Annotated in this window: 50 protein-coding genes (1 of these 50 running past the window's edge); 26 read left to right on the top strand and 24 right to left on the bottom strand. The window is 66.7% G+C overall.

Annotated elements, in window-relative coordinates; translation table 11 throughout:
* Nucleotides 1-1101, top strand: partial view of an agmatine deiminase gene (aguA, locus tag N5C91_RS17045; RefSeq protein ID WP_279830753.1) — the 3' portion only. 15 nt of this gene lie to the left of the window's left edge; the window shows 1101 of its 1116 coding nt (coding positions 16-1116); its start codon lies off the left edge, out of view; it ends in the stop codon at nt 1099-1101.
* 287 nt (nt 1102-1388) lie between these two features.
* On the opposite strand, the gene N5C91_RS17040 is transcribed toward aguA, so the two are convergent.
* Nucleotides 1389-2570, bottom strand: coding sequence for a GGDEF domain-containing protein (locus N5C91_RS17040; protein WP_279830750.1), 1182 nt, complete (start codon nt 2568-2570; stop codon nt 1389-1391).
* A gap of 218 nt (nt 2571-2788) precedes the next feature.
* On the opposite strand from N5C91_RS17040, the gene N5C91_RS17035 reads away from it, so the two are divergent.
* Nucleotides 2789-3052, top strand: a complete 264-nt coding sequence (locus N5C91_RS17035) for a hypothetical protein (protein ID WP_236170538.1) — start codon at nt 2789-2791, stop codon at nt 3050-3052.
* 70 nt (nt 3053-3122) lie between these two features.
* Here the strand turns inward: N5C91_RS17035 and N5C91_RS17030 are convergent, their stop codons facing one another.
* The 6 genes from N5C91_RS17030 to N5C91_RS17005 are packed head-to-tail and all read right to left on the bottom strand — an operon-like array spanning nt 3123 to nt 13465.
* Nucleotides 3123-3950 carry a peptidylprolyl isomerase gene (locus N5C91_RS17030; protein ID WP_279830747.1) on the bottom strand — a complete coding sequence of 276 codons (828 nt, stop codon included), beginning with the start codon at nt 3948-3950 and terminating at the stop codon, nt 3123-3125.
* 12 nt (nt 3951-3962) lie between these two features.
* Nucleotides 3963-4646 carry a respiratory nitrate reductase subunit gamma gene (narI, locus tag N5C91_RS17025; protein ID WP_236170536.1) on the bottom strand — a complete coding sequence of 228 codons (684 nt, stop codon included), beginning with the start codon at nt 4644-4646 and terminating at the stop codon, nt 3963-3965.
* A gap of 29 nt (nt 4647-4675) precedes the next feature.
* On the bottom strand, nt 4676-5446 hold the full coding sequence (gene narJ / locus N5C91_RS17020; RefSeq protein WP_236170535.1) for a nitrate reductase molybdenum cofactor assembly chaperone: 771 nt from the start codon (nt 5444-5446) through the stop codon (nt 4676-4678).
* Nucleotides 5439-6998 (bottom strand): nitrate reductase subunit beta, encoded by a 1560-nt coding sequence (gene narH, locus N5C91_RS17015; protein ID WP_236201864.1) that lies wholly within the window; start codon nt 6996-6998, stop codon nt 5439-5441. Before narH ends, narJ begins: the two co-directional genes overlap by 8 nt.
* A complete protein-coding gene (locus tag N5C91_RS17010) occupies nt 6995-10756 on the bottom strand; it encodes a nitrate reductase subunit alpha (RefSeq protein ID WP_279830741.1) in 3762 nt (1253 codons plus the stop codon). The genes narH and N5C91_RS17010 overlap by 4 nt, the downstream gene beginning before the upstream one ends.
* 60 nt (nt 10757-10816) lie before the next feature.
* Nucleotides 10817-13465, bottom strand: coding sequence for a NarK family nitrate/nitrite MFS transporter (locus tag N5C91_RS17005; protein ID WP_279830739.1), 2649 nt, complete (start codon nt 13463-13465; stop codon nt 10817-10819).
* Between the two features lie 456 nt (nt 13466-13921).
* On the opposite strand from N5C91_RS17005, the gene hemN reads away from it, so the two are divergent.
* Complete coding sequence (gene hemN, locus N5C91_RS17000; protein ID WP_279830737.1) at nt 13922-15319, top strand: oxygen-independent coproporphyrinogen III oxidase; 1398 nt, start codon at nt 13922-13924, stop codon at nt 15317-15319.
* Between the two features lie 58 nt (nt 15320-15377).
* Here hemN and N5C91_RS16995 read toward each other — a convergent pair whose 3' ends face one another.
* Nucleotides 15378-16766, bottom strand: a complete 1389-nt coding sequence (locus tag N5C91_RS16995) for an aldehyde dehydrogenase family protein (RefSeq protein ID WP_279830735.1) — start codon at nt 16764-16766, stop codon at nt 15378-15380.
* 110 nt (nt 16767-16876) lie between these two features.
* Here N5C91_RS16995 and N5C91_RS16990 point away from each other — a divergent pair, with 110 nt between their 5' ends.
* Nucleotides 16877-17776 carry a LysR family transcriptional regulator gene (locus N5C91_RS16990; protein WP_236175250.1) on the top strand — a complete coding sequence of 300 codons (900 nt, stop codon included), beginning with the start codon at nt 16877-16879 and terminating at the stop codon, nt 17774-17776.
* Here N5C91_RS16990 and N5C91_RS16985 read toward each other — a convergent pair.
* Both N5C91_RS16985 and N5C91_RS16980 read right to left on the bottom strand, forming a co-directional pair.
* A complete protein-coding gene (locus tag N5C91_RS16985) occupies nt 17773-18273 on the bottom strand; it encodes a RimK/LysX family protein (protein WP_236175251.1) in 501 nt (166 codons plus the stop codon). The two genes, N5C91_RS16990 and N5C91_RS16985, sit on opposite strands and share 4 nt — an antisense overlap.
* Nucleotides 18274-18521: 248 nt before the next feature.
* Entirely contained in the window at nt 18522-19295 is a 774-nt protein-coding gene (locus N5C91_RS16980) for a helix-turn-helix transcriptional regulator (RefSeq protein WP_279830731.1), read from the bottom strand.
* A gap of 142 nt (nt 19296-19437) precedes the next feature.
* Between N5C91_RS16980 and N5C91_RS16975 the strand changes: the two genes are divergently transcribed.
* The gene (locus N5C91_RS16975) at nt 19438-19791 is read left to right on the top strand and encodes a VOC family protein (protein ID WP_279830729.1); all 354 of its coding nucleotides are present in this window, start codon (nt 19438-19440) and stop codon (nt 19789-19791) included.
* Here the strand turns inward: N5C91_RS16975 and N5C91_RS16970 are convergent.
* Nucleotides 19761-20651, bottom strand: coding sequence for a LysR family transcriptional regulator (locus tag N5C91_RS16970; RefSeq protein ID WP_279830728.1), 891 nt, complete (start codon nt 20649-20651; stop codon nt 19761-19763). The two genes, N5C91_RS16975 and N5C91_RS16970, sit on opposite strands and share 31 nt — an antisense overlap.
* Before the next feature lie 141 nt (nt 20652-20792).
* On the opposite strand from N5C91_RS16970, the gene N5C91_RS16965 reads away from it, so the two are divergent.
* A complete protein-coding gene (locus N5C91_RS16965) occupies nt 20793-22340 on the top strand; it encodes an MFS transporter (protein WP_279830727.1) in 1548 nt (515 codons plus the stop codon).
* Nucleotides 22341-22492: 152 nt separating this feature from the next.
* On the top strand, nt 22493-22744 hold the full coding sequence (locus N5C91_RS16960; protein ID WP_279830725.1) for a hypothetical protein: 252 nt from the start codon (nt 22493-22495) through the stop codon (nt 22742-22744).
* A gap of 17 nt (nt 22745-22761) precedes the next feature.
* Here the strand turns inward: N5C91_RS16960 and N5C91_RS16955 are convergent, their stop codons facing one another.
* A complete protein-coding gene (locus N5C91_RS16955) occupies nt 22762-23343 on the bottom strand; it encodes a sugar O-acetyltransferase (protein ID WP_279830723.1) in 582 nt (193 codons plus the stop codon).
* Nucleotides 23344-23543: 200 nt separating this feature from the next.
* On the opposite strand from N5C91_RS16955, the gene N5C91_RS16950 reads away from it, so the two are divergent.
* The 7 genes from N5C91_RS16950 (at nt 23544) to N5C91_RS16920 (ending at nt 30753) form a co-directional block, all read left to right on the top strand.
* Nucleotides 23544-24401: a MurR/RpiR family transcriptional regulator gene (locus N5C91_RS16950; RefSeq protein ID WP_236175258.1), complete on the top strand. Its 858-nt coding sequence runs from the start codon at nt 23544-23546 to the stop codon at nt 24399-24401.
* Between the two features lie 2 nt (nt 24402-24403).
* Entirely contained in the window at nt 24404-25045 is a 642-nt protein-coding gene (locus N5C91_RS16945) for a cysteine hydrolase (RefSeq protein ID WP_279830719.1), read from the top strand.
* Between the two features lie 15 nt (nt 25046-25060).
* Nucleotides 25061-26401, top strand: a complete 1341-nt coding sequence (locus tag N5C91_RS16940) for a glutamine synthetase family protein (RefSeq protein ID WP_279830717.1) — start codon at nt 25061-25063, stop codon at nt 26399-26401.
* A complete protein-coding gene (locus N5C91_RS16935; protein WP_279830716.1) occupies nt 26385-27128 on the top strand; it encodes an N-formylglutamate amidohydrolase in 744 nt (247 codons plus the stop codon). Before N5C91_RS16940 ends, N5C91_RS16935 begins: the two co-directional genes overlap by 17 nt.
* Nucleotides 27129-27398: 270 nt before the next feature.
* A complete protein-coding gene (locus N5C91_RS16930) occupies nt 27399-28742 on the top strand; it encodes an APC family permease (protein ID WP_279830715.1) in 1344 nt (447 codons plus the stop codon).
* Between the two features lie 156 nt (nt 28743-28898).
* Entirely contained in the window at nt 28899-29381 is a 483-nt protein-coding gene (locus N5C91_RS16925; protein ID WP_024763763.1) for an Lrp/AsnC family transcriptional regulator, read from the top strand.
* 310 nt (nt 29382-29691) lie between these two features.
* The gene (locus N5C91_RS16920) at nt 29692-30753 is read left to right on the top strand and encodes an ornithine cyclodeaminase (protein ID WP_279830710.1); all 1062 of its coding nucleotides are present in this window, start codon (nt 29692-29694) and stop codon (nt 30751-30753) included.
* A gap of 3 nt (nt 30754-30756) precedes the next feature.
* Here N5C91_RS16920 and N5C91_RS16915 read toward each other — a convergent pair whose 3' ends face one another.
* The gene (locus N5C91_RS16915) at nt 30757-31695 is read right to left on the bottom strand and encodes a LysR substrate-binding domain-containing protein (protein WP_279830709.1); all 939 of its coding nucleotides are present in this window, start codon (nt 31693-31695) and stop codon (nt 30757-30759) included.
* Nucleotides 31696-31825: 130 nt separating this feature from the next.
* Here N5C91_RS16915 and N5C91_RS16910 point away from each other — a divergent pair, with 130 nt between their 5' ends.
* Nucleotides 31826-33409, top strand: coding sequence for an amidohydrolase (locus tag N5C91_RS16910; protein WP_279830707.1), 1584 nt, complete (start codon nt 31826-31828; stop codon nt 33407-33409).
* A 338-nt stretch (nt 33410-33747) separates the two neighbouring features.
* On the opposite strand, the gene N5C91_RS16905 is transcribed toward N5C91_RS16910, so the two are convergent.
* The 5 genes from N5C91_RS16905 to N5C91_RS16885 form a co-directional block, all read right to left on the bottom strand.
* Entirely contained in the window at nt 33748-33966 is a 219-nt protein-coding gene (locus tag N5C91_RS16905) for a hypothetical protein (protein WP_279830705.1), read from the bottom strand.
* Nucleotides 33967-33978: 12 nt separating this feature from the next.
* Complete coding sequence (locus tag N5C91_RS16900) at nt 33979-36015, bottom strand: pyridoxamine 5'-phosphate oxidase family protein (RefSeq protein ID WP_279830703.1); 2037 nt, start codon at nt 36013-36015, stop codon at nt 33979-33981.
* Nucleotides 36016-36068: 53 nt separating this feature from the next.
* Entirely contained in the window at nt 36069-36692 is a 624-nt protein-coding gene (locus tag N5C91_RS16895) for a glutathione S-transferase (protein WP_279830700.1), read from the bottom strand.
* A 310-nt stretch (nt 36693-37002) separates the two neighbouring features.
* Nucleotides 37003-37905, bottom strand: a complete 903-nt coding sequence (locus N5C91_RS16890; RefSeq protein ID WP_279830698.1) for a LysR family transcriptional regulator — start codon at nt 37903-37905, stop codon at nt 37003-37005.
* A complete protein-coding gene (locus tag N5C91_RS16885) occupies nt 37902-38813 on the bottom strand; it encodes a LysR family transcriptional regulator (RefSeq protein WP_279830697.1) in 912 nt (303 codons plus the stop codon). Before N5C91_RS16885 ends, N5C91_RS16890 begins: the two co-directional genes overlap by 4 nt.
* A gap of 191 nt (nt 38814-39004) precedes the next feature.
* Here N5C91_RS16885 and N5C91_RS16880 point away from each other — a divergent pair, with 191 nt between their 5' ends.
* Nucleotides 39005-39904 (top strand): DMT family transporter, encoded by a 900-nt coding sequence (locus N5C91_RS16880; RefSeq protein ID WP_279830695.1) that lies wholly within the window; start codon nt 39005-39007, stop codon nt 39902-39904.
* Here the strand turns inward: N5C91_RS16880 and N5C91_RS16875 are convergent.
* Entirely contained in the window at nt 39901-40467 is a 567-nt protein-coding gene (locus tag N5C91_RS16875; RefSeq protein ID WP_279830693.1) for an HD domain-containing protein, read from the bottom strand. The two genes, N5C91_RS16880 and N5C91_RS16875, sit on opposite strands and share 4 nt — an antisense overlap.
* Before the next feature lie 90 nt (nt 40468-40557).
* A complete protein-coding gene (locus N5C91_RS16870) occupies nt 40558-41115 on the bottom strand; it encodes a helix-turn-helix transcriptional regulator (protein WP_236175272.1) in 558 nt (185 codons plus the stop codon).
* Nucleotides 41116-41478: 363 nt separating this feature from the next.
* Between N5C91_RS16870 and N5C91_RS16865 the strand changes: the two genes are divergently transcribed.
* From N5C91_RS16865 to N5C91_RS16820, 10 genes are all read left to right on the top strand, one after another.
* A complete protein-coding gene (locus N5C91_RS16865) occupies nt 41479-43059 on the top strand; it encodes an ABC transporter substrate-binding protein (RefSeq protein WP_236175273.1) in 1581 nt (526 codons plus the stop codon).
* Nucleotides 43060-43073: 14 nt separating this feature from the next.
* Entirely contained in the window at nt 43074-44069 is a 996-nt protein-coding gene (locus N5C91_RS16860) for a flavin reductase (RefSeq protein WP_236175274.1), read from the top strand.
* A 21-nt stretch (nt 44070-44090) separates the two neighbouring features.
* Entirely contained in the window at nt 44091-45149 is a 1059-nt protein-coding gene (locus tag N5C91_RS16855) for an LLM class flavin-dependent oxidoreductase (protein WP_279830692.1), read from the top strand.
* Entirely contained in the window at nt 45149-45358 is a 210-nt protein-coding gene (locus tag N5C91_RS16850) for a tautomerase family protein (protein ID WP_169939474.1), read from the top strand. Before N5C91_RS16855 ends, N5C91_RS16850 begins: the two co-directional genes overlap by 1 nt.
* 11 nt (nt 45359-45369) lie before the next feature.
* The gene (locus N5C91_RS16845; RefSeq protein ID WP_279830674.1) at nt 45370-46149 is read left to right on the top strand and encodes an alpha/beta fold hydrolase; all 780 of its coding nucleotides are present in this window, start codon (nt 45370-45372) and stop codon (nt 46147-46149) included.
* 120 nt (nt 46150-46269) lie between these two features.
* Complete coding sequence (locus N5C91_RS16840) at nt 46270-47226, top strand: ABC transporter permease (protein WP_279830672.1); 957 nt, start codon at nt 46270-46272, stop codon at nt 47224-47226.
* Nucleotides 47227-47236: 10 nt separating this feature from the next.
* Nucleotides 47237-48052 (top strand): ABC transporter permease, encoded by an 816-nt coding sequence (locus N5C91_RS16835; protein ID WP_236175278.1) that lies wholly within the window; start codon nt 47237-47239, stop codon nt 48050-48052.
* 35 nt (nt 48053-48087) lie between these two features.
* Nucleotides 48088-49701 (top strand): ABC transporter ATP-binding protein, encoded by a 1614-nt coding sequence (locus tag N5C91_RS16830; RefSeq protein ID WP_279830666.1) that lies wholly within the window; start codon nt 48088-48090, stop codon nt 49699-49701.
* 27 nt (nt 49702-49728) lie between these two features.
* Nucleotides 49729-51210, top strand: coding sequence for an aldehyde dehydrogenase (locus N5C91_RS16825; protein WP_279830665.1), 1482 nt, complete (start codon nt 49729-49731; stop codon nt 51208-51210).
* A 77-nt stretch (nt 51211-51287) separates the two neighbouring features.
* On the top strand, nt 51288-51938 hold the full coding sequence (locus tag N5C91_RS16820; protein ID WP_279830662.1) for a TetR family transcriptional regulator C-terminal domain-containing protein: 651 nt from the start codon (nt 51288-51290) through the stop codon (nt 51936-51938).
* 98 nt (nt 51939-52036) lie between these two features.
* On the opposite strand, the gene N5C91_RS16815 is transcribed toward N5C91_RS16820, so the two are convergent.
* From N5C91_RS16815 to N5C91_RS16800, 4 genes are all read right to left on the bottom strand, one after another.
* A complete protein-coding gene (locus N5C91_RS16815; RefSeq protein WP_279830660.1) occupies nt 52037-53623 on the bottom strand; it encodes a M48 family metallopeptidase in 1587 nt (528 codons plus the stop codon).
* A complete protein-coding gene (locus tag N5C91_RS16810; protein WP_236175283.1) occupies nt 53620-53787 on the bottom strand; it encodes a hypothetical protein in 168 nt (55 codons plus the stop codon). Before N5C91_RS16810 ends, N5C91_RS16815 begins: the two co-directional genes overlap by 4 nt.
* Entirely contained in the window at nt 53772-55349 is a 1578-nt protein-coding gene (locus N5C91_RS16805) for a CHASE2 domain-containing protein (RefSeq protein WP_236175284.1), read from the bottom strand. Before N5C91_RS16805 ends, N5C91_RS16810 begins: the two co-directional genes overlap by 16 nt.
* Before the next feature lie 154 nt (nt 55350-55503).
* On the bottom strand, nt 55504-56193 hold the full coding sequence (locus tag N5C91_RS16800; RefSeq protein ID WP_279830657.1) for a GNAT family N-acetyltransferase: 690 nt from the start codon (nt 56191-56193) through the stop codon (nt 55504-55506).
* Nucleotides 56194-56396 lie beyond the last annotated feature (203 nt).

Here is a 56396-nt window from a genome sequence, read left to right as displayed (position 1 = left end):
TCGACAATGCCCAAGGCAGACGGCTTTCGCCTGCCCGGCGAATTCGAACCCAAGGCCCGTTGCTGGCTGGGCTGGCCGGAGCGGCCGGACGTCTGGCGCAACGGCGGCAAGCCGGCGCAGAAGGTCTGGGTCGAGGTGGTCAGCGCCATCGCCAGCAGCGAGCCGGTGACCGTCTGCGCCTCCGCCGCGCAGTACGCCAATGCCCGGCGCATGCTCCCCGAGCAGGTTCGCGTGGTGGAAATGACCTGCAACGACACCTGGTTCCGCGATAGTGGCCCGGCTTTCCTGGTCAATGACGCGACGGGCGAGATGCGTGGCGTGGATTTCCAGTTCAACGCCTACGGCGGCCTCGATGGCGGTCTTTACTATCCTTGGGACAAGGATGACCAGATTGCGCAGAAAATCCTCGAGGTCGAGGGTTTCGACCGCTATCGTGCGTCGATCATCGCCGAGATGGGCAGTATTCGCAGCGATGGGCAGGGCACCCTGCTGACCACCGAGCAATGCCTGCTCAACCCTAATCGCAACGCTCACCTGGGCAAGCAGGAAGTCACTCGCCGACTCTGCGATTACCTGGGCGCCGAGCAGGTGATCTGGTTGCCGCGGGGCTGCAAGTTCGACGAAACCGACGGTCACGTCGATGACCTGGCCTGCTTCGTGCGGCCGGGTGTGGTGGTGATGCAGTGGACCGACGACCGCGACGACCCGCAATGGGAGATCTACCAGGAGGCCTACGACGCGCTGCGCAGCGCCCGCGACGCCCGTGGCAATCCGCTGCAGGTGCACAAGCTGCCACAGCCGCGGGTGCTGGAGTGGACCGCCGCCGAAGCCGAGGGCCTGGACCAGGTCGATGGCAGTTTCGATCGCCAGGAGGGCACGAAGATCTGCGCCTCCTACATCAATTTCTACACCGGCAACTCGGCCATCGTCATGCCGTTCTTCAACGACCCCAACGACCGCATCGCCCAGGGCGTGCTCGCCGAGCTGTTCCCGGACAAGCGCGTGATCGGCATCGACAACTCGCGGGAAATCCTCCTGGGCGGCGGCAACATCGGCTGCATCACCATGCCCCAGTACGCGGCGCCGGCGCGCCGCGGCTGAGTGGCTCGCGCTGCGCGTAATACTGTTCGCTTGAGCGTTTTGAACTGTACGAGCCCTCACCCTAACCCTCTCCCGCACGCGGGAGAGGGGACCGTTCGGCGCAGGATGAAACTACCGCGTCAGCCGGCACGGACTGCCCCCTCTCCCTGAGGGAGAGGGTTGGGGTGAGGGGGATGCATAGGTATGAACTTCTCGGAGCAAGCCAATTCTTCGCCCCAAGAAAACGCCGCAGCTCCAGCAGGAACTGCGGCGTTCTTTCTTGAGTGAAGAGTGTTCGGCCTGCTGTATCAGCCCAGGCGCAGCGGATCGCCGCCGGCCAGGGTGCGATCCATCAGGCGGATGCTGTCGCGGCCGCCGCGCTTGGACTCGTAGAGGGCGGCATCGCCTTGTTCGATCAGCGCGGCGAGGCTGGCCGGCGGCTGGTCGAAGAGGTTGGCGCCGATGCTCAGGGTAACCGCCTGGGGCGTGGCGAAGTTCTGCGTGGCGGTGCTCTGGAACTGCTCACGCAGCTTGCCGGCCAGCGCCATCACCTGTTCGCCGCGGACATTGCTCAGCAGGATGACGAACTCGTCACCGCCCAGGCGCGCCGCCACGGCCCGTTCGGGCAGCGCCGCGCGGATCATCTCGCTGAGCGCCACCAGCAGGCGGTCGCCGGCGGTGTGTCCGTGCAGATCGTTGACCTGCTTGAAGTTGTCGATGTCGATCAGCAGCAGCGCGCCGGGGCGTTCCGGGGAGATTTCCTCGAATACGCGGGGGGCGCGCATTTCCAGCGCGCGGCGGTTGTACAGGGCGGTCAGCGGGTCGCGCGCGGCGAGGCGGGCGATGCGCTTTTCGCGGCGGTAGCGTTCGGTGCCGGTCATCGACAGGGCGATCAGCATGATCGCCATCGCGCCCTCCACCAGGGAAATCTGGATGATCTCGCCACGGAAGGCGGCCAGGTCGATCAGCGTGCCGGGGATGATCACGGTCGCGCCCTTGGCCAGGTAGAAGGCGCCATGCACCAGCATCACGTAGCGCAGCTGCACCGCGCCGACGCTGAGGGATTTGCCGTGGGGCCGCAGCAGGTAGCTGGCGCGCAGTGAGAGCAGGGCGACCAGCCAGGAATTGGCCAGCAGCATGAGCTTGGACCACAGCGGGCCACCGTCGGGCAGCGCCAGCAGCGCTATCCAGATGAGCGGGACGAGCAACCAGCCGCGTGACAGCCGTGCTTCGGTGAACTTCGCCACCCCGCTGAGGAAGAACCAGTGCGCCAGCACCAGCAGGCCGTTGGCGAACCAGACGCCGACCAGCAGATAGCCGCTCATGCGCAGCAGGGCGAGGGTGGAACCGAGGGTGATGGTGGCGAAACCGGCGCTCCAGTAGAGCAGCGAGCGTTCGCGCACGCTGCGCCATTCGATGGCCAGATACAGCGCTGCGGCCGCCGCGAGGGCGACCGAAATAGTCAACATGGTGGGTGGATCGAGCGCCATTTCCTGAACCGTACTGCACTTGCGGTGAAAAAGCGTGATTGTAAGCGCCCTTGCTGGTTTTCCGGTATGTCGGCCGGGTGCTTCCGGTCGGGTTTGCACCCGTTCGGTCGCGTCTGGAAAGCGCTTCTTGCGCTTTGGTCTGATTGCCAGTGTGGCTAGTAGCCATCAGACTGCGCAAGTTCGAACGCACTCGCTGTGGGGCTGGGAGGCCCGAAGCCATGGAAAAGCCGACACGCAGGCGCTGGAGTCCGCTGTGGTTCCTGATCGTTGCCGCCAGTTACCTGATCGCCATCCTGTTCACCGTGGCCCTGGCCGGTCTGGGCTGGATTCTCTTTTCCGGTGGCCTGGACATGACCGTGGTGAAGGAGCGCCGTTACCTGTTGCTGGGCAGTGGCGGCCTGATGCTCGCCGTCTCGGCGTATATCCTGCTGATGTCGATTCCGACCAGCCTGCTCTCCACCGTGCGCCGCGAGCGCTCCTGATCCTGCTCGCCCGGACGGGCCTCCGGTTGGGCCGGCAGGCGCACGCCCGACAGCTGAGTCACCCGCTGCGTCAGAGCCCGATATCGCTACGCCGGTTGCCGGAGCCTTCGATGGGGTCTTCATCCAGGCTGAAGCCCTGGACGCCGAATTCCTTCTCCAGCGCCAGCAGGTACTGGCGCAGGGCGTGGCGCGTGGATTCCTCGCGCAGGCTGTGGTGCACGCGGCCGGCTACCTGGGCGTAGGGCAGCGGCTTGCGTTCCAGGCGTTCGTCGATGCTTACCAGGTGCCAGCCATAGCGCGACGCCAATGGTCGCTCGTGCAGTCCCGGCGGCAGGCGCTGCAGGGCCTGGTCCAGCTCGGCGACGGTCTGCCCGGAGGTCAGCCAGCCCAGCTCGCCGCCTTGATCCTTCGACGGGCAGGCGGAATGCCGCTGGGCCAGTTCGGTGAAGCGCTCCGGGTGCTCGCCGAGTTCCCGCAGCAGCTTTTCGCCCAGGCGGTAATGCGCGTCGCGGGCCTTGGCGTCCTCGGGGGCGGCGGGCAGCAGGATGTGCCGCACGCGCAGGCGGGTGGGTTCGCAGAAGCGTTCGGGGTGGGTGTCGAAGTAGCGCCGGCAGCTGGCTTCGTCCGGCTCCGGGACGTTCAGTTCGCGCTCCAGCAGCGTCGCCACCGCCTGGTCTTCATCCTCGTTGCTCGCCGTCAGGCCGAGCATGGCCGCGCGCTGCGCCAGCAGTTCGCGCACGATCAGGGCGCGCACGGCGCTGCGCTGCGCCTCGGCGAGGGAGGCGGAGGGATGGAAGGGCGTTTCCCTGGCGATGTCCGCCTCGGTCAGTTCGGTGTCGCCGACACGGATCACCGGGATCGGCGTATCGGGGAGGTTCTCGACGGCAATCATGTCCATCTGCGTACTTCCTTAGCCGCGGCGGCGGACGATCTGGTAGTTACGGCCGAAGTAGCCCAGCGGGATGCTCCACACGTGCACCAGGCGGGTGAAGGGGAACAGCAGGATGATGGTCAGGCCGATGAAGATGTGCAGCTTGAAGATCAGCGGCGCTTCCATCACGAAGCCGGCCGCGTCGCCGCGGAAGAACACGATGGCCTGCGCCCAGTTGGCCAGCGCCAGCATCATGCCGCCGTCCAGGTGGTCCAGCGAGGCGAAGATGGTGGTCAGGCCGAGGCACGCCTGCAGCAGGAGCAGGGCGATGATCAGGTTGTCCATCACGCTGGAGGAAGCGCGCACGCGCGGATTGAACAGCCGGCGCCAGAGCAGCATGGCGCCGCCGATCACGCAGAGCACCCCGGCGATGCCGCCGAAGATGATCGCCATCAGCTGCTTGTGCCCGGCCGAGAGGAACGGTGCATAGACCCAGTGCGGGGTCAGCAGGCCGACCAGGTGGCCGAAGAAGATCGCCAGGATGCCGATGTGGAACAGGTTGCTCGCCAGCCGCATGTGCCTGGTCGAGAGCATCTGGCTGGAGCCGGTCTTCCAGGTGTACTGGCCGTAGTCGTAGCGCATCAGGCTGCCGATCAGGAACACGCTGCCGGCGAGGTAGGGGTAGATGCCGTAGATGAAGTGGAGCAGGTAATCCTCGAACATGATGGGCCTCCGTTCATTCTTTGCCGGGTTCAGGGACGCTCTGGCGGCATGATCTGCACGACCTGGGGCAGCGCCTCGTACTTGCGCTCGGCCAGGCGTCGCCCTTCGGCGGACTGCAGGCTGCAGTCCTTGTCGGTTTCGGCGTTGAAGCGCACGGCCTCTTCCTCCCACACCGCATCCAGCGCCTGCGGCGTGTTGTCCGGCTCCTCCGCGGCGGCCACCGGGCGCTGTTCGTCGATCGCCGCGCTGGCGCCGATCAGTGCGAGCAGGGCACGCGGCACCAGCGCGTAGCGGGTGTCGCGTTCTTCCAGGCGGGCGGCGAGCAGGGCGAGGATGTGCTGGATGTCGCCCAGCCACTGGCCGATTTCCTCGTGGCTGCGGGTCGACAGGTATTCCAGGAACAGCGGCAGGTAGTCCGGCAGCTCGCGGGCGTCGAGCTGGAAGCCGGCGGCCTCGTATTCGGCCAGCAGGTTGACCATCGCCTGGCCGCGATCGCGGGACTCGCCGTGCACGTGCTCGAACAGCAGCAGCGAGGTGGCGCGGCCGCGGTCGAACAGTTCGACGTAGGCTTCTTCCAGGTCGAGCAGTTCGCCGCCCGCCAGTTCCCGGCACCATTGCGCGAGCTCGGCGCGCAGCGCCAGCGGCAGGCGATCCTCGGCGTCGAGAATCGCCACCGCTTCGACGCTGGCGGCCTGCAGTTCGGCGCTGGGGTAGTCGAGCAGGCGCGCCAGCACGCGCAGGCTGAGCAGGCCGACGACGGGGCCCTGGTGGGCGTCGCGGATCGCCTCGTAGTTACCCATGGCGGCTGTCCTCCACCGGGTCGAAGGTCTCGACCGGCTTGACCAGCGTGGTGGTGTTCTTGCGTCCGCCGAACAGGCTGACCTGGCTGTTGCCGCCGCCATTGCAGCCGTCGCCGAAGGTGAAGCCGCAGCCGCTGCGTTCGGCATAGGCCTCGGGGATGTGCTCGCGGTGGCCGGTGGGGATGACGAAGCGATCCTCGTAGTTGGCGATGGCCAGGTAGCGGTACATCTCCTCGACCTGGTTCTGGGTCAGGCCGACCTGCTGCAGCACCTCGGTATTGAGCTCCTTGTCGACGTGCTTGGCGCGCATGTACACGCGCATCGCCATCAGCCGTTTCAGCGCCAGTACCACCGGCGCCTCTTCTCCGGCGGTGAGCATGTTGGCCAGGTAGCGCACCGGGATGCGCAGCGATTCGACCTTGGGCAGTACGCCGTCGAACTCCACGTGTCCGGCTTCGGCGGCGGACTGGATCGGCGACAGCGGCGGCACGTACCAGACCATCGGCAGGGTGCGGTATTCCGGGTGCAGCGGCAGGGCCAGCTGCCAGTCGATGGCCAGCTTGTACACGGGGGAGGCCTGGGCGGCGGCGATCACGTTGTCGGGGATGCCGTCCTTGCGCGCCTGGGCAATCACCGCCGGGTCGTGCGGGTCGAGGAAGATTTCGCACTGGCGGTGGTAGAGGTCGCGGTCGTCCTTGGAGGCGGCCACTTCCTCGATACGGTCGGCGTCGTAGAGCAGCACGCCGAGGTAGCGGATACGCCCCACGCAGGTTTCCGAGCAGACGGTGGGCTGGCCGGACTCGATGCGCGGGTAGCAGAAGATGCACTTCTCCGACTTACCGCTTTTCCAGTTGTAGTAGATCTTCTTGTACGGACAGCCGCTGATGCACATGCGCCAGCCGCGGCATTTGTCCTGGTCGATCAGCACGATGCCGTCTTCCTCGCGCTTGTAGATCGCGCCGCTCGGGCACGAGGCCACGCACGCCGGGTTCAGGCAGTGCTCGCAGAGGCGCGGCAGGTACATCATGAAGGTGTTTTCGAACTGGCCGTAGATGTCCGCCTGGATCTGGTCGAAGTTGACGTCCTTGCGCCGCTTGGCGAACTCGGTGCCGAGGATTTCTTCCCAGTTCGGGCCCCATTCGATCTTGTCCATGCGCTGCCCGGAGATCAGCGAGCGCGGCCGTGCCACCGGCTGGTGTTCGCTCTGCTTGGCGCTGTGCAGGTGCTGGTAGTCGAAGGTGAAGGGTTCGTAGTAGTCGTCGATCTCCGGCAGGTCCGGGTTGGCGAAGATGTTCGCCAGTACCCGCCACTTGCCGCCGATGCGCGGGTTGATCGAACCGTCGGCGTTACGCACCCAGCCGCCGTTCCATTTCTTCTGGTTCTCCCACTCCTTGGGGTAGCCGATGCCGGGCTTGGTCTCGACGTTGTTGTACCAGGCGTACTCGATGCCTTCGCGACTGGTCCAGACGTTCTTGCAGGTGACCGAGCAGGTATGGCAGCCGATGCACTTGTCGAGGTTCAGGACCATCCCGACCTGGGAACGAATCTTCATTTCACGGCCTCCTGCTGGTAGTCGTTGCCTTCGCCGTCGAGCCAGTCGATACGCTGCATCTTGCGCACGATGACGAACTCGTCGCGGTTGGAACCCACGGTGCCGTAGTAGTTGAAGCCGTAGGAGAGCTGCGCGTAGCCGCCGATCATGTGGGTCGGCTTGGGGCAGACCCGGGTGACCGAGTTGTGGATGCCGCCGCGGGTGCCGGTCATCTCCGAACCCGGAATGTTCAGGATGCGTTCCTGGGCGTGGTACATCATCGCCATGCCCGGGCGCACGCGCTGGCTCACCACCGCACGGGCGGCAATCGCGCCGTTGGCGTTGTACAGCTCGATCCAGTCGTTGTCCTCGACGCCGATGGCGCGTGCGTCGTCCTCGGAGAGCCAGACGATCGGCCCGCCGCGCGACAGGGTCTGCATCAGCAGGTTGTCGCTGTAGGTGGAGTGGATGCCCCACTTCTGGTGCGGGGTCAGCCAGTTCAGGGCGATCTCCGGGTTGCCGTTGCTCTTCGGCGCGGCGACGCTGGTGGCGGCCTTGGTGTCGATGGGCGGGCGATAGACCATCAGGCTTTCACCGAAGGCGCGCATCCACGGATGGTCCTGGTAGAACTGCTGACGGCCGGTGACGGTGCGCCACGGGATCAGCTCGTGGACGTTGGTGTAGCAGGCGTTGTAGCTCACGTGTTCGTCTTCCAGGCCCGACCAGGTGGGGCTGGAGATGATCTTGCGCGGCTGCGCGACGAGGTCGCGGAAGCGGATCTTCTCTTCTTCCTTGGGCCGCGCCAGGTGCGTGTGGTCGCGTCCGGTGATCTTCGACAGCGCCGCCCAGGCCTTCACCGCCACCTGGCCGTTGGTCTCCGGCGCCAGGGCGAGGATCATCTCGGCGGCGTCGATGGCCGAGTCGATCTTCGGCCGGCCTTCGGCGGAGCCTTCGAGCTTGCGGTAGTTGAGCTTGCCGAGCAGGTCGACCTCGCTTTCGGTGTTCCAGGCGATGCCCTTGCCGCCGTTGCCGATGGTGTCCAGCAGGGGGCCGACGGAGCTGAAGCGTTCGTAGGTTTCCGGGTAGTTGCGCTTGACCTCGATGAGCGAGGGCATGGTCTTGCCGGGGATCGGTTCGCACTCGCCTTTCTTCCAGTCCAGCACCTGCGGCTGGGCCAGTTCGCCGGGGCTGTCGTGCTGCAGGGGCAGGGTGACCAGGTCGGTCTCTTCGCCCAGGTGGCCGACGCACAGGCGGGCGAAGGCGCGGGCGATGCCGTCGTAGATCTGCCAGTCGCTGCGCGCTTCCCAGGCCGGATCGGTGGCGGCGGTCAGCGGGTGGATGAAGGGGTGCATGTCGGACGTGTTGAGGTCGTCCTTCTCGTACCAGGTGGCGGTGGGCAGCACCACGTCCGAATACAGGCAGGTGGTGGACATGCGGAAGTCCAGGGTGGTCAGCAGGTCGAGCTTGCCTTCGATGGGCTCGTCCTTCCAGACGACTTCCTCGGGCTTCCTGCCGGTCTCGCCGAGGTCCTTGCCGAGCAGGCCGTTTTTGGTTCCCAGCAGGTACTTGAGCATGTACTCGTGGCCCTTGCCGGAGGAACCGAGCAGGTTGGAGCGCCAGACGAACAGATTGCGCGGATGGTTCTGCGGGTTGTCCGGGTCCTCGCTGGCAAAACGCAGCTGGCCGCTCTTCAACTGCTCGACGGTGTAGTCCACCGTGCTCTTGCCGGCAGCCTGGGCGGCGGCGGCCAGGCGCAGCGGGTTGATCCCCAGTTGCGGTGCGGAGGGCAGCCAGCCCATGCGCTCGGCGCGCACGTTGAAGTCCACCAGGCTGCCGCTGAAGTCCTGCGGGCGCGCCAGCGGGGAGAGCAGTTCCTTCACCTCCAGCTTCTCGTAGCGCCACTGGCTGGAGTGGTTGTAGAAGAACGAGGTGCCGTTCATGTGGCGCGGCGGGCGGTGCCAGTCGAGCGCGAAGGCCAGCGGCGTCCAGCCGGTCTGCGGGCGCAGCTTTTCCTGGCCGACATAGTGCGACCAGCCGCCACCGCTCTTGCCGATGCAACCGCAGAGGATGAGCATGTTGATCAGCCCGCGGTAGTTCATGTCCATGTGGTACCAGTGGTTCATCCCGGCACCGACGATGATCATGGAGCGGCCGTGGGTCTTGTCGGCGTTGCTGGCGAACTCGCGGGCAATGCGGATCATCTGCGCCGCCGGGACACCGGTGATCGCCTCCTGCCAGGCCGGGGTGTAGGGCTTCATCTGCCCGTAGTCGCTGGCGCCATCGTCCTCGCCCGTGCCGCCGATGGTGGCTTGCAGGCCGCGGTCAATACCGTAGTTGGCGGCGCTGAGGTCGAACACGGTGGCTACCAGCACCTCGCGGCCATCGGCCAGTTGCAGGCGCTTGGCCGGTACGTGGTGGTAGATGACGTCGCGCACCTTCACGTTGGGGAAGTGCTGGCGCTCGATGCCGCCGAAGTAGGGGAAGGCGACGCGCGCCACTTCATCGTGATGGCCGAGCTGCGACAGGCGCAGGCTGACTTCCTGGCCATCGGCGTCGACCTGCTCGAGGTTCCACTGGCCACTCTGGCCCCAGCGGAAACCGATGGAGCCGCGCGGTACGACAAGGCGCTCGCCGCTTTCGTCCCAGGCCACGGTCTTCCATTCGGGGTTGTTGGCCTGTGCCAGGTTGCCGTCGAAATCGCTGGCGCGCAGCTGCTTGCCCGGCACCAGGCTGCCGTCGTCGCGCTGTTCCAGCTCCACCAGGATCGGCATGTCGGTGTAGCGGCGGATGTAGTCGGTGAAGTAGGCGCTGGGTTTCTCCAGGTGGAATTCCTTGAAGATCACATGGCCCATGGCGATGGCCAGCGCGGAGTCGGTGCCCTGCTTGGCGCTCATCCACTCGTCGCAGAGCTTGGAAATCTCCGCATAGTCCGGGGTGATGGCGATGGTCTTGGTGCCCTTGTAGCGCACCTCGGTGAAGAAGTGCGCGTCGGGAGTACGCGTCTGCGGGACGTTGGAACCCCAGGCGATGATGTAGCCGGAGTTGTACCAGTCGGCGGACTCGGGCACGTCGGTCTGCTCGCCCCACACCTGCGGCGAGGCGGGCGGCAGGTCGCAGTACCAGTCGTAGAAGGACAGGCAGACGCCGCCGATCAGCGACAGGTAGCGGGTGCCCGAGGCATAGGAAACCATCGACATCGCCGGGATCGGCGAGAAGCCGACGACGCGGTCCGGGCCGTAGGTCTTCACGGTGTAGACGTTGGCGGCGGCGACCAGGGTCTGCATCTCGTCCCAGTCGGCGCGGACGAAGCCGCCACGGCCACGGATGGACTTGTACTGCCTGGCCTTCTGCGGGTCCTCGACGATGCTCGCCCAGGCCAGCACCGGGTCCTTGTGGGTCGCCAGTGCCTCGCGCCAGAGCTGCACCAGCGCCTTGCGCACCATGGGGTATTTCAGCCGGTTGGCGCTGTACAGGTACCAGGAATAGCTGGCGCCGCGCGGGCAGCCGCGCGGCTCATGGTTGGGCAGGTCGGGGCGGGTGCGCGGGTAGTCGGTCTGCTGGGTTTCCCAGGTCACCAGGCCGTTCTTCACGTAGATCTTCCAGCTGCAGGAGCCGGTGCAGTTCACCCCGTGGGTCGAGCGGGCGATCTTGTCGAACTGCCAGCGCTGGCGGTAGCCGTCTTCCCAATCGCGGCACTCATCGCGGGTTTCGCCATGGCCGCCGGCGAACTCCGGTGGGCGCTTGACCAGGTAGCGCAGGCGGTCGATGAAGAAGCTCATGTTTCTCCTCCTAGGCAGAGCGCGCGGCCAGAGCTGGCAGCGCGCCGCTAACGCAACTCTTTAGCAACGCACTTCGGCATTGCTGCGGGTGTAGAAGAACCAGGTCAGCGCGATACACAGCCCATAGAACACGATGAACCCGTAGAGAGCCCATTCCGGGCCCCCGGTGAGGTCGAACGAACTGCCGAACGATTTCGGAATGAAGAAGCCGCCGTAGGCCGCCACCGCCGAGATGAAGCCCACCGCGGCGGCGGACTCCTTCTCGCTCTGCAGCCCCTGCTGCTCGGCAGGCAGGCTGGGGAACAGGCGCGGCGTCATGGTGCGGAAGATCGCCGGGATCATCTGCGTGGTGCTGGCATTGCCCACGCCGGAGAAGAAGAACAGCAGCAGGAACATCACCAGGAAGCCCCAGAACGCCCCGGGCTGGTCCTTGCCGGCGATGAAGAACAGCACGCCGCCGACGCACGCGGCCATGGCGACGAACACCCAGAGGCTGATTCGTCCGCCACCGAAGCGGTCCGCCAGGCCACCGGTGAAGGCGCGGGCGAGGGCGCCGATCAGTGGGCCGAGGAAGGCGAACTTGAGCACGTCGACACCGGGGAACAGGTGCCCGGCGAGCAGCGGGAAACCGGCGGAGAAGCCGATGAAGCTGCCGAAGGTGCCGGTATAGAGCACGCTCATCAGCCAGGTGTGCTTGCGCTTGAAGATCGCCATCTGGTCGGCGAACGAGGACTTGGCGCTGGCGATGTCGTTCATGCCGAACCAGGCGGCGATGGTCGCGACGATGATGAACGGTACCCAGATGAACCCGGCGTTTTGCAGCCACAGCGGCGTGCCGCTGCTGGTGGTTTGCGGCTCGCCGCCGAGGCCGCCGAACACCGCGAAGGTGATGCACAGCGGTACGGCAAACTGCATGACGCTCACGCCCAGGTTGCCCAGCCCGGCGTTCAGGCCCATGGCGGCGCCCTTGGCCTGTTTGGGGAAGAAGAACGAGATGTTCGCCATGCTCGAGGAGAAGTTGCCGCCCCCCAGGCCGCAGAGCAGCGCGAGGATCAGCATCACCAGGTAGGAGGTGTTGGGGTTCTGCACGGCAAAGCCGATCCACAGCGCCGGCACCAGCAGCGAGGCGGTGGACAGCGCCGTCCAGCGCCGGCCGCCGAAGATCGGCACCATGAAGCTGTAGAAAATGCGCAGGGTAGCCCCGGACAGGCCGGGCAGGGCGGCCAGCCAGAACAGCTGGTTGGCGCTGTAGTTGAAGCCGGCCAGCGGCAGCTTGGCCACCACCACCGACCAGACCATCCAGATGGCGAAGGCCAGCAGCAGGCAGGGAATCGAGATCCACAGGTTGCGGGTGGCGATGCGCTTGCCGGTCTGTTCCCAGAAGGTCGGGTCTTCCGGATGCCATTCGCGCAGCACAAAGCTGCTCGGCGTGGACAGCTCCGGCAGGTCGCGGGAAGGATTGCTCTGCGCCCATTCCACGCGCTCGGCCATGCGGATCGAATAGTGCATCCAGGCCAGCGCGCCGGCGGCGATCAGGAACAGCAGCATGAAGCAGCTTTGCCAGATGCCGACCACGTCGTTGAGCATGCCGAAGGTCAGCGGCAGGAGGAAGCCGCCCAGCCCGCCCATCATCCCCACCAGCCCGCCGACCACGCCGACGTGTTGCGGATAGTAGGTGGGGATGTGCTTGAACACCGCCGCCTTGCCCAGGGACATGAAGAAGCCCAGCACGATGATGATCGCGGCGAAGCCGATCAGCCCCAGGTGCATGGCGAACTCCACTTCGCCGCGCACGCCGGTGACGACATAGCGGGTGGGTGGATAGCTGAGCAGGAAGGTGCAGATCACCGACAGGCTCAACGTCCAGTACATCACCCGGCGCGCGCCGTAGCGGTCGGACAGCCAGCCGCCGAGGATGCGGAACAGCGAGGCCGGCACGGTGTACAGCGCGGCGACGAAACCGGCGGCGGCCAGCCCCAGGCCGTACACCTCCATCAGGTAGTGCGGCAGCCACAGCGCCAGCGCGACGAAGGCACCGAAGACGAAGAAGTAGTAGAGCGAGAAGCGCCACACGCGTAGCTCGGCCAGCGGCGCGAGTTGTTCCGCCAGCGGGATGGCCTTGGCCTGGCGGGTCGCGGCCTGCGGGTCGGTCTTGGCCAGCAGGATGAACAGGATGCCCATGGCCCCGAGCACCAGCGCATAGACCAGCGCGGCGCCGCGCCAGCCCAGGGCCAGCATCAGCAGCGGGGCGGCGAGGTTGGTCAGGCCCGCGCCGACGTTACCGGCGCCGAAGATGCCCAGCGCGGTGCCCTGCTGGCCGGGCTCGAACCAGGTGGCGGTGTAGGCGGTGCCGACGATGAAGCCGCCGCCGGCCAGGCCGACGCCGAGCGCGGCGACCAGCAGCATGGGGAAGCTGTTGGCGAAGGTCAGCAGGTAGACGCAGACGGCCGAGACCAGCATCAGCAGGCCGAACACCCAGCGGCCACCGTAGCGGTCGGTCCACAGGCCGAGGAAGATGCGCGAGATCGAGCCGGTCAGTACCGGCGTCGCCATCAGCAGGCCGAGCTGGGTATCGCTGAGGTCGAATTCGTTCTTGATCTGCAGGCCGAGGATGGAGAACAGCGTCCAGACGGCGAAGCACAGGGTAAAGGCCAGGGTCGACAGGCCGAGCGCGCGATAGCGGTCGCCGGCTGGATTTGAAGTAGCCATTCTGCACGCAGTCCCTTGAAGGTACCGTCAGCAACGGTTTGTTCCATCCAGCCGTAACCACGCCGGGTCAGGTCAGTTAACGCCTGCGCTCGCTCGCGTTGTCATTAGCCGAATCACGGTAAGGCATAGGGTGTTTCTGGTTGTCTTGGCACTCAGCGGTGCTGTAGCGGCTCAGCCTAGACGCAGATCAGGCGGATTACCAAAACGCGGCGGCATCTTGTGGTGAACGTGCAGGACTTTGCTTTTCGGTGTATGGAAAAGTAAATAACGATGGCCATTGGTTTGCCATTGCGCGGCAGGCAGCAGATCGCCAATCGGCAAGCGTTGTAGGAGTGCAGGGATTTTTCCTGCGCAGCTGAACTTCTTGATCCCGCGCAGGAGGCGCGTAACGTGAGCGGAGTATCGTGCGGCGGCGACTCGCAGCGACAGACTGCCAGCGCCTCAGGAGCCCGTGTCATGCCCGAATCGATGAGTTTCAACCGCGCGCTGGTGGAGAAGTACGACCGTCCCGGCCCGCGCTATACCTCTTATCCCACCGCGCCGCAGTTCCATGGCGCCTTCGCCGCCGACGACTATCGCGCGGCCGCCCAGCGCAGCAACCATCGCGGCAACGAGAGCGCGGCCAAGCCGCTCTCGGTGTACATCCATATCCCGTTCTGCAAGAGCCTCTGCTACTACTGCGCGTGCAACAAGATCATTACCCAGAAGACCCACCGCGCCGTGGAGTACCTGGAGTACCTCAAGCGCGAGATCGCCATGCAGGCGGCCCTGTTCGACGGCACGCGCAAGCTCACCCAGCTGCACCTGGGCGGCGGCACGCCGACCTACCTGACCAGCGAGCAGCTCAGCGAGGTGATGGGCAGCCTGCGCGAGCACTTCAACCTCGACGAGAGCGACGCCCACGAGTTTTCCATCGAAGTCGATCCGCGCACCATCAGCCGCGAGCGCATCGCCGAGTTGCGCGCGCAGGGCTTCAATCGCCTGAGCTTCGGCGTGCAGGATTTCGACGAGAAGGTGCAGGAAGCGGTCAACCGCGTGCAGAGCGAGCAACAGGTCTTCGACCTGGTGCAGGCAGCCCGCGAGGCGAAGTTCAAGTCGGTCTCCGTGGACCTGATCTACGGCCTGCCGCTGCAGACCGTGGCCAGCTTCGACACCACCCTCGGCAAGATCATCGCCTTGCGCCCCGATCGCATCGCCGCCTACAGCTATGCCCACCTGCCCGAGCGGGTTCGCGCGCAACGGCTGATCCGCCGCGAAGACATGCCGCCGCCGGAGCGCAAGCTCGAATTGCTGGAGCTGACCATCCGCCGCCTGACCGCGGCGGGCTACGTCTATATCGGCATGGACCACTTCGCCCTGCCCGACGACGAGCTCAGCGTGGCGCGCAGCAACGGCACCCTGCAGCGCAACTTCCAGGGCTACTCGACCCACGCCGACTGCGATCTGATCGCCCTCGGCGTGTCGTCCATCAGCAAGGTCGGCGACACCTACGGGCAGAACGTGAAGGAGCTGTCGCAGTACTACGCGCGGATCGACCAAGGCCTGCTGCCGGTGCATCGGGGCTACCAGCTGACCGACGACGACCGCCTGCGCCGCGAGGTGATCAGCGCGCTGATGTGCCATGGCCGGGTGGACTACGCAGCGCTGGAGCAGCGCCACGGCATTCGCTTCCGCGACTACTTCGAGAGCTCGCTGCGGCAACTCCAGGAACAGGTCGGCGATGGCCTGGTCGAGCTGCGCGACGATGCGCTGGTACTGCTGCCGCAGGGCCAGTTGATTATGCGCAGCGTGGCCATGGCCTTCGATGCCTACCTGGGCGGCGGGCAGCAGGAGCGCTACTCGCGCACCATCTGATTGCCACGGCGCAACGATAACGGCCCACCAGGAAGGTGGGCCGTTGTTTTTTCAGCGTTCAGCGGCGATCCACCCACACCGTCTGCGCGTTGCAGAACTCGCGCACGCCGAAGTGCGACAGCTCGCGGCCGAAGCCGCTCTTCTTCACGCCACCGAAACCGACACGGGCATCGCTGGCGCTGTAGCCGTTGATGAACACGCCGCCGACATCCAGTTCGGCGGTCATCTGCCGGGCACGGGCGAGGTCGGCGGTGAACACCGTGGCGGTCAGGCCGAAATCACTGTCATTGGCCAGTTCCAGCGCATGCCGGGCATCCTTCGCACGGATGATCGAGGCCACCGGGCCGAACAGTTCCTCGCGGAAGGAGGTCATTGCCGGCGTCACGTCCGCCAGCACGGTGGGCTGGTAGAAGTTGCCTACGCCGTCGACCTTGCCGCCGCCCAGCAGCAGGCTGGCGCCTTCGGCCAGGGTACGTTGCACCTGGTCGTCCAGTTCGTCACGCAGGTCGAAGCGGGCCATGGGGCCGACGTAGGTCTGCACCTGGGTCGGGTCGCCCATCACCAGTTCACGGGTGGCGGCAACGAAGCGTTCGGTGAAGGCGTCGGCGATGCTGTCCTCGATGATGAAGCGCTTGGCCGCCGCGCAGACCTGCCCGGAGTTCTGGAAGCGCCCGGCAACGGCGGCCTTGACCGCCATATCGAGGTCGGCGTCGGCGAGCACGATGAAGGCGTCCGAGCCGCCCAGTTCCAGCACGCACTTCTTCAGCGCAGCGCCGGCCTGGGCGCCGATGGCCGAGCCGGCGCGCACGCTGCCGGTCACGGTGACGGCGGCGATGCGCTCGTCGCGGATGGCCTGGGAGACCAGGTCGTTGCCGACGTTGATCACCTCGAACACGCCCGCCGGGAAGTCTGCCTGCTGGAACGCCTGCAGCATCCGGTAGGCGCTGCCCATGACGTTCGGCGCGTGCTTGAGCACATAGGTGTTGCCCGCCAGCAGGGCCGGCACGGCGCCGCGCAGCACCTGCCAGATCGGGAAGTTCCACGGCATCACCGCGAGGATCGGGCCCAGCGGGCGGTACTCGATCCAGGCGCGCTCGTGCTCCACGCTGGTCGGTTCCGGGGCGAGCATCTGCGGGCCGTTGGCGGCGTACCAGTCGCACAGGCCGGCGCACTTTTCCACTTCGCCGCGGGCCTGGACGATGGGCTTGCCCATCTCCGCGGTAATGCTCGCGGCGAGCTCCTCGGCGTTGGCGCGCAGGGCCTGGCCGAGGCGCACCAGGGCGGCGGCACGTTGCTCCAGCGGGGTGCGCCTCCAGGTCGCGTAGCCCTGTGTCGCACGGGCCAGGGACTGCTCCAGCGTGGCGGCGGTTTCGAACGCGTAGCTGTCGATCACCTCGCCGGTGGCGGGGTTGCGGGAGATCGCGTGGGTCTGCGGGGTGATGCTCATGGCTCGCTCCTGGACGGTGGAATGGGAGGGGAGTGAGGCCAGTGTCGCGTTGAACCATGCTTATGAAAACTGAATAATAATGACGATTACGCTCTCGTTTGGAGAATGAAATGGACCTGGTCCAGCTGGAAATCTTCTGCGCCGTGGCTGCCCACAAGAGTATTGCCGCCGCCGCCCAGGCCATGCACCGCGTGCCGTCCAACCTGACCACGCGGATCAAGCAACTGGAAGCGGACCTGGACGCCGAGCTGTTCATCCGCGAGAACAACCGCCTGCGCCTGTCGCTGGCCGGGCACGACTTCCTCGTCTATGCCACGCGCATCCTCGGCCTGGTGGACGAGGCGCGGGTGGTGGTCTCGGGCAAGGAACCCAGCGGGCGCTTCCCCATCGGTTCGCTGGAGAGCACGGCGGCGGTGCGCATCCCGCGCTTGCTGGCGCACTACCACCAGCAGTACCCCAGAGTGGAGCTGGACCTGTCCACCGGACCTTCGGGCGAGATGATCGACGGAGTGATCGCCGGCGAATTGATTGCCGCGTTCGTCGACGGGCCGATCAGGCACCCGGCGCTGGAGGGCGTGCCGGTATTCGACGAGGACATGCTGGTGGTCGCGCCGTCGCACCATGCGCCGATCCGCCGTGGCCGCGATGCCGATGGCGAGATGATCTACGTGTTCCGCGACAACTGCTCCTACCGCCACCATTTCGAACGCTGGTTCGCCGCCGACGGCGCTGCCCCCGGCGCCATCCGCGAGTTGGAGTCCTACCACAGCATGCTCGCCTGCGTGAGCGCCGGCGGCGGCCTGGCGGTGATGCCGCGCAGCATGCTGAGCAACATGCCCGGCAGCGCCTCGGTGAGTGCCTGGCCCATGGGCGGCGACTTCGCCCGCCTGAATACCTGGCTGATCTGGCGCAGCGATTCGCGTTCGCGCTCGCTGGAACTGTTCCGCCAACTGGTCGATGAACAGGCGGCGCTGCTCGACATGGCCGGAATCCCCGCCGCCCAGCTCTAGTGCCGGGGCTGCTGGGTGAAGGTCCGGCGGGTGTCCACCGGGCCGATGCGCTCCAGGGTCCGGCGGCCCAGCAGCAGGGGGTAGAGCATGTCCTTGCGGTCGCGCAGGGAGAACTCCTCGACCAGCATCTGCTGGCCGATGCCCACCTGCATGGTCACCACCGGGCGGTGATCGACTCCACCCGCGCCACGCAGCCTTACCCGGCGCACCAGCGGGCGTTCGAACTCCTGGCTGAAGGGCTCGCCGGTTTCGCGGCTCCTGCCGACCATGCGAAACCTGACCCATTGCTGTGAGCCGCGGCGAAAGTAGCGAATGTCCCGCGCGTCCATGGAGGAGGTGAGGGCGCCGGTATCGAGCTTGGCCTTCAGCGCGATGGCGCCAGGGTAGATGCGGACTTCCTCGATCCAGCCGGTCACCGGGCGTTGCTCGGAGCGGGCTTTCAGCGAGGCCACGAACGTCAGGACCAGCATGGCGAGCGAAAGGGAATTCAACTCCATGGCCATTCTCCGGAGGTCGGGCGGCGGACGACTCGATAGTTGAGCCCGGAAAGTTATGGCGGCGTTAAATACTTGTCAGCGGAATGTATCGCTGGTGGCTGATAGCCATTATTGCCGACGAGTGGATGCCCTGAGGGGCGATCGAGGGACATCGCAGCGCCTTCGCTGGTCTTTCGGGCTCCTGCACCGGCCGCTTTGCCGCAACACCCGCGTGACGCCCGTGGTGTGCCTGGCCTGGGCCAGTGGCGCTAGGCGCTGGCCGAGGCCTGGTAGCTGCTCGGCACCACGCCGAGACGGCGGCGGAACATGCTGGAGAAGGCGCTCGGGCTGTCGTAGCCCAGCTCCAGCGCCACCCGGGTGACCGGCTGGCCCGCCGCGAGCCGGGTGACGGCGGCCAGCAGGCAGGCCTGCTGGCGCCAGGCGCCGAAGGAGAGGCCGGTCTGCTGGCGGAACAGGCGGCTGAAGGTGCGCGTGCTGCAATGCAGCTCGGCGGCCCAGAGGTCCGCCGTGACCGCGATCTGCGGGGTGCGCAGGAATTCCCGGCACAGTTCTGCCAGGCGCGGGTGCGCCGGCAGCGGGGCGAACAGCGGCAGGCTTGGCGCCTGGCGCAGCTCGTGGAGCAGCAGGCGGATCAGGTCGCCGTCGCGGCCGCCCTCGTCGTGCAGTGCCGACACTTCGACGCTGGCCAGCAGCAGCTGATGCAGCAGCGGCGAGACGCTCAGCGCCTGGCACAGCCGGGTGTCGCGCACCGGCAGCAGCGGGTCGATGTACAGGCTGCGCGTGCTGACCCCGCGCATCAGCACCCGGTGCTGCTTGCCGGCGGGAATCCACACGCCGCTGTAGGGCGGGATCACCCAGGCGCCGTCCTCGGTTTCCACCTCCATCAGTCCGCTCATGCCGTAGAGGAACTGCGCGCGACGGTGGGAGTGGGGCTTGAGCAAGGTGCCGAGCGGATAGTCGGTGCCGATCGCCAATACGGCGCGGTCGACGTCATCGACGCTGGCGAGGGGAATGTTGAGCATGGCGACGGATCTGGCTGGTTCGCGATGATTATTCTTCAATCGGCGTGAAATGGCCAATAGCCCGAGGTCGACCGGGGCGACGCGCGTTGCGCAAAGGAAATTGCCGTAGGATCAGCCGGACACGACTTGCCAGGAGGCGACTATGGGTATCCGAGGAAACGACCGTCAGATCGACAACATCGAGTTCAACGTCAGCGACATCGCGCGCAGCAAGGCCTTCTACGGCAGCGCCTTCGGCTGGCGTTTCACCGACTACGGCCCCACCTACAGCGAATTCAGCGACGGGCGCCTCACCGGTGGCTTCACCACGGGCGAGCCGGTACGTCCCGGCGGCCCGCTGGTGATCCTCTACGCCGAAGACCTGGAACAGACCCAGGCGCGCCTGGAGGCTGCCGGCGCCAACATCAGCCGCGCGACCTTCGCCTTCCCCGGCGGCCGGCGCTTCCACTTCATCGATCCGGACGGCTACGAGCTGGCGGTGTGGTCGGCGGACTGAGCCCGGACCTGCTCGATGTAGCGCCGCACCAGCGGCGACTTCTCGAAGCGTCGGTGCAGCAGCGACAGCCAGGAGCGCGGCGTGCAGTCGGCCAGTGGGCGGTAGTTCACCTGTGGCAGCTGCACCCGGCGTACCACCGACTCCGGGACGATGGCGATGCCCCGGCCAAGGGATACCAGCGCGATCACCGCGACCAGGCTGCCCGGCTGCTGGCCCAGGCGCGGGGAAAAGCCGCCGGCGCTGGCGACTTCCAGGGTGCCGGAAATCTGCTCGGGGAGGATGAAGGTTTCCTCGCTCAGCCGTGCGGCGCGAATCTCCGGCAGCTCGTTGAGGCGCGAGGCAGCGGGCAGGGCGAGGACGAAGCCTTCCTCCTGAAGCGCTATGGCTTGCAGTTCTTCCGGCAGGTTCATCGGTGAACGCACGTAGGCGAGGTCGAGCGCGCCGTCGCGCACCTGCGCCGGCAGTTGCGCCATGGGCGCTTCGCTGATGTCCAGATCCACGGCCGGCAGGGCGCGGGTGAACTGCTCGACATGCTGTTGCAGCACGCCGGAATAGGCCGCCGAGGCCACGTAGCCCAGGCGCAGATGCCCGGTTTCGCCCCGGGCGGCGCGCTGCGCACCCAGTTGCGCCGCATCGAACTGGCGCACCGCCAGTTCGGCTTCGCTCAGCAGGGCTTCACCAGCGGCAGTCAGGCGCACCTCGCGCTGGCTGCGCTGGAACAGCAGCACGCCCAGTTCCTTCTCCATGTCCTGGATCTGTCGGCTCAGGGTCGGCGGGGCGATGCCCAGTTGCTCGGCCGCGCGGGTGAAGTGGCCGTGGCGGGCAACGCTGAGGAAGTAGCGGAAATGACGGATTTCCATGTTTGTTAGTCGCTGGCTAATGACGAAGGCCGCCGTGGCTAACAAGCCCGGCGCGCGCGGGCGTTACCGTGGGGGCAACACTACAAGGCTGGCGCGGCGAGGGCAAAACCCGGCGTGTCGGCCCGCGCTGGAAGCCCTGCCATGTCCGACCCTGCCAATCGCCCACGAGCCTCTGCCCGCTTCACCCTGCTGACCGCCTCGGCGGTGTGCGCGCTGATCATCCTCGACACCAATATCGTCGCTGTTTCGCTGCCGAGCATCGCCCGCGACCTGTCCGGCTCCTTCGCCGACATCGAGTGGGTGGTCAGCGCCTACCTGCTGGCCTTCGCCGCCTGCCTGCTGCCCGCCGGCAGCCTGGCCGACCGCTTCGGCCGGCGGCGCATGCTGCTGCTCGGGCTGGTGCTGTTCGGCGCGGCCTCACTGGCTTGCGGGGCGGCGCCGAGCCTGTTGTTCCTGGACATTGCCCGTGCGGCCAAGGGCGTCGGTGCGGCGCTGCTGCTGACCTCGGCGCTGGCCGCCATCGGCCACCGCTTCCACGAGCCCGAAGAGCGTCTGCGGGCCTGGGCCTTCTGGGGCGCGTGCATGGGCGCCACCATCACCTTCGCGCCGCTGCTGGGCGGGGTGATCTCCGCGACGCTGGGCTGGCGCTGGATCTTCTACCTGAACCTGCCGCTGGTGGTGTTGCTGGGCGCCATGGTGCTGCGCAGCGTCGAGGAATCCCGCGACAGTGCCGCCGCGCGGCTTGACCCACTGGGCAGCCTGACCTTTGCCGGTGGCCTGGGTTACCTGATCTGGGCGCTGATCGACGCCAACCGCGTCGGCTGGGACAGCCCGCCGACCCTCGCGCGCCTGCTGCTCGGCGGCGGCCTGCTGGGCCTCTTCGTGATGGTGGAGCGCAGCCAGGCGCGGCCGATGGTCGACCTGCGGCTGATGCGCAGCGGGCGCTTCATCGGCGCCTTGCTCGGCATGTTCGCCTACGCCGCCTGCGCCCAGGTGATGATGACGCTGCTGCCGCTGTACCTGCAGAACGGCCTGCAACTGTCCGCGGTGGCGGCGGGTGCGGGGATGCTGCCCTTCGCCCTGTCGATGTTGCTGACGCCGCGCTGGGGCATGCGCCTGAGCGCGCGTTTCAGCCCGGCGCAGGTCTTTGCAGCCGGGCTGGTACTGGTGGGCATGGGCAATCTGCTCTGCGCGCTGGCAGCCGGGCAGGGTGGTTACCTGGCCTTCGCCCTGGCCAGCCTGGTGCTGGGTGCCGGAGCGGGGCTGCTCAATGGCGATACGCAGAAGAACATCATGGCCTGCGTACCCCGCGAGCGTACCGGCATGGCCTCGGGCCTGAGCACCACCACGCGCTTCGCCGCCATCGTGCTGGCCATCGGCATTCTCGGTGGCGTGCTGTCCGCACGCAGCGCCCAATTGCTGCGAGATGTGCTGGCAACGGCGGCGCCCGCGCAACTGGACAAGGCTGCCGAGATGGCGACCCGTGCAGCGGCTGGCGACTTCAATGCCGCGCTTGCGGTGGTGGACCCGGCACTGCGCGATGTGCTCGCGCCTACTGTGCGCCAGGCCTTCATCGGCGGGTTCGAGAGTGTGCTGCTGGTGGCGGGCATCGCCGCCCTGGTGCTCGCCGTGCTGGTGGGCACGCTGCTCGATCGGCCGATGCCGGTCCATGAGCCGGTGCCGGCCTGAAACGGCCGTTTGTCCGCTACCCGGCGGCAGGGCGGGGGTTGCCGGAACTGTCATTCGCCCGGCCGGGTCAGCAATCAGGGAGAGGGCGCGTTGTGCGCCTCGTCGCTGCCATCCAGCGCTGACGGGCCGGCCACGGCCAGGGGGAGAACCGCATGCAGCAGTCAGTCGAGCCGGAGTTCATGGCTCCCAGTGAATACCTGACTTCCAGAGGCATCGCCGTGCTGATGTCGCCGCGTTACATCGCCCCCGGCAAAGTGGCTGAGGTGCTGCTGTCGCTGGCCAAGGTGCCGGCCGGCGTGTCGCCGCTGGACGTGGTGGTCGGCCCGTGGGAATCCCACGAAGAGGCGTTCCAGGCGTCCCATGATGCGGCCGAGCGCTGGGTCCGGCACCTCGAAGGCGCCTGATCGCCGGGCCGAAGTCATCAGCAATGGCGCTGGCGGTCGGCCTCGGTGATCGGGCGGATGACCCGTGCCGGATTGCCCGCTGCCAGCACGCCTTCGGGGATGTCGCGAGTCACCACGGCGCCGGCGCCGATCACGCTGTTCGCGCCGATGCTCACGCCGGGCAGGATGTTCACCCCCGCGCCGATCCACACGTTGTCGCCAATGCTCACCGGGTGCGCGTACTCCAGGCCCTGGTTGCGGCGCTCGGCGTCCAGTGGGTGGCCGGCGGTGTAGATACCGACGTTGGGCGCGATGAACACGTCATTGCCAATGCTGACCTTCGCGCCATCGAGGATCACCAGGTTGACGTTGGCGTAGAAGCGCGCGCCGATCTTGATGTTGAAGCCGTAGTCGCAGTGCAGCGGGCCTTCGATGACGAAACCCTCGCCAATGCTGCCAAACAGCCCTGTGAGAATCGCCTCGCGGCGCGCCCGGTCGTCCGGGTGGCTGTGGTTGAAGTCGAAGAGTCTCGCCTTGGCCTCGGCGCGCTGGCGCAGCACCTGCGGGTCGTGGTTGGCGTCGTAGAGCAGCCCGGCGGCAGCTTTTTCCAGCTCGTTCATCTGGGTTGATTCCTGGCGGCCTGGAAGGTCTTCGACGCGCAGCGAGTGCGCCGGTTCCCATGCTGATGAATGCCACGCGGGCCTCTGCGTCGGCAGGTCAAAGGTGTGCGTCGCTGGTTTGTAGTGAATGCTACAAAAAATACGTATTGAAAGTTTCTGAAGCGCATTATACAAATATCGCCACAACAAGAGGCGCACGCATGCTCACACTCAAGGATCGCCTGAACACCCCGGAAGTCGAGCTCACCAAGGCCGAGCGCAAAGTCCTCCGCGCGTTGCTCGACGACTACCCGCGCAGCGGCCTCGGGCCGATGTCGCGCCTCGCGCGCCAGGCCGGCGTCAGCGATCCGAGCATCCTGCGCCTGGTGAAGAAACTCGGCTTCAGCGGCTACAGCGACTTCCAGAATGCCCTGATGGCCGAGGTGGATGACCGCCTGCGCTCGCCGCGCACCCTGCTCGCCGGGCGCCGAGAAGGCATGAGCCGCGACGACGTCTGGTCCAATTATCTCAGCGACGCCAGCGAAGGCATCCAGCGCACCCTGGCCCTGACCCAGGCCGACGACGTGCGCCTGCTCGGCGACTGGCTGCTCGACCCCAAGCTGCGCGTGCTTTGCCACGGCGGCCGCTTCAGCCGCTTCCTCGCCGGTTACCTGGTGGCGCACCTGCGCATGCTGCGCAGCGGCTGCCTGCTGCTGGACGACGGCGCCGCACTGCCCGACCAGTTGGGCGACATCGACCGCCAGACGCTGGTGGTGGTGTTCGACTACCGCCGCTACCAGGCCCAGGCGCTGGGCGTGACCCGTGCGGCCAAGGCCCGTGGCGCACGGGTAGTGCTGTTCACCGACATCTACGACTCGCCGCTGCGCGAGTTCGCCGACCTGATCATCAGCGCCCCGGTGGAGTCCCCGTCGCCCTTCGACACCCTGGTGCCGACCATGGCCCAGGTCGAAGCGCTGATTGCCAGCCTGGTAGCGCGCATGGACGGCCAGCTCGACGAACGCCTGGAAGGCATCGACCACCTGAGAGCTGCCTTCGGCAGCCATATCCTCGAGGAATGACCGTGTTCAGCTTGCCCCATCAATCGCCCCGTGACCTGCCGTTCACCCGCGGCCAGACCGCCATCCTGTTCGTCGACATGCAGAACGCCTGGGTCATTCCCGGCCGCGATGCGCATGTCGATCCGCAGACGCACCGCTACTTCTACGAGCGCGTCGAGGCAAGCGTGATACCCAATCAGCAACGCCTGCTGGCGGCCATGCGCGAGGTGGGCGGGGAAGTGCTGCACACCATTATCGAGAGCCTCACCGCCGATGGCCGCGACCGCTCGCTGGACCACAAGCTCTCCGACATGCACCTGCCCAAGGGCAGCCCGGATGCCCAGGTGATCGACGCCCTGGCGCCGCGGGAAAACGAGATCGTCCTGCCGAAGACGTCCTCGGGCGTCTTCAACTCCACCGCCATCGACTACGTGCTGCGCAACCTCAACACCCGCCACCTGATCATCTGCGGCGTGGTAACCGACCAGTGCGTGGACATGGCCGTACGCGACGCCGCCGACCGTGGCTACCTCGTCACCCTGGTCGAAGACGCCTGCGCCACCCACACCGCCGAACGCCACCAGGCCTGCCTGGAAGCGATCAAGGGCTACTGCTGGATCGCCGACACCGACAGCGTGCTGGCCCGCATCGCCGCGCTGGCCTGAGGCCGGGAGAACGCCATGAGTCAGAACAATAACAATCCCGCTCCGATGCGCCTGACCAGCTTCGTCACCACCGACCTCTGCGGCATCACCCGCGGCCGCTCGCTTCCCGAATCGGAAGTCGCCGAACAATTGGCCACCGGCTGCGGCTGGGTACCCGCCAACAGCGCGCTGACACCGCAGGATGTCATCGCCGACGACAACCCCTGGGGCAGCCATGGCGACCTGCGCCTGCTGCCCGACCCGAGCAGCCGGGTGCGCCTGGAAAACGGCCCCGATTCCCAGGCCGCGCCGCTGGATTACCTGCACGGCGATCTGGTGACGACTGCGGGTGCGCCGTGGTCGGTCTGCCCGCGCACGCTGCTGCGCGAAGAGATCGCCCGTTACCGCGAACTGGGCCTGCAGGTCACCGCCGCCTTCGAACACGAATTCAACCTGCTCGGCCTGCCGGACGAGCATGCCGCCGCCTTTTCCCTGCAGGCGCAGCGGCAGACCGGCAACTTCGGCGGTTGGCTGATGAGCGCGCTGGAGCAGATCGGCGCCGAGCCGGAAATGTTCCTGCCCGAGTACGGCCGCAACCAGTACGAGGTCACCTGCCGGCCGACCCAGGGCGTTGCCGCGGCGGACCGCGCGGTGAACGTCCGCGAAGTCACCCGTGAGATCGCCCGCCAGTTCGGCTGGCGCAGCAGCTTCACGCCGCTGCTGGCGCCCGGCGCCGTGACCAACGGCGTGCACCTGCACCTGAGCCTGCAACGCCTGGATGGCACGCCGGTGTTCTACGACGAGGCCGCGCCGACCAACCTGTCCAGGCTCGCCGAGCACTGGGCCGCCGGCGTGCTGCGCCACCTGCCGGCGCTGTGCGCGCTGACCGCACCGACGGCGGTGTCCTACCTGCGGCTGAAACCGCACCACTGGAGCGCCGCCTATGCCTGCCTGGGGCTGCGCAACCGCGAAGCGGCGCTGCGTATCTGCCCGGTGGTGGAGATCGGCGGCAAGCCCAAGGCGCGCCAGTTCAACCTGGAATTCCGCCCCATGGACGCCACCGCCAGCCCGCACCTGGCCATGGCTGCGGTGCTGATCGCCGGGCGCCTGGGCATGCAGCAGGAGCTGCCGCTGTCGGCGGTCACCGATGTCGACCCGCACAGCCTCAGCGATGCGCAGCGCGAGGAACTGGGCATCAAGTCCCTGCCCGGTTCGCTGGAGGAGGCCCAGCGCCTGCTGCTCGCCGACAGCGAACTCTGCGCCCAGCTGCCGCCGGCCCTGCTGCAGACCTACGTCGCCATGAAGCGCCAGGAACTGGCCCTGACCCGTGAACTCAGCGAAGAACAACTCTGTGAATCCTATGCAAAGTTCTACTGAATCCGGCCTTTACCGGCGCCCGCCGTTCGAGATCGTCAACCCGCAGGGCAAGAGCCCGGTGCTGCTGGTCTGCGAGCACGCCAGCCGCTACATCCCCGAGGAGCTGGCGCAGCTGGGCCTGGACGACGCAGCGGCCGCCGAACACATCGCCTGGGACATCGGCGCGCTGGAGCTGGCCCGCGAGCTGTCGGCGCGCCTGGACGCCACGCTGCTGGTGGCCAACTACTCACGCCTGCTGATCGACCTCAACCGGCCGCTGTCCGCTCCGGATGCGATTCCCGAGCACAGCGAGATCTACCCGATTCCCGGCAACCGCAACCTGAGCGCGGCGGCCCGGCAGGAGAGGGTGGCGCGGCTGTTCGAGCCGTTCCACCAGCAGCTGACTGCACTGCTCGACGAGCGCTTGGCCGCCGCCCGGCCGACTCGTCTGGTAGGTGTGCACAGCTTCACCCCGAGCTATCGCGGCGAGCCTCGCCCGTGGGTCGCCGGGGTGCTCTACGCCAAGGCCGAAGCCTATGCCCGGCGCATGGTGGCGGGGCTGCGGGAGAGCGGCGAAGAGATCGGCGCCAACCAGCCGTATGTGATCGACCCGCTGGAGGACATGACCGTCCCGGTACATGGCGACGAACGCGGCGTGGACGCCGTGCTGATCGAAATCCGCAATGACGGACTGCGGACCCCGCAAGGGGTGGAAGCCTGGGCGACACGCCTGGCTCCCTGGCTCTGAGAGCCTGTTTACGACCTGCTGCGCGTCGGCCGCAGGGCGTTGATAAGCGCCCTCAGATGCTCATTTACGGCTCGTAAATCCCGCTCTTCGGGCGATTTTCGCCTGCTACGGCGCTAGCTCGCGAGGTAGTAGGCAGGCTCTGAGGACCCAAGCCCGGCCGGCCATTTGATGGCGAGCGTGCTGCAGCGGCCGGGCAGGTTCTGAAAACAACAACAATTCAGCGCATGAGCGCCGAACCCTTACAGCTGCCGTTCCCAGAGGAAGTGCCCCGTGGCTATCGAACAGTTCGGATACAAGCAACAACTCCGCCGCAGCCTGACGCTCGGCGACCTGGTGATCTACGGGATGATCTTCATGATCCCGATCGCTCCCTTCGGCGTTTACGGCTGGGTCCACGCCGATGCCCACGGCATGGTGCCGATGGCGTATCTGGTGGGCATGGTGGCGATGCTCTTCACCGCGCTCAGCTACGGCGCGATGTCCCGCGCGTTTCCCATCGCCGGCTCGGTGTACTCCTACGCCCAGCGCGGCATCCACCCCAACGTCGGCTTCATCGCCGGTTGGGTCCTGCTGCTGGACTACCTGCTGATCCCGCCGCTGCTCTACGTGTTCAGCGCGCTGGCGCTGAACCACCTGTTCCCGGCGATTCCCAAGCTCGCTTTCATGCTGATCTTCCTGGTGTCCGCCACGCTCATCAACCTGCGCGGCATCACCCTGGCGGCCCGCTTCAACCTGCTGTTCCTGATCGCCGAACTGGTGGTCCTGGCGATCTTCCTGGTGGTTGGCTACCAGGCGCTGGAGGGTGGCATGGGCAACGGCCGGCTGACCCTGGAACCGCTGCTGCAACCGGAGCATTTCAACCTCGGCCTGGTGATGAAGGCGGTGTCCATCGCGGTGCTGTCGTTCCTCGGCTTCGACGCGATCTCCACCCTCGCCGAAGAGGTCAAGGGCGATCCGGCCAAGCAGATCGGCCGCGCCTCGCTGATCGCGCTGTTCGTCATGGGCGCCATCTTCATCGTGCAGACCTGGCTGGCCACCGACCTCGCCGCCGGCATGACCTTCAAGTCGGCGGACACCGCCTTCTACGAGATCGCCGAAGCGGCCGGCGGCAGCTGGCTGTCGACGTTGACCGCGGTGGCCACTGCGCTGGCCTGGGGCGTAACCGTGTCGATCACCTCGCAGGCTGCGGTTTCCCGTCTGCTCTACTCCATGGCTCGCGACGGCAAGCTGCCGCGCGTGCTGGCCAAGGTGCATCCGAAGTACCAGACCCCGCACATCAGCCTGTACCTGGTGGGCGTGTTGTCGCTGGGCATCGGCATCTATTTCCTCGACTCGCCGGACGTGCTCACCTCGCTGGTCAACTTTGGCGCGCTGACCGGTTTCTGCCTGCTGCACATCGCGGTGATCAACCACTACTTCATTCGCCAGAAGAGCGGCCGGGTGCTGCGCCACCTGGTGTTCCCGCTGGTGGGCCTGGTGATCATCGCCTACGTGCTGTTCAGCATGAGTCGTGAAGCGCAGGAGCTGGGGGTGGGCTGGATCGCCATCGGCCTGGTGTACCTCGCGGTGCTCAGCCGGCGCGGCAACGGCAGCGACCTGGCGCGGGAAATCTGAGCGGGTGCGCCGTGCTGTCGCAGACGGCCCGGCGCACTTTGACAGACGGCGGGGCGTGCCCCATAAAGATACGGGTCGGTGGCGGGCAGTGCCTGCCCCGACTGCTTTCGCCGGGGCAGGGAAGCCGGCACGACTGACCAATCATCGCGAAGCATCATGAGCAGGAAAGATCAGGACAGCCCCTTCACCCTGGACCGCATCGACGAGGAGATCATCCGGATCCTCCGTCACCAGGGGCGCATCACCTACGGCAAGCTGTCCGCCCTTGTGCACCTCACCCCGCGCCCCTGCCAGGAGCGCGTCCGCAAGCTGGAGCGACACGGCATCATCCGTGGCTACGGCGCCGTCATCGACGAGCAGAAGATTTCCGCCGGGCTCTCGCTGCTGGTACTGGTCGCACTGTCGAACCAGAGCGGCCGCAGCGCGCAGAAGGCCTTCGAGGCCCGCGTCATCGCCTGCCCGGAAGTGCTGCACTGCCAACTGATCAGCGGCACCTTCGACTACAGCGTGCGCATGCGCTGCCGGGACATGGAGCACTACCGCGCGCTGACCGAAACCTGGTTGAACGACGAGAGCCTGCACATCGACAAGCTGGTCGCCCACCCTGAGCTGACGACCATCAAGGAATCCGCCAGCTAGCCCTTCGGTGCCCCCTCCGGCGGCACCAGTTCCTCACGTTTCCCGCCTGCAATAGCGGCCTGTCGAAGGCTGCGAAACGCACAGCCGAATCGGCTGTTGCCGCTCGCCAATACAGCCGGATCGGCCGGCGCGGGCCCGTATTACAGCCGGGTTTTCACCACGGCGAGTGGGAAAATCGTCTTGCCCCTCTCTGACGTGCAGACCTGTTCCAGGGCCTCTGCAACCTTGTTGTGCCCGCTGTTCGAGACACGGCGGAGGCGGGCTGCAGTCCAATCAGAAGACGCCAATCACAACAATCGGAGGTCCCACCATGACCCGCTTCGTCGACGTCCCCACGATGTCCCAACTGGTCCAGCAGATCGGTGTCGCCCGCTTCATCGGCGAACTCGCCGACACCATCGCGCAGGATTTCGTGCGCTGGGAGTCCTTCGACAAATCCGCCCGCGTCGCCAACCACTCCGAGATCGGCGTCATCGAACTGATGCCGGTGTCCGACACCGCCCGCTATGCCTTCAAGTACGTCAACGGCCACCCGCAGAACACCCAGCGCGGACTGTTCACCGTGATGGCCTTCGGCGTGCTGGCCGATGTCGAGACAGGTTATCCGGTGCTGCTCTCCGAGCTGACCGTGGCCACCGCGCTGCGCACCTGCGCTACCTCGCTGATGGCCGCCCGCGCACTGGCGCGTCCGGACTCGCGACGCATGGCGCTGATCGGCAACGGCGCGCAGAGCGAGTTCCAGGCGCTGGCCTTCCACCACCACCTGGGTATCGAGGAAATCGCCGTCTACGACATCGATCCACAGGCCACTGAAAAACTGATCCGCAACCTGGCGGATTTCCCCAACCTGAAGATCATCCGCGCCGGCTCCACCGCCGAAGCGGTGCGCGGCGCCGACATCGTCACCACGGTGACCGCCGACAAGGCCTACGCGACCATCCTCACCCCGGAGATGATCGAGCCGGGCATGCACATCAACGGCGTGGGTGGTGACTGCCCGGGCAAGACCGAGCTGCACGCCGACGTCCTGCGCGCCGGCAAGGTGTTTGTCGAGTACGAGCCGCAATCGCGCGTCGAGGGCGAAATCCAGCAGATGCCGGCGGACTTCCCGGTAACCGACCTGTGGCGGGTACTGGCCGGCCAGGTGGGCGGGCGTGATAGCGCCGAGCAGGTGACCATCTTCGACTCGGTCGGCTTCGCTCTCGAAGACTACTCGGCACTGCGCTACGTGAACGAGCAGGCCAGCCGCCTGGACCTCGGCGAGCGCATCGACCTGGTGCCGTGGAGCGAGGACGAGGACAACGATCCCAAGGACCTGTTCCGCTACACCCGCTCCGGCAAGGCGCGCAAAGGGCTGAGGCGCATCGCCTGACGCTCAGCGCGCCTCATCGGGAATCGCCAGCGGCGGCCGGCTGAGGTCGCTGGCGCTCTGCGTGGTGGCGGCGACGCGGGCCTTGAGCCATTGGCTGAAGGCCTTCACCACCGGGCGCTCGGCCTTCACCGGATCGGTCACCAGGAAGTAGCCGCGGCTGGACTGGATGGTGATGTCGAATGGGCGCACCAGCAGGCCGCGCGCCAGGGCATCGCCACTGAGCAGGTTGTCGCCGATGGCCACGCCCTGGGCGGCAATGCAGGCGGCGATGGTGCAGGGCGCATCGGCGAACAGTACGCCGGAGCGGTGATCGATGGCGCTCGCGCCCACGGCGCCCAGCCACAGGCGCCAATCGGCGAAATCATTCATGTGCAGCAGCGTGTAGTGGGCCAGGTCCGCCGGCTGCGTAAGGCCGCCGCGCGAGTGGATCAGGCGCGGGCTGCACACCGGGAAGAAGTGCAGGGCGACCAGTTGCTCCACGGTCTGGTTCGGCCAGTCGCCGCTGCCGTAGGCGATGAACAGGTCGGCATCGCTGGCGCTGGTGTCTTGCGGCACGCGCGGCGTCACCACGTGCAACTGCACCTGCGGGTACTGCGCGAGAAAATCCCCCAGGTGCTGGCACAGCCAGTAGGTGGCGAAGCCGGGGTTGCAACTCACGCACAGCGGCCCGCTGACCTGCTGCTCGTCGAAGCTGCTGCCGGCCAGTTGCACCTCCGCGAGGATGCGCTGCACGTCGCGCGCATACCTCTCGCCCCGATAGGTCAGGCGGATGCCGCGCCCGGTGCGTTCGGTCAGGGCGAAGCCCAGGCGTTCCTCCAGCGTGGCGATGCGGTGGCTGACCGCGCTGCGGGTGAGGTTCAGCTCCGTGGCGGCGGCGGACACGCTGCCCAGCCGGGCCACGGCATCCAGCGCGCGCAGGGCGGTCATCGAAGGAAAGTGCATGGGCGGTCCAATTCTCGATTGGTGAAACTATCCGGACATGGGGTGGCGAAATCCTGCGCTTGTTGCAAATTCCGCTTCACCAATACTAGGCCACACGACAACAACAACAGGCAACGATGAGGAAGCCGCCATGTCGAAATTCAAGGCCTACGTCCAGCAGTGGATCGACGAGCACCGCCAGCAGTTGTCCGACTGGCACCAGGTGATCTGGCATTTCGCTGAGCCGGCCTTCCGCGAGTACAAGTCCTGTGCCTGGTACGTGGAGCTGCTGCGCCGCGAAGGCTTTACGGTGGAAGAGGGCAGTGGCGGCATGCCTACCGCCTTCGTCGCCACCTTCAGCAACGGCGAAGGACCCATCCTCGCCACCTATGCCGAATACGATGCGGTGCCCGGCAACTGCCAGGCGGCGGCGACCAGGCCGATGCCGCGCGAGGGCCTGTCGAAGTACGCGCCCGGCCATACCGACCCGCATTCCGCGCTGGGCATCAGCGCCCTGGGCGGCGTGCTGGCGGCCAAGGCGGCGATGCTGGAATTCGGCATCGCCGGCACCATCAGGTTCTTCGGCGAGCCGGCGGAAAAGCTGCGCGCCTCCAAGCCGGTGCACGCCGCCAAGGGCTACTACGACGACCTCGACGCCGCCGTCAGCTTCCACCCCACCTACATGCTGCCGCTGAACAACACCACCACCTGGGACACCCACTGCGGTATCGCCTATTCGTACATCTACACCTTCACCTGCGAAGACCCGCAGAACTGGATTGCCGCCGACCGCTACAGCCCGATCCCGCAGAACCACCTCGCGGCCCGCGCGCCGGGCGCCAACGATGCGCTGGTGCACTTCTACACGCTGAACGAAAGCCTGCGCCGCTCGACGCTGCCGTTCACCGGGCTGTGGAGCTTCAACGAGGCGATCCTCACTGCCGGCCAGGCCACCGCCGACAACCTGCCGCCGCACATCTCGCAGATCCAGTACCTGCTGCGCTGCGACTCCATCGAGCAGGCCGAGACCATCTCCACGGTGATGGACAACAACGCCGCCGCCGCGGCCATGGCCACCGGCTGCCAGTGGAAGAAGACCTGGGTCTGCAAGTCCCGTGGCGGGTTGGCCAACCACGCAATGGCGCAGGCCTGCTACGACAACCTCGCCGCCATCGGCGCGCCGACCTGGGGCGAAAAGGCCATCGCGGTGGCGCGGGAAATCCAGGCGAACCTCGGCCTCGATCCCATGGACGAACCCTTCCTGCCGGCTACCCAGGCACTGATCGAGCCGCAGGAATGCGAGCGGCAGATGCGCCTGCAGATGCCGGCGTGGCAGAAGTACCTGACCTCCGACGACTACCCGGAATACACCTGGCACTGCCCGACCGTGCGCCTCTACGTGGCGCGGCCGATGCTCAGTGCGCCGGCCGGCTTCACCTATCCGGACTGGGTGTCCAACGCCCTGGGCGGCATCCGCGAAACCATCGACCCGATGATCGACGTGGCGTCGAAAACCATCGGCAGCACCTTGATCGAGCTGTTCACCGATGCCGATCTGCTGGCCGAGGCGACTGCTGAGTTCAACCAGCGCACCGGCGGCGGCATCGGCGGCGAACAGTGGCAGGCGCCGTTGCTGCCGAAGGACTTCAAGGTCCCGCACCGCTTCCGCTGGCCGGAGTACATCCGCACGGTGCGTGGCGAGGAGTGGTGGATTCCGGCGCGGGAAGACGAGTGATCCCGAGTTCCCAAATCCTTCGGGAAATGCACACGTAGGATGGGTGGAGCCTGCGATACCCATGCTGTATCGCAGGCACGGATTGCTGGGTATCGCTGCGCTCCACCCATCCTACGTTGTGTTCCCTCATGCTTTGCTGTTGGTTGTTGGACAGTTCCGTAGGGCGCATAACGCGCCAGCGTTATCCGTCGTTATGGAATCGGCGCATAACCCGTTCCGGGTTATGCGCCCTGCGCGGTTGTAATTTGGCGCGAGTGGGGGTTCAGTTCGCGAGCAAGCTCGCTCCTGCAATTGAACCCGAGCCAGCCTGTAGGAGCGAGCTTGCTCGCGAACAGCGCCTATCGGATGCGTTTGATCCAACGCACCAGCGCCGCGCCGAACTCCACGGCGCGCGAGCGCGATGGGCAGCCCGGCGTCGAGATCAGCTGCGGCAGCAGGAAGCCCACCTCCGCCTCGCTGGGCCCGCAGAAACCGGTTTCGGCCGATTCGGCGAACTCCTCGTGCCAACGCGGAAAGCGCGCGCTGCCATCCTCGAATGAGTTCAGTGTGTTCATCATCGACTCGCCTCCCTAAAGGTCCAGCACCAGCGGTTGCACGCCGTTTTCGTCCTGCGCCGGGATGGCGCAGCAGATCAGTGCGCTGCCGGCTTCGGGCAGCTCCGCCGGCGGGTTGGGGTAGTGCACCTGGCCGCTGACGATCTTCGTCCGGCATGTGCCGCAGGAGCCGCCGCGGCAGCTGAAGTCGGGCGACAGTCCGCGCGCTTCGGCCAGCTCCAGCAGGCTGCCGCTGTCGGGTTTCCAGCGGGCTTCCTTGGCCGAGCCGGCGAAGTACACCGGCACCGGCTCGGTGGCGGCAGGCGGCTGCACCAGCGCGGGTGCCTGACTGTCGCCCCGGCGCTTGAGCGTCGAGGGGCCGAAGGTCTCAGCGTGGATGCGCGCGTCGGCAATGTTCAGGCCGCGCAGGCCATCGTAGATCGCCTGGGTGAACTCCCCGGGGCCGCAAACATAGAAGTCGTAATCGTCCAGCGGCAGCCGCGCCTTGAGCGCCTCGATGTCCAGGCGCCCGACCTGTTCGAAGTCGCGGCCGAGCACGGCCTGCGCTTCGGGGCGGCTGAGCGTGCGGTGGACTTGCAGTTGTGGCGTGCGCTGGCGCAGTTCGGCGATCTCGCGCTGGAACGGCAACTGGTCCAGCGTCCGTGCGGACTGGAACAGATGCACACGCCGCGCCGCGCCGGCCGCCAGTTCACGCAGCATCGAGAGTAGCGGGGTGATGCCGACACCCGCGCCGATCAGCACGACCGGGCGCGGACTGTCGCTGTTCAGGGTGAAGCTGCCCATGGGCGCGCGGACCTGCAGATGGTCACCGATACCCACCTGCTCATGCAGATGACGGGACGCCGGGCCCTGCGTCTTCACGCTGATGCGCAGCTCGCCGTCCGACGGCGCGCTGGACAGGCTGTAGGTGCGGATCAGCGCCTGTTCGCCGACTACCAGGCGTACCGGCAGATGCTGGCCTGGCGCGAAATTCACGGCGGCACCGGCCGGCGGTTGCAGGTAGAACGAGCGAATGTCCGCGCTTTCCTGCTCCACGCGCAGCACTCGCCAGTCCTGCCACTGCTGGCGCTGCTCGCGCTCCCGCAGCTTGGCGTCGGCCTCGGCCCAGGTGCCGGTCATCAGGCTGGTGGGCGAGTACTCGCGGAAGCTCCAGCGCAGCGCCAGGGCGCTGCGGCGTAGCACGGCGTGTTCGACGTCCAGCGTCCACAGGCGCTCGGCGCCCTCGAAGGCGCTCAGCAGCGGGCTGTCGAAGAGGATTTCGCTGCGGCCGTGGACCTGCAGCACGTCACCGCTGGCGAAGTCGACGAAGAGCAGCCCGGCCTGCGGGTTGGCCTGCAGGTTGCCGAGGGTGTTGAAGTGCAGGTTGCCGGCGTAGTCGGGGATGGTCAGGCGGTTGCCCTCGACCCGGACGAAGCCGGGGCGGCCGCCGCGGTGGGAGACGTCCACCGAGCGCTCGCCATCCTCATGCTGCACGTAGCTGGCGACGAAGAAGGTATCGGCGTTGCGGACGATGGCGGCCAGCTCCTCGTTCAGCGCGGCGAAGTCCTCGCGTGGGGCGCGCTGGCTGTAGCGCTGTTCGTCGCGGCTCCAGTCGCGTTTCTGGATGTACTGCGGGCAGTTGCCGAAGGAGTGCTCGACGGCCACCGTCAGCAGGCCACCGTCGACCTCGCGGAGGACGCCATTCATGCGGTTGCGCCGGCGGGTGTGCAGTTCGATGCCCAGCAGGCCGATCGCGTGGCCGGCTTGCAGGCCGCTGGCAGCGGGGTCCTGATTGTCGGGCACGGTCTCCAGCAGCAGGTTTTTCGGGTCGGGCGAGGTGATGAAGCCTTCCGCGCCTTCGAGCAGGGTCGCCCAGGGCCGGCCCTGCTCATCCACGGCGCCGACGATGATGAACGGCAGCTGCTGGTAGAACTCGCGGTGCTGGTCGGGCATGTAGTCGCGGATGACTTTCTGGCCATGCACCTCCATGCGTTCGGCCACGCCGACACGCTGCTGGATCGCCTTCTCGCCGGCGTGCCAGGGGGAGCTGCGGTGTTTGGGCAACTGGAACATGACGGGCACCTCGCAGAAGGTGCCGCCGGGTCAGCCCGGCGGCGAGGGTTGCATCAGGCTTGCAGGCCGATGGCGGTGCGCTGCATCGGCACGAAGCCGGGCAGGGCCTCCACGCGGGCCAGCCAGGCGCGCAGGTTCGGGTAGTCCTGCAGGGACACGTTGCCCTCCGGTGCGTGGGAGATGTAGGAGTAGTTGGACACGTCGGCGATGGTCGCCTCGTGGCCGGCCAGGAACGGCGTTCTGGCCAGCTCCAGCTCCATCACCTGGAACAGCGCGTGGGCTCGGGTGATGACTTCCTGGGCGTTGAAGGCCGCGCCGAACACGGTGACCAGCCGCGCGGCGGCGGGGCCGAACGCCACCTGCCCGGCAGCCACCGACAGCCAGCGCTGCACGCGGGCAGCGCCCAACGGGTCTTCCGGCAGCCAGCGGCCGTTGCCGTATTTTTTCGCCAGGTAGACGAGGATGGCGTTGGAGTCGGCGACGATGACCCCTTCGTCATCGATCACCGGCACCTGGCCGAAGCTGTTCAGGGCGAGGAAGTCCGGATGCTTGTGCGCGCCCTTGGCAAGGTCGACATCGATCAGTTCGGCGGGCAGCTGCAGTAAAGCGAGCATCAGCTCGATGCGATGGGCGTGGCCGGACAGCGGGTGGCGGAACAGTTTGATGGTGTGGGACATGACGGTGACTCCGTGACTGGGTTGGGGGCAGCGCGAGTCGCTCCTTGGCGGGTTGCTCGAACTGATGGGGGAATGCTGCGCCCGATGGCCGGCGCGCAGAATCACCAGCGCGGGCAATCCAGCGTTTCAGAATGCGGAAGAATGGGCGCAGGGAGGGCGGGGGCAGCCGTTACCCTGGGGCCGCAGCGGCGATGTTCGCGAGCAAGCTCGCTCCTACAGAGAAGCTCGGGAGTTGACCTGTAGGAGCGAGCTTGCTCGCGAACCGCCCAGAGCGCAGAAGGGATAACGGTCGCTGGTGGCCACGGCTGATTCAGCCGCGCAGCGCCGGATGCGCCCGCAAGCGCGGCACCGCGAAATCGAGGAAGGTGCGCACGCGCGCCGCCGCGCGGCGGCCTTCGCGGTAGATCAGCTGCACCGGCAGGGCGGGGGCGGCGTAGTCCTGCAGCACGGCTTGCAGCTGTCCGCTGCTCAGTTCGGCATGCGCCTCGTGGCTCATGCAGCGGGTCAGCCCGAGCCCGAGGCTGGCGGCGCGGATCGCCGCGGGGGTGGTGCTGCACGCAAGCCGCGGGGCCAGGCGCACCGAGCGCGCCGCGCCCTGGTGACGAAAGCGCCACTCGCTGATCGCTCCCAGGCTGCCGGGAGCGATGATGTGGTGCGCCTTGAGGTCTTCCGGGGCCTGTGGCACGCCATGGCGCGCGAGGTATTCCGGTGCTGCGCAGATCAGCGGCCGCACCGTGCCCACTGGCAGGGCGAAGCCGGAGGAGTCGGGCAGAGCGCCTATCACCAGAGCGACGTCGATGCCGTCTTCGAGCAGGCGCGGCAGGTCTTCCCGGTGCCGGCTGACCAGGCGCACCTCAGGAAAGGCGGCCAGGTAGTCCAGCGCGATGGGGGCGAAGATACGGTCGGCCATCAGCAACGGCAGGGAGAGGTTCAGCTGTCCGGCCGGGTGCGCCTGCAGGCCGCCGAGCGAGCTCTCTGTGTCCTCGATGTCCTGGAGAATCTGCTGGCAACTGGCAGCGAACGCTTCGCCACGCAGGCTCAACTCGATTCCCCGCGGGCCACGCAGCAGCAGTTCGCACTGCAGACGCGACTCCAGCGTGGCCACCAGACGCATCACCGTTGCCGTGGACAGCTCCAGGCACCGCGCGCCAGCCGCAAGGCTGCCAGCGCGCGCCACGGCGTCGAACGCCTGCATTTCCCGGTAGCGGCTCACGGCTTCGCGGCTTGCAGCGCCGGGTCGGCACGCAGGCGTTCGGCGCAGTGCTCGACGAAGCTGCGAACCTTCGCCGGCAGCCGTGCGCCGTCCTGGTAGAGCAGGTGGATCGGCAGCGGCGCCGTGGAAAACTCTTCCAGGACGATCTCCAGCTCGCCGCGCGCCACCGCCTCGGCCGCCTGGTACGAGAGCACCCGGGTGAAGCCCCCGCCCAGGCGCGCGGCGTGGATGGCCGCATTGTTCGAGCTGACCACGAAGCGCGACGGTGGGCGCAGGGTCAATGGCCCATCGGCGGTGGTGAACTGCCAGTCGGTGAGCAGCACGCTGGTGGCGGCCATCACCACGGGGGCGTCGAGCAGATCATTGGGGTGCTGCGGGCGGCCTTGGCGCTCGAGGAAGGCGGGGGCGGCGCAGACCACCGGGCGGATTTCGCCGACCTTCAGCGCGCTCAGGCTGCCCTCGGGCAACTGGCCGATGCGTACGGCGACGTCGATACCCTCGTCGAGCATGTGCACCATGCGGTCGACCAGCAGCGCGTTGACCGTCACCGCGGCGTGGGAGTCCAGGTAGCTGGCGATCAGCGGGATCAGGTACAGCTCGCCGAACAGTACCGGCGCGGTCACCGTCAGGTTGCCGCGCGGGCGCAGGGCGCTGCCGGAGGCCAGTTCCTCGGCGTCCTCAAGCTCCTGCAGGATGCGCCGGCAGTCCTCGACGTAGCGCTGACCGGCTTCGGTCAGCCGCACGCTGCGCGTGCTGCGGGCCAGCAGCAGGGTGCCCAGGCGTTGTTCCAGCGCGGCGATGGCGCGGGTCACGCTGGGCGGCGACAGGCCCAGTTGCCTGGCGCCGGCGGCGAGGCTGCCGGCTTCGGCCACGGCCAGCAGCACTGTCATTTCCTGAAACCTGTCCATGGATCACCGTTGTCGCCGTTGGCGGGTCGCCAGACTGTAGAGGGAAGCCGCGCAGGTTTGAAGTGCCGGCGGCTTGTGGGCGACATCGGCGTGCTTGCCAGCGCCGCGTCGCTTGACCGCACCCCGTCCGCTCCGGCACAAGCGCTGCAGGCGCCCGCAGCGAGGCCGCCACCGCCCAAGAGCCTTCCACCATGACCAGCAAGACCACCGCCGCGCTGGCCGCTACCAGCAACCCGCGCCTGGGCATTGCCCTGTGCCTGTTGTCGATGTTGATATTCGCCTGCCAGGACGGCATTACCAAGGTACTGGTCCGCCACCTGCCGGTGAGCGAACTGGTGATGGTGCGCTACTGGGTATTCGTGCTCTTCGCGCTGATTGTCTGCCGTTCACAGGGAGGCGTGCGTCGAGCGGCGCGCAGCACCAGTCGCTGGCAGCAGGTGGTGCGCTCACTGCTGGGGGTTGGTGAGATAGCGCTGTTCGGCCTGGCCTTGCGCTACCTCGGGCTGGCCGAGACCCACGCGCTCTACGCGGTCTTCCCGCTGATGACGCTGGGCCTGGCGCGGCTGCTGCTCGGCGAGCGGCTGGTCGGCCGGCAGTGGCTGGCGGCGGCCGTGGGCTTCGGCGGCACGCTGCTGATCCTGCGCCCCGGCATGGGCGTGTTCGAGACTGCGGCGCTGATTCCCCTGGCGGCGGCGCTGACCTTTGCCTTCTTCAACATCCTCTCGCGGCGTATCGGCCAGACCGATTCCTTCGCCACCACCACGCTGTACATGGCCGTGGTCGGCGCCGTGGCCGCCACCTTCGTCGGCCTTCCCGCCTGGGTCACGCCCACGCCCCGCGAGGCCGTGCTGATGTCGATCGTCGCCGTCTCCGGGGTGATCGCGCAGTTGCTGCTGATCCAGGCATTGAAGTACGCCCAGGCCTCTACGCTGCAGCCATTCAACTATTCGCTGCTGGCCTTTGCCACGCTGATCGGCCTCATCGTCTTCGGCGAGGCGCCGACCCTCTGGACGATCAGCGGTGCGCTGCTGATCCTGCTGGCGGGGTTGTACTCGATCAAGCCCAGGGCTTTTGACGCAACGCCGGGCTAGCCGGCCGCGCGCTTGCGCGTCTCCGCATCGAGAACCTCGCGCAGCGCCGCGAGGAACGGCGTGGCGCTGGTGTACTGGCGGCCGTAGTCGAGGTTGAACTGGTAGTCGAAATCGGGCGGGTTCAGGCCCTGGGTGTGCTGCAGGATGGTTTCCAGCTTGTCGAGCGCCTTCACCGCCTGTGCCTCGGCGGTGGCGGCGGCCTCGTACTCGTCGTACAGCGAAATGATCCGTTCACGCAGCGGCGCCGCCAGCGTCGCGGTCATGCTCAGCAGGTCCTGCCGCTCGCGATCGCCCTTGCTGCCGTGCGCCTGCACGTCAACGGCCGGTACATCGCCGCCCAGCGCTTCGCCCAGGTCGTGGATGATGCACAGTTGCAGCAGTTTGCCGAGGTCGATCTCGCCCAGGTCCTCGGCGAACACCATGGCCAGCAGCGCCAGGCGCCAGCTGTGCTCGGCGGTGCTTTCGCGCCGGCCGCTGGACGTGTGGGCGCTGCGCAGCACGCTCTTGAGCTTTTCCGCCTGGCGAAGGAACGCCAGCTTGTCGTGGATGCCCTGGTTGCGCATGGGAGTGGTCCTGTCTGATACGTCGGACGGACATCCTGTGCCCATGCGCCCGGCGCTGTCCACGCATGAAATATGCGTGGCAGGCGGCCGTCAGAGTGTCTCGACCAGGCGGGCGGTGGAACCGTCCGACAGTGTGAGTCGCGTCCAGCGGCACTGGCTCTGGCGAATCGGCACCAGCAGGGAAGCGTTGGTGCCGGTGGCGAACTCCAGGGCCGGCGCGGCGATTCCCTCGCGCCACCCGAGTGTGTCCAGTCGCGCTTCCTGGGTGGCGATGGCCTCGGTCACGAATGGCCAGAGCGAGCGCCCCAGCAGATCGCCCAGTGCCACGCCGAACTCCGCCGCCCGCGGGGCGGAGCAGGCGAGCAGGCGGTGCGTGAGGTCGCAGACCAGGTGGATCGGCTGCGAACTGCCGCTGACCAGGCGTGCCAGGGCATGGTCCGCCGCGTTATCGAGGCGGGCCCGCAGCAGCGCTTCGATGCGCGCACGCTGTTCCGGTTCGGCTTCCTGCGTGCCGGCTTCCCAGCGCGAGATGGTCGACTGGCTGACGCCGAACAGCTCGGCCGCATGGTCCTGCTTGATCCGGTGCAACAGGCGCCAGCGCCGGAACAGGGGGCCCAGTGGAGTCTTGTGCAGTTGCGCTGAGGTCATGGTGCTGTGTCTGTGTGCGTAGCGCGCCAGCATAGCTCGGTTTGCCAGGCGCTCGGCGGAAAGGGCGATGCACGGGAGCGACTGAGCCGCTGCTCTGACGCGCGGGCAAGCTCGGGCGCCTGACTTTGCCTTTCATCAGTCCAGCCCCCAGGGCTCTCGGGAATCGATTGTACGACTGTACAGAAATTTCTTGCGCGCCCCGGATCTTGTTGTTAATAATCTGTACAACTGTCCAAGAGCGCTCCGATAGAGAACGCCTTGGCAGCCGCTTTGAGGCAATAACAACTACCAGAAGACCGCAGGTACTACTTCGTCCTTGGTCTGTACGGTCGTACAAAACTCAAGTGTCTTGCGAGGTGTGGGATGAAGCAAAAGCAACCTGGGGAGCCATCCTCCGGCGTAACCCGTCGTGACCTGGTGAAGGGGACGATGGGGCTGTTGTGGGCGGGCGTTCTGCTTGGCGGCCTGCCTCTGCCGGCTTTCGCCGAGCCGAAGAAGGGCGGGCGGCTGGTGTTCGGCCTGGCTGGCGCGTCGACCACCGACAGCCTCGACCCGGGCCTGGCCGAAGACGATTTCATGATGCTGCTGAGCCAGGCGCTGCGCGGCAACCTGGTGGAGATCGACAGCAGCGGCAACGCCATTCCCGAGCTGGCCGAGTCCTGGGAATCCTCGCCGGACGCCAGGGTCTGGACCTTCAAGCTGCGCAGCGGCGTGCAGTTCCACAACGGCAAGCCCTTCGTCGCCGATGACGTGGTGGCGACGCTCGATTACCACCGCAAGGACGGCTCCAAGTCCCTGTCCAAATCGATCGTCTCGCAGATCGACGAAGTGAAGGCGATCGATGATTCGACGGTGCGCGTCAGCCTCAAAGGCGGCAACGCCGACTTCCCGGTGCTGATGAGCGACTACCACCTGAGCATCCTCCCGCGGGGCGCCGACGGCCAGGTGGACTGGCGCTCCGGCGTTGGCACCGGCGGCTACATGCTCAAGGAGTACAACCCCGGCGTCCGCGCCTTCGTCGTGCGCAATCCCAATTACTGGAAGCCGGGCCGGGCGCACGTCGAGGAAGCCGAGCTGATCGCCATCGCCGACTCCGTGGCACGGCAGAACGCGCTGCTCACCGGCAAGGTCAACGTCATCAACCGCGTCGAGATCAAGACCCTGTCGCTGCTGCAGCGCAGCAACAAGGTACGCATTGCCGAGGTCACCGGCCTGAACCACGCGACCATGCCGATGATCGCCAAGCTCAGCCCGTTCCAGGACAACAACGTGCGCCTCGCGCTCAAGTACGCGGTGGACCGCGAACAGTGGGTGAAGTCGATCCTGCGCGGCCACGGCAGCGTCGGCAACGACCACCCCATCGGCCGCCAGCAGAAGTACTTCAACAGCGAACTCGCCCAGCGCCAGTACGACCCGGACAAGGCGCGCTTCTACCTCAAGCAGGCCGGGCTGGACAGCCTGGACATCAGCATCAGCGCCGCTGATGCGGCCTTCGCCGGGGCGGTGGATGCCGGCGTGCTGTTCGAGGAAAGCGCGCGCAAGGCCGGCATCAACCTCAAGGTGGTGCGCGAATCCAACGACGGTTACTGGATCAACGTCTGGGCGAAGAAACCCATGTGCATGTGCTACTGGACCGGCCGCGCCACACCGGACTGGATCTTCAGCCAGATCTACGCCAGCGGCGCGTCCTGGGGCGACACCCAGTGGAACAACGAGCGCTTCGACAAGCTGATGCTGCAGGCCCGCTCCGAGCTCGACGAGGCCCGGCGCAAGGCCATCTACTGGGACATGCAGGCGATGCTGCACGACGAGGGCTCCACCGTGGTGCCGATGTTCATGAACCACATCATGGGCATGGGCAACGACGTGGTGACGTCGCCGACCGTGGCCGGCGACATGGCCCTGGACGGCATGCGCGCCATCGAGCGCTGGTCGCTGGCGTGAGACGGGAGAGCGAGATGAGCAACCTCGACTGGCATTCGGTCAGCGCCGACGACACCCGCAGCCTGCGCAACGTCTTCGGCACCTTCATGACCGGCGTCACCATCGTCACCACCCGCGAGGCCGACGGCACGCCGCGCGGCTTCACCGCCAACTCCTTCACCTCGGTGTCGCTGAGCCCGGCGCTGGTGCTGGTGTGCATTGCCAAAAGCGCCGGCAGCCTGGCGGTGTTCAGCGCCGCCGAGCGCTTCGCCATCAACATCCTCGGCGACTGGCAGCGCGACCTGTCGAACCGCTTCGCCGGGCGCGCGGCCGACAAGTTCGCCGGGGTCGAGCTGTTGTCCTGCGAGGCCGACGTACCGTGCCTGGCCGACAGCCTCAGCGTGCTCAGCTGCCGGCGCCACAGCCTGGTGGAGGCGGGCGACCACGTGATCCTGATCGGCGAGGTACAGCGCTACCGCAGCAGCGTCGGCAGCCCGCTGGGCTATTTCCGCGGCAGCTACATCGACTTTGCCGAAGGTGCCAAGGCGATCCAGGTGGAGCGCGGCAGTGCGCTCAAGGTCGGTTGCCTGATCACTCGCGACAACGGCGTGCTGCTGGTGCGCGAGCCGGGCCAGGAGCACTGGAGCATTCCGGAAGTGTTCTGGCGCGCCGGGGTGAGCCAGAAGGCGGTCATCGACGAAGTGTTCCGGCGGGTTGGCCTGGTCGGCGAAGTGTCGTTCATCTACTCGATGTTCGAGGAAGCGGGGGATGACTTCACCCGCCTGATCTTCCGTGCCGATGCCAGCGCCGAGCTGGCTCCGTGCGCCGGCAGCGGGCGCGAAGTGCGCCTGTTCCGCGCCGAGGACGAACCCTGGCTGCAGGTCCGCGGCGACTACTGCACCAGCATGCTCCACCGCTTCTTCAGCGAGCGCCAGGCCGACAGCTTCGGCATCTACTGCGACACCGCCGACGGCGGACGAATCGCCGGCATCGCGGGCAAGCCCGTGCACTGGCTGGACTGGAAACACTAAGACCACCGAGTGGATAACAACATGCAATTCAACCATTTCCTCAGCTCCTACCTGCCCGATCCGGACGCCTCCGGCAAACAGCTCTACGAGCACATGGTCGAGCAGGCCGTGGTGGCCGAAGAGGTCGGCTATGCCGGTATTTCCATCCCCGAGCACCACCTGATCAACATCCTGCTGGTGCCCTCGCCATTGCAGATGGCGGTGAAGATCGCGGCGGTCACCCGGCACATCGAACTGGCGACCTCCATCGCCGTGCTGCCGATCCGCGACATGCGCGTATTCGCCGGCGAAGTGGTGCAGGCCGACGCGCTCTGCGATGGCCGCCTGGTGCTGGGGGTGGGGCGTGGCGCCTTCAAGTACGAGATCGAGATGCTCGGCGTACCGATGGGTGAGACCCGCGAGCGTTTCGACGAATCCCTCGCCGTGCTGCAGGCCCTGCTGACGCGCAAGGAAGTGAGCTGGGACGGCAAGTACTACCAGTTCGGCCCGCTGACCGTGATGCCGCGCCCCGAGCGGGAGATTCCGCTGGTCGTGGCGAGCATGGCGCCGGAGGGCATCCAGGCCTGCGCGCGCCAGGGCTTCTCGGTGCAGACCACGCCGCTGAGCGGCGACCACCAGATGCTCCTGGATCAGGTGAATGCCTTCCGCCGTGGCAAGGCCGAGGCGAAGGCGAAGGCGAAGTCTGCCAGCCGCGTCCGGCTGTCGCTGCAACGTGCGACCTACCTGGCGCGCGATGAAGCCGATGCCCGCGAGAAGCTGCAACTGGCCTACGAGTACTACCGCCGCTTCGACAACGTGTTCACCGGACCGGGCATCGTCCATGGCGGTGGCATCGAAGCGCTGCCACGCCAGCAATCCATCGAGGAGCTGGGCAGGAACCTGCTGATCTGCACCCGCGAGCAGATGCTCGACCAGCTCTCCGCTTACGCCGAGGCCGGCATCGACGAAGTGATCATGACCGCCAACTTCGGCCAGTCCCAGGCGGACAGCCTGGACATGATGCGGCGCTTCGGCGAGCAGATCATTCCGCACTTCAGTTCCCGCTCGATTCAACCCAACCTGAACAAGAGGACCGGCTGATGCCCCTGCTTACCGTAGAACTCTTCCCCGGACGTACCGCCGAAAAGAAACGCGAGCTGATCCAGGCGCTGACCGACACCTACCTCCAGGTCTGCGGCGGCAAGGCCCAGGCGGTCACCATCCTGCTCAAGGAGGTGGACCCGGCGGACTGGGGCGTGGGTGGCCGCAGCTACGCAGAGATCATTGCAGAAGCAAAGGCCCAGGGCTGAGGAGGCGCGTGATGAGCAAGGCAATCGATTGCGCCTATGTGGTGGACGGGCAGGGGCCCGCCCTGGTGATGGTGCACGGCATCGGCGCGCGCAAGACCGGCTGGGACAAGGTCACCGAGGCGCTGAAGGACAGCTTCACCTGCATCCGCTACGACCTGCGCGGACACGGCGAGTCGCCGCTGCCGAGCGAAGACTTCGGCCTGGAAGAACTGGTCGAGGACCTGGAAGCGTTGCGTGCACGCCTGGGCATCGAGCAGATGCACATCATCGGCCACTCCCTCGGCGGGATGATCGGCCCGGCCTATGCGCACAAGTATCCGCAGCACGTGCTGAGCGTCGGGCTGCTGTCCACCGCGGCGTTCCGCTCGCCGCAGGACAGCGAGAACGTGCGCAAGGTGGTTCGCGCCATGGAAGAGAAGGGCATCGGCCCGGTGCTGGATACCCTGACCCAGCGCTGGTTCACCGAGAACTTCTGCGCGGCGCATCCGGAGGTCATCGAGTGGCGCAAGCAGCAGGTGATGGACACGCCGGCCGCGGTGTTCCTCAACGTCTTCCACATCTACGCGGAGACCGAGATGGCGCCCTGGCTGCATGAGGTGACGCAACCGTGCTTGGTGCTCACCGGCGAGTTCGACGGCGGCTGCAATCCGGGCCTGAACCGGCAGATCGCCGAGGCGTTGCCGCACTCGCAGCTGGTGGTACTGCCGGACCTCAAGCACGCCATCCTGATCGAAGCGAGCGACCAGGTGGTGCCCCACCTGAAAGCCTTCCTGGACAAGGCCTCGCACTGACACCTGCCGATACGCCGGAGGAGGGTGGGCACTGCCCAACCCTCCCCGTAACCGCGCAAAGACCAGCAAAACCATAACCATAAGAACAACAACTGCCCAACCGATCAGCAGGTCGACACCATGGCTTTGATTTATCCCATTCTCTTGCGGCGCATGCTTCTCGGAGCCCTGACCCTGTTGGGCGTCTCCGCACTCATCTTCGCGGCGGTGCAGCTGCTGCCCGGCGACATGGCGCAGAAGCTGCTCGGCCAGTCCGCCACGCCCGAGGCGCTGCATGCCCTGCGCCACGAGCTGGGGCTCGACCAGCCGGCGCTGACGCGTTACCTGAACTGGCTGCTGGGCAGCCTGCAGGGCGACTTCGGCACCTCGCTGTCCAACGGCCGTGCGGTGTCCGAACTGATCGGCCAGCGCCTGCTCAACACGCTGTTCCTGGCCGGCTACACGGCGCTGATCGCGGTGCCGCTGGCGCTGCTGCTGGGGCTGTTCGCGGCGCTCTACAAGGACTCGATCTACGACCGCGTGGTGAATATCGTGTCCCTGGCGGCGGTGTCGCTGCCGGAGTTCTTCATCGGCTACATCCTGATCCTCTGGCTGGCGGTGAAGCACCCGCTGTTTCCTTCCATCGCCGACGTACCGGCCTCGGCGAGCCTGCTCGACCACCTGCAGGCGGCCTTCCTGCCGGCGCTGACGCTGACCCTGGTGATCACCGCGCACATGATGCGCATGACGCGCATCGCGGTGCTCGACCTGCTGCAGCTGCCCTACATCGAGATGGCACGGCTCAAGGGCCTGTCGCGGCTGAAGATCGTCCTGCGCCACGCCCTGCCCAACGCCTGGGCGCCGATCGTCAACGTCATCGCGGTGAACCTGGCGTACCTGATCACCGGCGTGGTGGTGGTCGAGGTGGTGTTCGTCTACCCCGGCCTCGGGCAACTGATGGTGGACTCGGTGATCAAGCGCGACGTCATGGTGGTCCAGGCCTGTTGCTGCATCTTCGCGGTGGTCTATATCGGCATCAATCTGCTCGCCGATGTGCTGTCCATCGTTACCAATCCGCGCCTGCTGCATCGCCAGTGAGGGCGAATCGATGAATGCCTTGATCGCAACCTTCAAACAGATGACCTGGACCGCGCGCATCGGCCTGCTGATCATCCTCTTCTACACCTTTCTCGCGCTGTTCGGCCCGCTGGTCGCGCCGTTCGGCGAAACCGAGATCGTCGGTGGCGAGTACGACCCCTGGAGCGCGCAGCACTGGCTGGGCACCGACGCGCTGGGGCGCGACATGCTTTCGCGGGTGATCTTCGCCGCGCGCAACACCATCGGCATTGCGCTGCTGTCCACCGCGCTGGCGTTCTTCATCGGCGGCTCGCTGGGGCTGATCGCCGCTGCCCTGGGGGGCTGGGTGGACAGCGCGCTGTCGCGCCTGGTGGACGTGCTGATGGCAGTGCCGCAGCTGATCTGCGCGCTGCTCCTGCTGACCATCTTCGGCACCAGCATCGCCAACCTGGTGTTCGTCATCGCCCTGGTGGACGCCACGCGCATCTTCCGCCTGGCCCGTTCGGTGTCGCTCAACGTGGTGGTCACCGACTACATGGAAGTCGCCCGCCTGCGTGGCGAAGGCCTGTTCTGGCTGGTGGCGATGGAGCTGCTGCCCAATGTCAGGGCGCCACTGGTGGCCGAATTCGGCCTGCGCTTCTGCTTCGTGTTCCTGACCATTTCCTCGCTGTCGTTCCTCGGCCTGGGGCTGCAACCGCCGCTGGCTGACTGGGGCAGCATGGTCCGCGAGAACGCCTCGCTGATTTCCTTTGGCGACCTGACGCCCCTTATCCCCGCCGCCGCCATCGGCGTGCTGGCGATCGCCGTCAACTTCGTCGCCGACTGGTTCCTCGCCCAGCGGCGATGACCGTCCCGCCCACGTATTGTCCGAGGACACGCAGCATGAGCGAACCCCTGTTGAAGATTACCGGCCTGCGCATCGAGGCCGGCGGCGCGGATGGCTGGAACGAGATCGTCCACGGCATCGACCTGAACTTGCAGCGCGGCAGGATACTCGGCCTGGTCGGCGAATCCGGCGCCGGCAAGTCCACCATCGGCCTCGCCGCCATGGGCTACACCCGCGACGGATGCCGCATCAGCGGCGGCGAAATCCTCTTCGACGGCATCGATTTGCGCCAGGTGCCCGAGGCGCAGCATCGCGAGCTGCTCGGCGCGCGCATCGCCTACGTGGCGCAGTCCGCGGCGGCGAGCTTCAACCCGGCGCACCGGCTGATCGACCAGCATTGCGAAACTGCCCTGGAGCACGGCCTGGCGCCCCGCGAACAGGCGCGCCGGGATGCGGTGGAGCTGTACCGGAAGATTTCCCTGCCCGAGCCCGAGACCATCGGCGAGCGTTATCCGCACCAGGTCTCCGGCGGCCAGTTGCAGCGGATCATGACGGCCATGGCGATGTCCTGCCGGCCCGACCTGATCATCTTCGACGAGCCGACCACGGCGCTGGACGTGACCACCCAGATCGACGTCCTGCTGACCATCCGCGAACTGGTCCGCGAGTTCCAGGTGGCGGCCATCTACATCTCCCACGACCTCGCCGTGGTGGCGCAGATGGCCGACGAGGTCATGGTGCTCAAGGACGGCCACATGGTGGAGCGCGGCGACAAGCGCCGGCTGATCGCCCAGCCGCAGGCGGACTACACCCGCTCGTTGTGGGCGGTGCGCAACCTGGCATGTGAGGCGCGTCCGCCGGTGGCCGCCGACCAGCAACCGCTGTTGGAACTGCGTGGCATCCGCGCCGGCTACGGCAACAAGCAGGTGCTCGACGACGTGTCGCTGAAGGTCTTTCCGGGGCGCACGCTGGCCATCGTCGGCGAGTCCGGCTCGGGCAAGTCGACGCTGGGGCGCTGCATCACCGGGGCCTTGCCCAGCCGCGAGGGCAGCATCCTGTTCCAGGGCAAGCCGCTCGCGGCGCACTACGCCAGGCGCAGCCGGGACGAGCTGCGCTCGATCCAGATGATCTACCAGATGGCCGACACCGCGCTGAACCCGCGCCAGCGTATCGGTGACATCGTCGGGCGGCCGCTGCAGTTCTATGGCGGCCTCGATGCTGCCCGGCGCGAAGAACGAACTCGCGAACTGCTCGCTGCCGTGGGCCTGGAACCCGGCCGCTTCATGGCCCGCAGGCCGGGCGAATTGTCCGGCGGGCAGAAGCAGCGGGTCGGTATTGCCCGCGCCCTGGCGGCGGACCCGGCGGTGATCGTCTGCGACGAGATCACCAGCGCTCTCGACCAGCTTGTGGCGGAGGGAATCCTGCGGCTGATTGACGACCTCAAGCAGCGCCTGGGCATCACCTACCTGTTCATCACCCACGACCTGTCGGTGGTGAAGTCCATCGCCGACGACGTGCTGGTGCTCAAGGCTGGCTGCGTCGTCGATTTCGGCGACAAGCAGCGGGTGTTCACGCCGCCGTGCGACAGCTACGTCACGCGCCTGCTCGAGAGCATGCCGCAGATGGACCCGGACTGGCTCGACGGCCTGGCGCAACGGGGCGTGGCCTGAACTCATTTCCGCTCAAGGAGCAAACCCATGACCGCAACAACCCTGCAGGACTGGAGCGCGCGCGCGGCAACGCTCGCCATCGAAGGCCGCTGCTTCATCGACGGTGACTACTGCAGCGCGCAGGACCTGCGCACCTTCGACAAGGCCAGCCCGCTCGACGGGCGCCGCCTGGCCGCCATCGCCCGTGGCGGTGCCGCCGATATCGAGCGCGCGGTGGCCAGCGCGCGACAGGCATTCGAGTCGGGGCGCTGGTCGCGCATGGCACCGGTGCAGCGCAAGCGCATCCTGGTCCGCTTCGCCGATCTGCTGGAAAGCCACGCCGAGGAACTGGCGCTGCTGGAAACCCTCGACATGGGCAAGCCCATCGCCCATGCCCTGGCCACCGACGTGCCCGGGGCGGCCAACGCCATTCGCTGGTCCGCCGAGGCCATCGACAAGGTCTACGGCGAGATTGCCGCCACCGCCGAGGACCAGTTGGGCCTGGTCACCCGCGAAGCGGTGGGCGTGGTCGGGGTGATAGTGCCGTGGAACTTCCCGTTGCTGATGGCCAGCTGGAAGCTCGGCCCGGCGCTGGCCTGCGGCAACTCGGTGGTGCTCAAGCCGTCCGAGCGCTCGCCGCTGACGGCCATCCGCATCGCCCGGCTGGCCTGTGAAGCGGGTATTCCCGAGGGTGTGCTGAACGTGGTACCCGGCTTCGGCGCCGAGGCTGGCGACGCCTTGTCCAGGCACATGGACGTCGACGCCATCGCCTTCACCGGCTCGACCGGCGTGGCCAAGCGGCTGATGGTCGCCTCCGGGCAGTCCAACCTCAAGCGCGTGTGGACCGAGGCAGGTGGCAAGAGCCCGAACATCGTCTTCGCCGATGCGCCCGACCTGCGCGCAGCGGCTATCAGTGCCGCTTCCGCCATCGCCTACAACCAGGGCCAGGTCTGCACCGCCGGTTCGCGCCTGCTGGTGCAGGAGTCGGTGCGCGAGGAGTTCCTCGAGCATCTGCGCGAAGCACTTGCCGTGTGGACGCCGAATGACGCCCTCGACCCGGCCAGCCGCTACGGGGCCCTGGTCGACTCCCAGCATCTGCAGCTGGTGCAGGGCTACATTGCCAGCGGCCTGGAAGAGGGTGCCCGGCTGGTCGCCGGCAGTGGCGAAGCGGAAGGTTGCTACCTGGCACCGGTGGTCTTCGATGGCGTGCGCAACGACATGCGCATCGCCCGCGAAGAGATCTTCGGTGCGGTGCTCTCGGTCATCAGCTTCAGGGATGCCGACGAGGCCGTGGCCATCGCCAACGACACCCCCTACGGCCTGGCAGCGGCCCTGTGGACGTCCAGCCTGTCGCGTGCGCACCAGGTTTCGCGTGCGCTGCGGGCCGGTTCGGTGTGGGTCAACCAGTACTCGGGCGGCGACATGACCGCGCCCTTCGGTGGCTTCAAGCAGTCCGGCAACGGGCGCGACCGATCGCTGCATGCCTTCGACAAGTACACTGAACTCAAGGCGACCTGGATCAGGCTCTGAATCAACTAACTTTTGACCATCACGGATAGGGGGCGGAATAATCCGCCCCGAACTGCCAACCTTGGAACCGGCACGCCATGCCCCAGCAGAAAGCGGCACAACCGAAAGCGGCCCAGCCGAAAACCAGGAAGGTCTACGACCCTGAAACGCGCCGCGAGGAAATCATCAAGGCGGCCTTCCTCTGCCTGAGCGAAGAGGGCTACGCCAAGCTTTCCGCGCGCAAGGTAGCGGCGCGCGCCGAAATGGCGCTGGGCCACATCAGCTACCACTTCAAGGACATGAACGAGCTGCTGGTGGAGGCCTACAAGTACGCCTCGCACCAGCTCTACGAAGCCACCCGCGCGGGGCTGGTGGCCGAGCCGCGCACCGCCATGGCGCAGCTGGAAGTGTTCCTGCGCAGCGGCTTCACCGCCACCTTCCTCGACCGCAGCTACCTCTCGGTACGCATCGACCTGTGGTCCGCCTCGCTGTTCCAGGAAGACATCGCCGAAACCGAGCGCAAGCTCTACGCCATCTACCGCGAACGCCTGGTGGAAATCCTGCGGCGGATCGCCGAGGAGCGCGAGGTCGGCGCCGAGCGTATCGAGAAGTCGGCCGACGCCATCATGGCCATGCTCGACGGCCTCTGGCTGGACTGGCAGCGCCGGCGCAACATGAAAGCCATCGAGCATGGCATCTGTGCCTGTCTTGACCTGGTGGCCTTCTACATGCCCGAGGCCGGGCGCTGAGACGCGTGTAGCGGCGAGGAAGTTTCAGCGCGCCTGATCTCGCGGGTGCATGCATCATGACCCCCTGGCGGCAAGGGCCGCCAAGGGGAGATTGCCCCTCAGGCCGCGCCTGGCATGAGCTTCTGGCAGCTTTGCTTGCGGCTGGGATACTGCTGGCACTTGCGCAGCAGGACCGGCAACTGGCTGTCGGCCTTGAGCTGTCGGTTGGCCAACATCTTTTCGGTAATGAACAGTTCCTCCGAACCGAGGTTGCGCTCGGCCTTGTCGATCATGCTCAGCGCTGCCTGCGGGTCATTCCGTTTGAGGTGGTAGCTGATCATCAGGTCATAGATCGAGGGGCTGGCCAGTGCCCAGTCGTTGATCGATTCCAGGTCGGCCAGTGCGGCGCGGCCGTCGCCGCGGTCCAGATGCACGTTGAACGCCGCGCGGCGCACACCGGGCTGGTTGCCCACCGGCGAGGCCAGTGCGCGGGCGATGAAGCCCTGCGCCTGGTCAGGCCTTTTCTGCTCCAGTGCCGCGGTCGCGGCGTAGGCGTCCTTGTAGCCCTGCAAGGCGGCGTGGACCGGCGCCGAGTCGCGCACCTTCGGCCAACTGCGTCGATCGACCCGCGCTCGGGCCTGCTGGCGGTACTCGCGCTGCAGGTACTTGCGCAGTTCCTCGTCACGGTCGGTGGGCGACATGTGCGAACGGGTGAAATATTGTCCGGTGGCGGAGATGGCGGTGCCCAGGCCCTGGTTGAGGACGGTGTTGATCTCGCGACTGAAGCGATTCAGGTCGAATTGCTGCAGTGACTCCTGCATGGCGCCCTGGCGTGCCTTGAGGAAGCTGCCAAGCAGCGGTTCCTGCTTGCCCTGGAAGTCGCTCAGGCGTTGCAGGCTGACGCTGGCGGCGCGCGGTGCGTAACCGGCGCGAATCATCAGGTCGGTGCCCAGCAGGTCCGCCTGATCTTCCTGCGCACGGCCCCAGGCAGTACTCCAGACGTTATCCGAGAAGCTGTTGGCCAGCGCGGTATAGAGCACGGTATTGCCGATGGTCTTCTGGGTCCCCAGCGGGTCCTTGCTGATCAGCTTGAGCTTGCCGGTGCTGCGATCCACCCCGGTGTTGGAGGCCACTGCGGCGAGTACCACGGTGCCAGCCAGGGTGGTCATCATTTCCTTCTGTTCCTGGAAAGCTGCAAGCCGATCGTGGTGGCGCAACAGTACATGGCTCATCTCGTGGCCAAGCATGGCAGCGATCTCGTCCTCGCTCTGGACGTTGTCGAGCATGCCCAGCGGGACGAAAACGTTGCCGAAGGGATCTGCCGAGGGGCCGAAGGCATAGCTGTCGACGATGCGCACCTGGAGTTTCGGCACTTCGCCGGGCCACCCCTTGGCCAGGCGGTCGACGATGCCCTGCAGGTAGGCCTGCAGTGGCGGAATCTGCACCAGGTTCTGCTGGCGAATCTCGCTGGCCGGCAGGTTGCGACCGTCGAAACTCAGGCGTTGCTGGCTGGCGTGCTGCGGGTCCAGGTGGTAGTAGTCGCGGACTTCTGCCTGGTCCAGATAGCGGCCCTGCACGCGCGACTGGGTGGAGGAACCTACCAGGTTCTGCACCGCTTTGTTGGCCCCGTCGAGGGTCTGGCAGCCGGCTAGCAGAGCTAGCAGCGGCAGGGCCAGTAGCGGGCGCTTGATCCGTGCCGAGCTCATTTGCTGCACCCGGCGCCAAAGCCGATGGTGGAGTTGTTCTGCTGGTCTTCGGCCTGGCTGCGAGTGAGCTTCTCGCAGGGCAATTCGACCACGTGCAGCGGCGGGTCGACACGTACCGCCATGCTGTCCATCCAGACCTTCTGGCCACTCACTTCGACCTGCACCTGGTCGGTTTCCTGGTCGTATTGCAGCACTGGCAGCGCTTGCTGCGGCAAGTTGGCGACAGGCACTTCACGCTGGATTTTGCCCTGGTCGTCGAGAAGCTCCACCGTGTCTTCGAGGTACCCCACCACCATGTTGGCAGCGAACAGGCTCTGGCTGAGCAGGGCGCAGCACAGGAAAAGGGATGTCTTGTACATCGTTGGGCTCCTTTGAGGCAGTTTTCGAACGCTTTACGAGGGCGGGGCTGGAGGAATTCGCGGATTCGCTCGGTGAACAGGGAAAGAGACAGCAGGAGGATGCCGAGCACGTTTACCGGGGTCATGTTCAGCCAGTACAGCGCGTAGCTCACCAGGATCAGCAGTGCAGTCGTGAGGGCCAGCCCGAGGAACGGCGAGCGCAGCCAGCGTTGGCGCGGCCAACTGTCAGCCGGTCGTTCCTGTATGGCATTGAGTGCGGCGATTACGCCGAGCATGAGTAGCTGCAACAGGTCTACCCAGTTCAGTGAGCCGGGGAGGAGGGGCAGTACTGGCGGGTCGCGATAATAGTGCTGGCCCTGGACGATCAGGTTGTCCAGCGCCATAGCGTGCAGGTATACGCCAGGAAGCTTGCCATGTAGCGGCGAGAGGGTTAGGTCGCCGGTACCGGCGATGCTGGCGCCAACCAGCACCAGCTTGCCGCGCAGCAGCCTGCCGAGTAATTCGCGGTCCTTTTCGGAGGTGGCCTCAAGGTCGCTGGCAGAGAGGGTCAGGCTGTAAGGGCAGGTGGCCTGGGCCGAATTGCCGAGCTTCCAGAACATGGCCTGGAGCATCTGCCAGAGCACTCCGGGGGCGCTGCAATCCTCGATGCGTGAGATCAACTGCTGTCGCGGCGAAAGCTTCAGTCCCCATTGCACAGTCATCGCCGGCTGCTGCGCGGCGGCTTCGGCGTCGACCGGTAGCCCCGGGCAGTAATGGCGCCGGCAGTATTCGCGGTAGAGCCCCAGGGCCGGGCTCTCGAGCGCGCCCAGGGGAGTTTGCACCGATAGTGGATACTGGTCGCCGAAGCCATTCCAGGACACTAGTGCCGGCCGGCTGACGCTAGCGAAGCGCGGCAGTACATTGACCGCTCCAGGCGTATCCAGCGCTGACCCGCTGTTGGCCAGGAGCAGGGTGATCCCCTTGCGCTGGTAGCGATCGAATACATTGGCCAGCAACTGACTCTCCATCTGCGCAGGCTGGCCAGAGACTGCGCGGGAGTGGTCGTGGCTGTACAAAAGGTCGACGAATACTGCGCCGGGCTGGTAGGCGAACAGGCGCTTGAACAGCTTGCCCTGCTCGCTGTAGGGCAACGGCCAGTAGGTCTGGTGGCGTTGCAGGTAGGCGTCGTCGAGGAGGATCACCACGACTTGGTCCTGCCCCTTGTCCGGGTAGTCCTGAGCGAGCAGTCGATTCAGCCAGCGGGCCGAGGCCGCGCTCGATGAGCTGGCCAGGCCGAACGGGTCGAGCAGGGCAATGAAGGCGACGGAAAGACCGAAGAGGATCGTGCGGGCGTTACGCGAGACGGTAGATTTGAGCGACTGCAGCAACCTGGCTTCCCTGCACATGACGGCTAACTGGCGTCATTTTGCCATCATTGCTGCGTGATGTGAAAGTGCCATCTTATTCGCCCGATCGACTGGCCAAACATCTGCATCGATAGAGCAGCGTCGCTTCTGACGGATCGGCCGGTTACTGTCGCTTTCAGTGCAGCGTCGGGAAGCGCGCCTTGACCAGCTCCTCGGCCTGCCAGGTCATCTGGTCGAGCAGGCGATCGCGTTTCTTCTCGGCCTCGCGCAGCGCCTTGCTGTCATTCTGCTTGACCAGGTAGGCGTGGATCTGCCGCACCTCTTTGGATTGGTAGATCGGCGCCAGGTCCTGCACCGCGACCATGCCGTCGGAGCGCTGCTCGCGGGTATTCAGCAGCACGTGCGGCCCCTGCGCCGCCAGGATGCGGAAGCCCATCGCCTCGAAGACCGGGACCTTGCCTGCCGCGCAGGCCAGTTCCGCGTGGGGCCGCTCGCCGATCATCTTCTGCAGCATGGCGCGGGCGATGCCGCGCCGGCGGTGGCTGGCCTGGACGGCGAGGTAGGCAAGGGTGCAGGCCTCGGCATCATCCTGGCTCGGCAGGTACAGGGCGAAGCCCAGCACGCGCGACGGGTCTTCGTCATCCAGGGCGAGGATCAGGCGCGCGGAGCTGTCCGAGGCGGCGTCCATGGCCTGCAGGTACAGGTGCACCTCGTAGCCGATCACGTACTGGTACAGCTGGAACAGCGGATTGCTCGCCGTCAGCGGCACCGGGCTGATGTCGCTGAAGTAGTCCACCACCATCTGCAGTACCTGACTCTTCAGGGATTCGGGGGGAGAGGTGTCGAGGCGTGCAAGGGTGAACATCTGAAGCTGGCTCCGGGATTGCCCGATCCGGGGGAATCGGCGATGGCGGCAATTGTAGCGCCCGTGTGCGTCGAACGTTCTCTTCGTGCACGAGCGCTGTCAGGCGGGCAGTTTGCAGGAAGCACGGAGCGAGGGAACAGCGTGCGAAACCGGTGATAGACTCGGATTTTTCGCCCGGCCTGACCTGCCCAGGAGTATTTCCC

This window comes from Pseudomonas sp. GD03903 (genome assembly GCF_029840045.1).
Classification (GTDB): domain Bacteria; phylum Pseudomonadota; class Gammaproteobacteria; order Pseudomonadales; family Pseudomonadaceae; genus Pseudomonas; species Pseudomonas pseudonitroreducens.
The sequence above is the reverse complement of the archived record's forward strand: the minus strand, read 5'-3'. Positions and strand labels throughout refer to the sequence as shown.

Excerpts from the sequence above, each read along its gene's own strand:
- N5C91_RS17040 (WP_279830750.1), bottom strand. The coding sequence starts at position 2,570 with ATGGCGCTCGATCCACCCACCATGTTGACTATTTCGGTCGCCCTCGCG.
- N5C91_RS17035 (WP_236170538.1), top strand. The coding sequence starts at position 2,789 with ATGGAAAAGCCGACACGCAGGCGCTGGAGTCCGCTGTGGTTCCTGATC.
- N5C91_RS17030 (WP_279830747.1), bottom strand. The coding sequence starts at position 3,950 with ATGGACATGATTGCCGTCGAGAACCTCCCCGATACGCCGATCCCGGTG.
- narI (WP_236170536.1), bottom strand. The coding sequence starts at position 4,646 with ATGTTCGAGGATTACCTGCTCCACTTCATCTACGGCATCTACCCCTAC.
- narJ (WP_236170535.1), bottom strand. The coding sequence starts at position 5,446 with ATGGGTAACTACGAGGCGATCCGCGACGCCCACCAGGGCCCCGTCGTC.
- narH (WP_236201864.1), bottom strand. The coding sequence starts at position 6,998 with ATGAAGATTCGTTCCCAGGTCGGGATGGTCCTGAACCTCGACAAGTGC.
- N5C91_RS17010 (WP_279830741.1), bottom strand. The coding sequence starts at position 10,756 with ATGAGCTTCTTCATCGACCGCCTGCGCTACCTGGTCAAGCGCCCACCG.
- N5C91_RS17005 (WP_279830739.1), bottom strand. The coding sequence starts at position 13,465 with ATGGCTACTTCAAATCCAGCCGGCGACCGCTATCGCGCGCTCGGCCTG.
- hemN (WP_279830737.1), top strand. The coding sequence starts at position 13,922 with ATGCCCGAATCGATGAGTTTCAACCGCGCGCTGGTGGAGAAGTACGAC.
- N5C91_RS16995 (WP_279830735.1), bottom strand. The coding sequence starts at position 16,766 with ATGAGCATCACCCCGCAGACCCACGCGATCTCCCGCAACCCCGCCACC.
- N5C91_RS16990 (WP_236175250.1), top strand. The coding sequence starts at position 16,877 with ATGGACCTGGTCCAGCTGGAAATCTTCTGCGCCGTGGCTGCCCACAAG.
- N5C91_RS16985 (WP_236175251.1), bottom strand. The coding sequence starts at position 18,273 with ATGGAGTTGAATTCCCTTTCGCTCGCCATGCTGGTCCTGACGTTCGTG.
- N5C91_RS16980 (WP_279830731.1), bottom strand. The coding sequence starts at position 19,295 with ATGCTCAACATTCCCCTCGCCAGCGTCGATGACGTCGACCGCGCCGTA.
- N5C91_RS16975 (WP_279830729.1), top strand. The coding sequence starts at position 19,438 with ATGGGTATCCGAGGAAACGACCGTCAGATCGACAACATCGAGTTCAAC.
- N5C91_RS16970 (WP_279830728.1), bottom strand. The coding sequence starts at position 20,651 with ATGGAAATCCGTCATTTCCGCTACTTCCTCAGCGTTGCCCGCCACGGC.
- N5C91_RS16965 (WP_279830727.1), top strand. The coding sequence starts at position 20,793 with ATGTCCGACCCTGCCAATCGCCCACGAGCCTCTGCCCGCTTCACCCTG.
- N5C91_RS16960 (WP_279830725.1), top strand. The coding sequence starts at position 22,493 with ATGCAGCAGTCAGTCGAGCCGGAGTTCATGGCTCCCAGTGAATACCTG.
- N5C91_RS16955 (WP_279830723.1), bottom strand. The coding sequence starts at position 23,343 with ATGAACGAGCTGGAAAAAGCTGCCGCCGGGCTGCTCTACGACGCCAAC.
- N5C91_RS16950 (WP_236175258.1), top strand. The coding sequence starts at position 23,544 with ATGCTCACACTCAAGGATCGCCTGAACACCCCGGAAGTCGAGCTCACC.
- N5C91_RS16940 (WP_279830717.1), top strand. The coding sequence starts at position 25,061 with ATGAGTCAGAACAATAACAATCCCGCTCCGATGCGCCTGACCAGCTTC.
- N5C91_RS16935 (WP_279830716.1), top strand. The coding sequence starts at position 26,385 with ATGCAAAGTTCTACTGAATCCGGCCTTTACCGGCGCCCGCCGTTCGAG.
- N5C91_RS16925 (WP_024763763.1), top strand. The coding sequence starts at position 28,899 with ATGAGCAGGAAAGATCAGGACAGCCCCTTCACCCTGGACCGCATCGAC.
- N5C91_RS16920 (WP_279830710.1), top strand. The coding sequence starts at position 29,692 with ATGACCCGCTTCGTCGACGTCCCCACGATGTCCCAACTGGTCCAGCAG.
- N5C91_RS16915 (WP_279830709.1), bottom strand. The coding sequence starts at position 31,695 with ATGCACTTTCCTTCGATGACCGCCCTGCGCGCGCTGGATGCCGTGGCC.
- N5C91_RS16910 (WP_279830707.1), top strand. The coding sequence starts at position 31,826 with ATGTCGAAATTCAAGGCCTACGTCCAGCAGTGGATCGACGAGCACCGC.
- N5C91_RS16905 (WP_279830705.1), bottom strand. The coding sequence starts at position 33,966 with ATGATGAACACACTGAACTCATTCGAGGATGGCAGCGCGCGCTTTCCG.
- N5C91_RS16900 (WP_279830703.1), bottom strand. The coding sequence starts at position 36,015 with ATGTTCCAGTTGCCCAAACACCGCAGCTCCCCCTGGCACGCCGGCGAG.
- N5C91_RS16895 (WP_279830700.1), bottom strand. The coding sequence starts at position 36,692 with ATGTCCCACACCATCAAACTGTTCCGCCACCCGCTGTCCGGCCACGCC.
- N5C91_RS16885 (WP_279830697.1), bottom strand. The coding sequence starts at position 38,813 with ATGGACAGGTTTCAGGAAATGACAGTGCTGCTGGCCGTGGCCGAAGCC.
- N5C91_RS16880 (WP_279830695.1), top strand. The coding sequence starts at position 39,005 with ATGACCAGCAAGACCACCGCCGCGCTGGCCGCTACCAGCAACCCGCGC.
- N5C91_RS16875 (WP_279830693.1), bottom strand. The coding sequence starts at position 40,467 with ATGCGCAACCAGGGCATCCACGACAAGCTGGCGTTCCTTCGCCAGGCG.
- N5C91_RS16870 (WP_236175272.1), bottom strand. The coding sequence starts at position 41,115 with ATGACCTCAGCGCAACTGCACAAGACTCCACTGGGCCCCCTGTTCCGG.
- N5C91_RS16865 (WP_236175273.1), top strand. The coding sequence starts at position 41,479 with ATGAAGCAAAAGCAACCTGGGGAGCCATCCTCCGGCGTAACCCGTCGT.
- N5C91_RS16860 (WP_236175274.1), top strand. The coding sequence starts at position 43,074 with ATGAGCAACCTCGACTGGCATTCGGTCAGCGCCGACGACACCCGCAGC.
- N5C91_RS16855 (WP_279830692.1), top strand. The coding sequence starts at position 44,091 with ATGCAATTCAACCATTTCCTCAGCTCCTACCTGCCCGATCCGGACGCC.
- N5C91_RS16850 (WP_169939474.1), top strand. The coding sequence starts at position 45,149 with ATGCCCCTGCTTACCGTAGAACTCTTCCCCGGACGTACCGCCGAAAAG.
- N5C91_RS16845 (WP_279830674.1), top strand. The coding sequence starts at position 45,370 with ATGAGCAAGGCAATCGATTGCGCCTATGTGGTGGACGGGCAGGGGCCC.
- N5C91_RS16840 (WP_279830672.1), top strand. The coding sequence starts at position 46,270 with ATGGCTTTGATTTATCCCATTCTCTTGCGGCGCATGCTTCTCGGAGCC.
- N5C91_RS16835 (WP_236175278.1), top strand. The coding sequence starts at position 47,237 with ATGAATGCCTTGATCGCAACCTTCAAACAGATGACCTGGACCGCGCGC.
- N5C91_RS16830 (WP_279830666.1), top strand. The coding sequence starts at position 48,088 with ATGAGCGAACCCCTGTTGAAGATTACCGGCCTGCGCATCGAGGCCGGC.
- N5C91_RS16825 (WP_279830665.1), top strand. The coding sequence starts at position 49,729 with ATGACCGCAACAACCCTGCAGGACTGGAGCGCGCGCGCGGCAACGCTC.
- N5C91_RS16820 (WP_279830662.1), top strand. The coding sequence starts at position 51,288 with ATGCCCCAGCAGAAAGCGGCACAACCGAAAGCGGCCCAGCCGAAAACC.
- N5C91_RS16815 (WP_279830660.1), bottom strand. The coding sequence starts at position 53,623 with ATGAGCTCGGCACGGATCAAGCGCCCGCTACTGGCCCTGCCGCTGCTA.
- N5C91_RS16800 (WP_279830657.1), bottom strand. The coding sequence starts at position 56,193 with ATGTTCACCCTTGCACGCCTCGACACCTCTCCCCCCGAATCCCTGAAG.